50 protein-coding genes and 2 pseudogenes (1 of these 52 running past the window's edge) are annotated in these 57,671 nt (G+C 52.0%); 39 read left to right on the top strand and 13 right to left on the bottom strand.

The window, feature by feature from the left end; genetic code table 11:
- Genes dnaA through gyrB form a run of 4 tightly spaced genes read left to right on the top strand, consistent with a single transcriptional unit; the run spans position 1 to position 6,074 of the window.
- A complete protein-coding gene (dnaA, locus tag DMB82_RS00005; protein ID WP_102117966.1) occupies positions 1-1,398 on the top strand; it encodes a chromosomal replication initiator protein DnaA in 1,398 nt (465 codons plus the stop codon).
- Positions 1,399-1,402: 4 nt separating this feature from the next.
- Entirely contained in the window at positions 1,403-2,503 is a 1,101-nt protein-coding gene (dnaN, locus tag DMB82_RS00010) for a DNA polymerase III subunit beta (protein ID WP_116164523.1), read from the top strand.
- 49 nt (positions 2,504-2,552) lie between these two features.
- A complete protein-coding gene (gene recF / locus DMB82_RS00015) occupies positions 2,553-3,638 on the top strand; it encodes a DNA replication/repair protein RecF (RefSeq protein ID WP_116156052.1) in 1,086 nt (361 codons plus the stop codon).
- An 18-nt stretch (positions 3,639-3,656) separates the two neighbouring features.
- Positions 3,657-6,074 carry a DNA topoisomerase (ATP-hydrolyzing) subunit B gene (gene gyrB / locus DMB82_RS00020; RefSeq protein WP_116164521.1) on the top strand — a complete coding sequence of 806 codons (2,418 nt, stop codon included), beginning with the start codon at positions 3,657-3,659 and terminating at the stop codon, positions 6,072-6,074.
- 136 nt (positions 6,075-6,210) lie between these two features.
- Here the strand turns inward: gyrB and pdxR are convergent, their stop codons facing one another.
- The gene (gene pdxR / locus DMB82_RS00025) at positions 6,211-7,638 is read right to left on the bottom strand and encodes a MocR-like pyridoxine biosynthesis transcription factor PdxR (protein ID WP_039485138.1); all 1,428 of its coding nucleotides are present in this window, start codon (positions 7,636-7,638) and stop codon (positions 6,211-6,213) included.
- 91 nt (positions 7,639-7,729) lie between these two features.
- On the opposite strand from pdxR, the gene DMB82_RS00030 reads away from it, so the two are divergent.
- A complete protein-coding gene (locus DMB82_RS00030; RefSeq protein WP_039485141.1) occupies positions 7,730-8,161 on the top strand; it encodes a GNAT family N-acetyltransferase in 432 nt (143 codons plus the stop codon).
- 167 nt (positions 8,162-8,328) lie between these two features.
- Entirely contained in the window at positions 8,329-8,760 is a 432-nt protein-coding gene (locus tag DMB82_RS00035; protein WP_039485143.1) for a carboxymuconolactone decarboxylase family protein, read from the top strand.
- A 72-nt stretch (positions 8,761-8,832) separates the two neighbouring features.
- Here DMB82_RS00035 and DMB82_RS00040 read toward each other — a convergent pair whose 3' ends face one another.
- The 3 genes from DMB82_RS00040 to DMB82_RS00050 all read right to left on the bottom strand — a co-directional run bounded on the left by DMB82_RS00040 (position 8,833) and on the right by DMB82_RS00050 (position 13,580).
- A complete protein-coding gene (locus DMB82_RS00040) occupies positions 8,833-10,023 on the bottom strand; it encodes an MFS transporter (RefSeq protein ID WP_116164519.1) in 1,191 nt (396 codons plus the stop codon).
- A 291-nt stretch (positions 10,024-10,314) separates the two neighbouring features.
- Positions 10,315-12,318, bottom strand: coding sequence for a methyl-accepting chemotaxis protein (locus DMB82_RS00045; RefSeq protein ID WP_476739445.1), 2,004 nt, complete (start codon positions 12,316-12,318; stop codon positions 10,315-10,317).
- 248 nt (positions 12,319-12,566) lie between these two features.
- Positions 12,567-13,580 (bottom strand): LacI family DNA-binding transcriptional regulator, encoded by a 1,014-nt coding sequence (locus tag DMB82_RS00050; RefSeq protein ID WP_116164517.1) that lies wholly within the window; start codon positions 13,578-13,580, stop codon positions 12,567-12,569.
- A gap of 211 nt (positions 13,581-13,791) precedes the next feature.
- Here DMB82_RS00050 and DMB82_RS00055 point away from each other — a divergent pair, with 211 nt between their 5' ends.
- From DMB82_RS00055 to DMB82_RS00090, 8 genes are all read left to right on the top strand, one after another.
- On the top strand, positions 13,792-14,097 hold the full coding sequence (locus DMB82_RS00055) for a PTS sugar transporter subunit IIB (RefSeq protein WP_102117959.1): 306 nt from the start codon (positions 13,792-13,794) through the stop codon (positions 14,095-14,097).
- Between the two features lie 16 nt (positions 14,098-14,113).
- The gene (locus DMB82_RS00060) at positions 14,114-15,427 is read left to right on the top strand and encodes a PTS sugar transporter subunit IIC (RefSeq protein WP_116164515.1); all 1,314 of its coding nucleotides are present in this window, start codon (positions 14,114-14,116) and stop codon (positions 15,425-15,427) included.
- Positions 15,417-15,758 (top strand): PTS lactose/cellobiose transporter subunit IIA, encoded by a 342-nt coding sequence (locus tag DMB82_RS00065; protein ID WP_420849671.1) that lies wholly within the window; start codon positions 15,417-15,419, stop codon positions 15,756-15,758. The genes DMB82_RS00060 and DMB82_RS00065 overlap by 11 nt, the downstream gene beginning before the upstream one ends.
- Positions 15,759-15,791: 33 nt before the next feature.
- Complete coding sequence (locus DMB82_RS00070) at positions 15,792-17,234, top strand: 6-phospho-beta-glucosidase (protein WP_116164513.1); 1,443 nt, start codon at positions 15,792-15,794, stop codon at positions 17,232-17,234.
- Positions 17,235-17,389: 155 nt separating this feature from the next.
- Positions 17,390-18,205: a sugar-phosphatase gene (gene yidA / locus DMB82_RS00075; RefSeq protein WP_116156045.1), complete on the top strand. Its 816-nt coding sequence runs from the start codon at positions 17,390-17,392 to the stop codon at positions 18,203-18,205.
- A 254-nt stretch (positions 18,206-18,459) separates the two neighbouring features.
- Positions 18,460-18,927: an Hcp family type VI secretion system effector gene (locus DMB82_RS00080; protein ID WP_116164511.1), complete on the top strand. Its 468-nt coding sequence runs from the start codon at positions 18,460-18,462 to the stop codon at positions 18,925-18,927.
- Positions 18,928-18,937: 10 nt separating this feature from the next.
- Positions 18,938-19,558 carry a pesticin C-terminus-like muramidase gene (locus tag DMB82_RS00085; protein WP_116156044.1) on the top strand — a complete coding sequence of 207 codons (621 nt, stop codon included), beginning with the start codon at positions 18,938-18,940 and terminating at the stop codon, positions 19,556-19,558.
- On the top strand, positions 19,555-19,980 hold the full coding sequence (locus DMB82_RS00090; RefSeq protein ID WP_102117956.1) for a lysozyme inhibitor LprI family protein: 426 nt from the start codon (positions 19,555-19,557) through the stop codon (positions 19,978-19,980). The genes DMB82_RS00085 and DMB82_RS00090 overlap by 4 nt, the downstream gene beginning before the upstream one ends.
- Before the next feature lie 45 nt (positions 19,981-20,025).
- Here the strand turns inward: DMB82_RS00090 and DMB82_RS00095 are convergent, their stop codons facing one another.
- Complete coding sequence (locus DMB82_RS00095) at positions 20,026-20,922, bottom strand: LysR family transcriptional regulator (protein WP_102117955.1); 897 nt, start codon at positions 20,920-20,922, stop codon at positions 20,026-20,028.
- 142 nt (positions 20,923-21,064) lie between these two features.
- On the opposite strand from DMB82_RS00095, the gene DMB82_RS00100 reads away from it, so the two are divergent.
- The 6 genes from DMB82_RS00100 (at position 21,065) to DMB82_RS00125 (ending at position 28,510) form a co-directional block, all read left to right on the top strand.
- On the top strand, positions 21,065-22,615 hold the full coding sequence (locus DMB82_RS00100) for an ABC transporter substrate-binding protein (protein ID WP_102117954.1): 1,551 nt from the start codon (positions 21,065-21,067) through the stop codon (positions 22,613-22,615).
- Positions 22,616-22,844: 229 nt separating this feature from the next.
- Positions 22,845-23,798: a nucleoside hydrolase gene (locus DMB82_RS00105; RefSeq protein ID WP_102117953.1), complete on the top strand. Its 954-nt coding sequence runs from the start codon at positions 22,845-22,847 to the stop codon at positions 23,796-23,798.
- A 1-nt stretch (position 23,799) separates the two neighbouring features.
- The gene (locus DMB82_RS00110; RefSeq protein ID WP_102117952.1) at positions 23,800-24,789 is read left to right on the top strand and encodes a nucleoside hydrolase; all 990 of its coding nucleotides are present in this window, start codon (positions 23,800-23,802) and stop codon (positions 24,787-24,789) included.
- Positions 24,789-25,766 carry an ABC transporter permease gene (locus DMB82_RS00115; RefSeq protein WP_102117951.1) on the top strand — a complete coding sequence of 326 codons (978 nt, stop codon included), beginning with the start codon at positions 24,789-24,791 and terminating at the stop codon, positions 25,764-25,766. The genes DMB82_RS00110 and DMB82_RS00115 overlap by 1 nt, the downstream gene beginning before the upstream one ends.
- Positions 25,763-26,671 (top strand): ABC transporter permease, encoded by a 909-nt coding sequence (locus tag DMB82_RS00120; RefSeq protein ID WP_010296898.1) that lies wholly within the window; start codon positions 25,763-25,765, stop codon positions 26,669-26,671. Before DMB82_RS00115 ends, DMB82_RS00120 begins: the two co-directional genes overlap by 4 nt.
- 39 nt (positions 26,672-26,710) lie before the next feature.
- Positions 26,711-28,510, top strand: coding sequence for an ABC transporter ATP-binding protein (locus DMB82_RS00125; RefSeq protein WP_102117950.1), 1,800 nt, complete (start codon positions 26,711-26,713; stop codon positions 28,508-28,510).
- 36 nt (positions 28,511-28,546) lie between these two features.
- On the opposite strand, the gene DMB82_RS00130 is transcribed toward DMB82_RS00125, so the two are convergent.
- Together DMB82_RS00130 and DMB82_RS00135 are read right to left on the bottom strand one after the other, a co-directional pair.
- Positions 28,547-28,846 (bottom strand): helix-turn-helix domain-containing protein, encoded by a 300-nt coding sequence (locus tag DMB82_RS00130; protein ID WP_010281167.1) that lies wholly within the window; start codon positions 28,844-28,846, stop codon positions 28,547-28,549.
- Positions 28,833-29,219: a type II toxin-antitoxin system RelE/ParE family toxin gene (locus DMB82_RS00135; protein WP_116164509.1), complete on the bottom strand. Its 387-nt coding sequence runs from the start codon at positions 29,217-29,219 to the stop codon at positions 28,833-28,835. The genes DMB82_RS00130 and DMB82_RS00135 overlap by 14 nt, the downstream gene beginning before the upstream one ends.
- Positions 29,220-29,540: 321 nt before the next feature.
- Between DMB82_RS00135 and dgoR the strand changes: the two genes are divergently transcribed.
- From dgoR to DMB82_RS00160, 5 genes are all read left to right on the top strand, one after another.
- Positions 29,541-30,239: a D-galactonate utilization transcriptional regulator DgoR gene (gene dgoR / locus DMB82_RS00140; protein ID WP_039485183.1), complete on the top strand. Its 699-nt coding sequence runs from the start codon at positions 29,541-29,543 to the stop codon at positions 30,237-30,239.
- Positions 30,236-31,132 (top strand): 2-dehydro-3-deoxygalactonokinase, encoded by an 897-nt coding sequence (locus tag DMB82_RS00145; protein WP_116164507.1) that lies wholly within the window; start codon positions 30,236-30,238, stop codon positions 31,130-31,132. The genes dgoR and DMB82_RS00145 overlap by 4 nt, the downstream gene beginning before the upstream one ends.
- Positions 31,116-31,733: a 2-dehydro-3-deoxy-6-phosphogalactonate aldolase gene (locus DMB82_RS00150; RefSeq protein ID WP_116164505.1), complete on the top strand. Its 618-nt coding sequence runs from the start codon at positions 31,116-31,118 to the stop codon at positions 31,731-31,733. Before DMB82_RS00145 ends, DMB82_RS00150 begins: the two co-directional genes overlap by 17 nt.
- Positions 31,730-32,878, top strand: coding sequence for a galactonate dehydratase (dgoD, locus tag DMB82_RS00155; protein WP_010281150.1), 1,149 nt, complete (start codon positions 31,730-31,732; stop codon positions 32,876-32,878). Before DMB82_RS00150 ends, dgoD begins: the two co-directional genes overlap by 4 nt.
- Positions 32,879-33,272: 394 nt before the next feature.
- Entirely contained in the window at positions 33,273-34,562 is a 1,290-nt protein-coding gene (locus DMB82_RS00160) for an MFS transporter (RefSeq protein ID WP_102117946.1), read from the top strand.
- A 98-nt stretch (positions 34,563-34,660) separates the two neighbouring features.
- Here the strand turns inward: DMB82_RS00160 and bhsA are convergent, their stop codons facing one another.
- Positions 34,661-34,918, bottom strand: a complete 258-nt coding sequence (bhsA, locus tag DMB82_RS00165; protein ID WP_116156232.1) for a multiple stress resistance protein BhsA — start codon at positions 34,916-34,918, stop codon at positions 34,661-34,663.
- Positions 34,919-35,153: 235 nt separating this feature from the next.
- Between bhsA and DMB82_RS00170 the strand changes: the two genes are divergently transcribed.
- Positions 35,154-36,434, top strand: coding sequence for a YidR family protein (locus DMB82_RS00170; protein ID WP_208644346.1), 1,281 nt, complete (start codon positions 35,154-35,156; stop codon positions 36,432-36,434).
- A 35-nt stretch (positions 36,435-36,469) separates the two neighbouring features.
- Here DMB82_RS00170 and DMB82_RS00175 read toward each other — a convergent pair whose 3' ends face one another.
- Positions 36,470-36,826, bottom strand: a complete 357-nt coding sequence (locus DMB82_RS00175; protein WP_116156233.1) for a YceK/YidQ family lipoprotein — start codon at positions 36,824-36,826, stop codon at positions 36,470-36,472.
- A 266-nt stretch (positions 36,827-37,092) separates the two neighbouring features.
- On the opposite strand from DMB82_RS00175, the gene ibpA reads away from it, so the two are divergent.
- The 7 genes from ibpA to DMB82_RS00210 all read left to right on the top strand — a co-directional run bounded on the left by ibpA (position 37,093) and on the right by DMB82_RS00210 (position 45,583).
- Positions 37,093-37,506, top strand: coding sequence for a small heat shock chaperone IbpA (gene ibpA, locus DMB82_RS00180; protein ID WP_014917097.1), 414 nt, complete (start codon positions 37,093-37,095; stop codon positions 37,504-37,506).
- Between the two features lie 165 nt (positions 37,507-37,671).
- The gene (ibpB, locus tag DMB82_RS00185; RefSeq protein ID WP_039533543.1) at positions 37,672-38,124 is read left to right on the top strand and encodes a small heat shock chaperone IbpB; all 453 of its coding nucleotides are present in this window, start codon (positions 37,672-37,674) and stop codon (positions 38,122-38,124) included.
- A 282-nt stretch (positions 38,125-38,406) separates the two neighbouring features.
- Positions 38,407-40,065, top strand: a complete 1,659-nt coding sequence (locus DMB82_RS00190; protein WP_116163899.1) for a putative transporter — start codon at positions 38,407-38,409, stop codon at positions 40,063-40,065.
- 571 nt (positions 40,066-40,636) lie between these two features.
- A complete protein-coding gene (locus tag DMB82_RS00195; protein WP_103183552.1) occupies positions 40,637-42,049 on the top strand; it encodes an anion permease in 1,413 nt (470 codons plus the stop codon).
- A 189-nt stretch (positions 42,050-42,238) separates the two neighbouring features.
- Positions 42,239-43,867, top strand: a complete 1,629-nt coding sequence (locus DMB82_RS00200) for a sensor histidine kinase (RefSeq protein WP_116156235.1) — start codon at positions 42,239-42,241, stop codon at positions 43,865-43,867.
- Positions 43,860-44,579 (top strand): two-component system response regulator DcuR, encoded by a 720-nt coding sequence (gene dcuR / locus DMB82_RS00205; protein ID WP_102117937.1) that lies wholly within the window; start codon positions 43,860-43,862, stop codon positions 44,577-44,579. The genes DMB82_RS00200 and dcuR overlap by 8 nt, the downstream gene beginning before the upstream one ends.
- 110 nt (positions 44,580-44,689) lie before the next feature.
- Entirely contained in the window at positions 44,690-45,583 is an 894-nt protein-coding gene (locus DMB82_RS00210; RefSeq protein WP_116163901.1) for a hypothetical protein, read from the top strand.
- 842 nt (positions 45,584-46,425) lie between these two features.
- Here the strand turns inward: DMB82_RS00210 and DMB82_RS00215 are convergent.
- Positions 46,426-47,769 (bottom strand): 2-hydroxycarboxylate transporter family protein, encoded by a 1,344-nt coding sequence (locus tag DMB82_RS00215; RefSeq protein WP_116156236.1) that lies wholly within the window; start codon positions 47,767-47,769, stop codon positions 46,426-46,428.
- Positions 47,770-49,214: 1,445 nt separating this feature from the next.
- Between DMB82_RS00215 and dppA the strand changes: the two genes are divergently transcribed.
- From dppA to dppF, 5 genes are all read left to right on the top strand, one after another.
- On the top strand, positions 49,215-50,822 hold the full coding sequence (gene dppA / locus DMB82_RS00220) for a dipeptide ABC transporter periplasmic-binding protein DppA (protein WP_116156237.1): 1,608 nt from the start codon (positions 49,215-49,217) through the stop codon (positions 50,820-50,822).
- A 230-nt stretch (positions 50,823-51,052) separates the two neighbouring features.
- A complete protein-coding gene (dppB, locus tag DMB82_RS00225) occupies positions 51,053-52,072 on the top strand; it encodes a dipeptide ABC transporter permease DppB (protein ID WP_102117933.1) in 1,020 nt (339 codons plus the stop codon).
- 13 nt (positions 52,073-52,085) lie between these two features.
- On the top strand, positions 52,086-52,988 hold the full coding sequence (gene dppC, locus DMB82_RS00230) for a dipeptide ABC transporter permease DppC (RefSeq protein WP_116163903.1): 903 nt from the start codon (positions 52,086-52,088) through the stop codon (positions 52,986-52,988).
- 13 nt (positions 52,989-53,001) lie between these two features.
- Positions 53,002-53,982 carry a dipeptide ABC transporter ATP-binding protein gene (gene dppD, locus DMB82_RS00235; protein WP_116163905.1) on the top strand — a complete coding sequence of 327 codons (981 nt, stop codon included), beginning with the start codon at positions 53,002-53,004 and terminating at the stop codon, positions 53,980-53,982.
- Positions 53,979-54,989, top strand: coding sequence for a dipeptide ABC transporter ATP-binding subunit DppF (dppF, locus tag DMB82_RS00240; protein ID WP_116163907.1), 1,011 nt, complete (start codon positions 53,979-53,981; stop codon positions 54,987-54,989). The genes dppD and dppF overlap by 4 nt, the downstream gene beginning before the upstream one ends.
- Before the next feature lie 105 nt (positions 54,990-55,094).
- Here the strand turns inward: dppF and DMB82_RS00245 are convergent.
- Positions 55,095-55,745, bottom strand: a pseudogene (locus DMB82_RS00245) (RHS repeat-associated core domain-containing protein); the annotation flags it as partial.
- Between DMB82_RS00245 and DMB82_RS20735 the strand changes: the two are divergent.
- A pseudogene (locus DMB82_RS20735) lies at positions 55,713-56,012 on the top strand (SymE family type I addiction module toxin). The pseudogenes DMB82_RS00245 and DMB82_RS20735 overlap by 33 nt on opposite strands.
- Before the next feature lie 66 nt (positions 56,013-56,078).
- On the opposite strand, the gene DMB82_RS00255 reads toward DMB82_RS20735, so the two are convergent.
- The gene (locus DMB82_RS00255) at positions 56,079-56,372 is read right to left on the bottom strand and encodes a hypothetical protein (protein ID WP_116163909.1); all 294 of its coding nucleotides are present in this window, start codon (positions 56,370-56,372) and stop codon (positions 56,079-56,081) included.
- Positions 56,373-56,380: 8 nt separating this feature from the next.
- Positions 56,381-57,671, bottom strand: the 3' portion of a protein-coding gene (locus DMB82_RS00260; RefSeq protein WP_228400024.1) for an RHS repeat-associated core domain-containing protein. Its footprint extends 2,987 nt past the window's final position; the window shows 1,291 of its 4,278 coding nt (coding positions 2,988-4,278); the start codon falls outside the window, past its right edge — the gene reads right to left on this strand; it ends in the stop codon at positions 56,381-56,383.

Here is a 57,671-nt window from a genome sequence, read left to right on the forward strand (position 1 = left end):
GTGTCACTTTCGCTTTGGCAGCAGTGTCTTGCCCGTTTGCAGGATGAGTTACCTGCCACAGAATTCAGTATGTGGATACGCCCGTTGCAGGCGGAGCTGAGTGATAACACTCTGGCGCTCTACGCCCCCAATCGCTTTGTGCTGGATTGGGTCCGTGATAAATACTTAAATAATATCAATATTCTGCTGAATGATTTCTGCGGGACGGATGCCCCTTTACTGCGTTTCGAAGTGGGAAGTAAACCGTTGGTTCAGACGGTAAGCCAGCCTGCGCAGTTGCATCACACTCCTGTCAGCGTGACACGGCAACAGCCAGTGCGTACGGCTCCGGTACGGCCAAGCTGGGATAACTCGCCTGTACAGGCAGAGCATACCTACCGTTCGAATGTGAACCCCAAGCATACGTTTGATAACTTCGTTGAGGGTAAATCAAACCAGTTAGCCCGCGCAGCGGCACGTCAGGTGGCCGATAACCCTGGTGGCGCATATAACCCGCTGTTTCTTTATGGTGGCACTGGCTTGGGTAAAACGCACTTATTGCACGCGGTGGGGAATGGCATCATTGCCCGCAAGCCCAACGCAAAAGTGGTTTACATGCACTCCGAGCGTTTCGTGCAGGATATGGTTAAAGCGTTGCAGAACAATGCGATTGAAGAATTCAAACGCTACTACCGTTCTGTTGATGCGCTGCTGATCGATGATATCCAATTCTTTGCCAATAAAGAGCGTTCACAGGAAGAGTTCTTTCATACCTTTAATGCGCTGCTGGAAGGCAACCAGCAAATCATCCTGACGTCTGATCGCTACCCGAAAGAGATCAACGGCGTGGAAGATCGCCTGAAATCCCGCTTTGGTTGGGGATTAACGGTCGCGATTGAACCGCCAGAGCTGGAAACCCGCGTGGCGATTCTGATGAAAAAAGCGGATGAAAACGACATTCGTCTGCCTGGCGAAGTGGCGTTCTTTATTGCTAAACGCCTGCGTTCTAACGTGCGTGAGCTGGAAGGCGCGCTGAACCGCGTTATCGCGAATGCCAATTTTACCGGCCGCTCGATCACCATTGATTTTGTGCGTGAAGCGCTGCGCGATCTGCTGGCGTTGCAGGAAAAACTGGTTACTATCGACAATATTCAAAAGACCGTGGCGGAATACTATAAAATCAAGGTAGCCGACCTGCTGTCTAAACGTCGTTCCCGCTCGGTGGCGCGTCCGCGCCAGATGGCGATGGCGTTGGCGAAAGAACTGACGAATCACAGCCTGCCGGAAATCGGCGATGCCTTTGGCGGGCGTGACCATACGACGGTGTTGCATGCCTGCCGCAAGATTGAGCAGTTGCGTGAAGAAAGCCACGACATCAAAGAAGATTTTTCCAATTTAATCAGAACTCTATCGTCATAACACTATGAAATTTATTGTTGAACGCGAACGTCTGTTAAAGCCATTACAACAGGTCAGCAGCCCGCTGGGCGGCCGACCGACTTTACCGATTCTGGGCAACCTGTTGATTCAGGTGACGGAAGGCGTGCTGTCGCTGACCGGTACCGATCTGGAAATGGAGATGGTAGCGAAGGTCGCGCTGACGCAACCGCATGAACCGGGTGCCACGACCGTCCCTGCCCGCAAACTGTTTGATATTTGCCGGGGTCTGCCGGAGGGCGCGGAAATCACGATTATGCTGGATGGCGATCGCATGCTGGTGCGCTCCGGCCGCAGCCGTTTCTCGCTGTCCACGCTGCCCGCAGCGGATTTCCCTAATCTGGACGACTGGCAGAGCGAGGTTGAATTCTCTCTACCGCAGGCGACGATGAAGCGTTTGATCGAAGCGACGCAGTTTTCGATGGCGCATCAGGATGTTCGCTACTACCTCAACGGCATGCTGTTTGAAACCGAAGGCGAAGAGCTGCGCACGGTCGCGACCGATGGTCACCGTTTGGCGGTTTGCGCCATGCCGGTTGGCCAATCTTTACCATCACATTCGGTGATCGTGCCGCGTAAAGGCGTGATGGAGTTGGTGCGTCTGCTGGATGGTGGTGATACCCCGCTGCAGTTGCAAATCGGCAGCAACAATATTCGTGCGCATGTCGGTGACTTCATTTTCACGTCGAAGCTCGTTGATGGTCGTTTCCCTGATTATCGCCGCGTATTGCCGAAGAACCCGGATAAAACACTGGAAGCCAGCTGCGACCTGCTCAAGCAGGCCTTCTCCCGTGCGGCGATTTTATCGAATGAAAAATTCCGCGGTGTGCGTCTGCATCTAATTAAGAATCAGCTCAAAATTACTGCTAACAACCCAGAGCAGGAAGAAGCCGAAGAGATTCTGGATGTACAATACGACAGCACCGAGATGGAAATCGGCTTTAACGTGAGCTATGTACTGGATGTGCTGAATGCGCTGAAATGCGAAGGTGTGCGTTTACTGCTGACCGATTCCGTTTCCAGCGTGCAAATCGAAGATAGCGCCAGCCGAGCGGCGGCCTATGTCGTCATGCCAATGCGGTTGTAGAATTATCGGGCAAGTTGACTTGCCCTTTCATCATTAAGATAACTGCAACATGGCCCTTACTCGTCTTCTCATCAAAGATTTCCGCAATATTGAGGCGGCCGATTTGGCGCTGGTTTCTGGCTTTAATTTTTTGGTCGGCGCCAATGGCAGCGGTAAAACCAGCGTGCTGGAAGCGATTTATACGCTCGGGCACGGGCGAGCGTTTCGTAGCATCCAGGCGGGGCGCGTGATTCGTCACGATCAGCCGGAATTTGTGCTGCATGGTCGTATTGACGGTATCGAAACGGAGCGATCCGTCGGGTTAAGCAAAAACCGTCAGGGTGACAGCAAAGTGCGGATTGACGGCAGCGACGGTCATAAAATTGCTGAACTGGCGCAACTGCTACCGATACAACTGATCACCCCGGAAGGATTTACCCTGCTCAACGGCGGCCCGAAATTTCGTCGCGCCTTTCTCGACTGGGGCTGTTTCCATAATGAACCCGGATTTTTCGCGGCCTGGAGCAACATGAAGCGTTTGTTGCGCCAGCGTAATGCAGCGCTGCGTCAGGTGAGTCACTATGGGCAGCTTAGAGCCTGGGATCAGGAATTGGTGCCGTTGGCAGAACGTATCAGCGAATGGCGTGCGCAATACGCTGAGGCGATTGCCAATGATATTGCCACGACCTGTACGCAATTTTTGCCTGAATTTTCGCTCAGTTTCTCTTTCCAGCGCGGCTGGGATAAAGAAAGTGAGTATGCAGAACTGCTGGAACGGCAGTTCGAACGCGACCGTATGTTAGGTTATACGGCGCTGGGGCCGCATAAAGCCGACTTCCGCATCCGCGCCAGCGGCGTGGCCGTCGAGGATATGCTGTCCCGTGGTCAGCTCAAGCTGCTGATGTGTGCGCTGAGGCTGGCTCAGGGTGAATTTCTCACCCGTCAGAACGGACTGCGCTGTCTGTATCTGATCGATGATTTTGCTTCCGAACTGGATAGTACCCGCCGCCGTTTGCTGGCTGAACGGTTAAAAGCCACCCATGCACAGGTTTTTGTTAGTGCCGTCAGCGCTGAACAGATAGAGGACATGGTTGGTGAAAAGGGCAAGATGTTCCGCGTAGAACAGGGTAAAATAACGGTTCAATCACAGGACTAAAATGAGCGAGAAACGTTGATGTCGAATTCTTATGACTCCTCAAGTATCAAGGTATTGAAAGGGCTGGATGCGGTACGTAAACGCCCAGGTATGTATATCGGCGATACGGACGACGGTACCGGCCTGCATCACATGGTATTCGAGGTTGTGGACAACGCTATCGACGAAGCACTCGCTGGCTATTGTAAAGACATTATCATCACCATCCATGCTGATAACTCGGTATCGGTGCAGGATGATGGCCGTGGTATTCCTACTGGCATTCATGAAGAAGAAGGGATTTCCGCGGCTGAAGTTATCATGACTGTGCTGCATGCGGGCGGTAAATTCGATGATAACTCATATAAAGTCTCTGGTGGCCTGCACGGCGTAGGGGTTTCCGTGGTTAACGCCCTGTCAGAAAAACTGAAACTGGTTATTCACCGCGACGGAAAACTTCACGAACAAACCTATAAACACGGCGTGGCGCAGGCTCCGCTGGCGGTTACGGGTGAAACCAACAGAACCGGTACGACGGTACGCTTCTGGCCGAGCCATGAGACGTTCACCAATGTGCTGGAATTCGAATATGAAATTCTAGCCAAGCGTCTGCGTGAGCTGTCGTTTCTGAACTCCGGCGTCTCTATTCGCCTGATTGATGAGCGTGAGAAAGATAAAGCCGATCATTACCATTATGAAGGCGGCATCAAGGCGTTTGTTGATTACCTGAACCGTAACAAGACGCCAATCCACCCGAACGTGTTTTATTTCTCGATGACGAAAGACGACATCGGTGTTGAAGTGGCGTTGCAGTGGAATGATGGCTTCCAGGAAAACATTTACTGCTTTACCAACAACATTCCGCAGCGTGATGGTGGTACGCACCTTGCCGGTTTCCGTGCCGCGATGACCCGCACGCTGAATAACTACATGGATAAAGAAGGCTACAGCAAGAAAGCCAAAATCAGCGCCACCGGTGACGATGCGCGTGAAGGGCTGATTGCCGTGGTGTCCGTGAAAGTACCCGATCCGAAATTCTCCTCGCAGACCAAAGACAAACTGGTTTCCTCCGAAGTGAAAACCGCTGTTGAATCGCTGGTGAACGAAAAGCTGGTGGATTACCTGATGGAAAATCCGTCAGACGCCAAAATTGTGGTCGGTAAAATCATCGATGCCGCACGTGCCCGTGAAGCGGCGCGCAAAGCGCGTGATATGACGCGTCGTAAAGGTGCGCTCGATCTGGCTGGCCTGCCGGGCAAGCTGGCGGACTGTCAGGAACGCGACCCAGCACTGTCTGAACTGTATCTGGTGGAAGGGGACTCGGCGGGTGGCTCTGCTAAGCAGGGGCGTAACCGTAAGAATCAGGCGATTTTGCCGCTGAAAGGTAAAATCCTGAACGTCGAGAAAGCCCGTTTTGACAAGATGCTTTCCTCGCAGGAAGTCGCGACGCTGATCACCGCGCTGGGCTGTGGTATTGGCCGTGATGAATACAACCCGGACAAATTGCGCTATCACAGCATCATTATCATGACCGATGCCGACGTCGATGGTTCGCACATCCGTACCCTGTTGTTGACCTTCTTCTATCGCCAACTGCCTGAAATTGTTGAGCGTGGCCACGTGTATATTGCGCAGCCGCCGCTGTACAAAGTGAAAAAAGGCAAGCAAGAGCAGTACATCAAAGACGATGAAGCGATGGATCAGTACCAGATCGCACTGGCGCTGGACGGCGCGACGCTGCACACCAATGCTGAAGCGCCTGCGCTGGCGGGTGAACCGCTGGAAAAACTGGTTTCTGAGCATTATGCCGTGCAGAAACAAATTGGCCGCATGGAACGCCGCTTCCCGCGTGCGTTACTGAACCGTTTGATCTATCAGCCTACACTGTCCGAAGCCGATTTAGGCGAGCGTGAAAAAGTACAGGCGTGGGCGGAATCGCTGGTTAGCAGCCTGAACGCAAACGAAGTGCACGGCAGTACGTACAGCTTTGTGATTCACCACGACGAAGAGCGTAGTGTATTCGAACTGGCACTGCGCGTACGTACGCACGGTGTGGATACCGATTATCCGCTGGGCGCAGGCTTTGTTGCCGGTAGCGAATATCGCAAGTTGAATCAGTTGGGTGAAAAATTGCGCGGCCTGATTGAAGAAGATGCGTATATCGAACGTGGTGAACGTCGCCAGCCGGTTGCCAGCTTCGAACAAGCGCTGGAGTGGCTGGTGAAAGAGTCCCGCCGTGGCTTAACCATACAGCGTTATAAAGGTCTGGGGGAGATGAACCCCGATCAACTTTGGGAAACCACGATGGATCCGGCCAGCCGCCGCATGCTGCGTGTAACAGTGAAAGATGCCATTGCTGCCGATGAGCTGTTCACGACCCTGATGGGTGATGCGGTTGAACCGCGTCGTGCGTTTATCGAAGAGAACGCCCTGAAAGCGATGAATATCGATATCTAATTCGATCTACGTTGTTATCGTTATCTGAGCCAGCTCCCTGTGGAGCTGGCTTTTTTACGCCACTAAACTTACCAAGTCCGCAGTCGATCCCGCTACAGAGAAGGCGGCAGTGCTGGCTAACCGTCGGATAGCGCTTCTACTGTGACTGAATGGCAGCCATCAATCGGCAGACCAGTGTTTTCGCCATCTCCGGTTCGGTCACGTTGGCGAATCCCATCAGTAGCCCACTGTGTGATGTCCTGCGAATTTGCCACTGGCTCAGAGCCTGAATGGCAAGGCCGTTAGATTGGGCCGCCGCAGCCAGCAATTTGTCATCCTCCCGCTGAGCCAGCTTCGCGAGTACATGAATACCACCTGCCTGCGGCTGGATGTCCAGACGTGAACCTAACGCCTGCAAGAGTGCATCGACCAAATAGCCGCGTCGCGTTGCATAAAGCGAGCGCATCCTTCGTAGGTGGCGAGCAAAGTGCCCTTGATCCATGAAATCGGCCACCGTTGCCTGAGGCAGAATCGAACCAGGGCCACAAAGGTGATTTGCCGCGTCCCTAAACCGCTCGACCTGCGGTTCAGGAACAACCAGATAGGCCAGACGCAAGCCTGGGAACAGCACCTTGCTGAAGGTGCCTGTATAAAGCACGCGTCCATCGCGATCCAGGCTTTTTAGCGGTGGTAGTGGTCGGCCGTGGTAACGGAACTCACTGTCGTAGTCATCTTCAATGATCCACGCTTGGCGGTGGCTGGCCCATTCTAGCAGTTGTAACCGCCTTGGCAGGGATAGTGCTACCCCCATCGGACTTTGGTGCGTCGGTGTCACCAAGGCAAAACGTGCATCGGCAGCTCGCTGTTGGCCGATGTCTACATTCAAACCGTCTTCATCTACGGGCACAGGCTCCAGATTCATGCCCGCACGCTCCAGAAACTGGCGGGCGAAAATGTAGCCAGGATCTTCGTACCACCCAACATCACCGGGTTGTAACAATGCGCGGCATACCAGTTCCAACGCACCCCGGTAGCCGGGTGTAATGAATACCTGCTCGTGCGTGCAAGTGATGCCACGTGAGATAGCGAGATAGGTCGCAATGGATCGGCGCAGAGGTTCGTATCCCACAGGATCGGGATAATTCATGGCTACCGTATCCAGCGTGCGAAGATTGTGGCCGGACAAACGTGTCCAAACCTTGCGTGGAAACGCATCTAGTGCCGGCAAACCCAGTTGGAAAGGCTGGGGGGAATCGACCGCCAGCGCTTTCGGCTGAGAATGCGCCTTGGCGGCAGGTTGGGACACCGTGACAGGCAGTGACTCGCCAAGACTGTCCAGATGGGGCGAAACGATCGTGCCTGCCGGGCCACGAGCCAGAAAATAGCCCTCACTGATGAGAATCTGGTAAGCCATTTCGACCGTACCCCGTGCCAGATTCAGTTCACTGGCGAGGCTGCGAACGGAAGGTACGCGATCTCCTGGATGGAGTTTTCCGGCGGCAATCGCGTCTCGGTAGCGTCGATACAACTGCAAATAGATCGGCGCATCGTGCTTTCGGATTGGTCTCAACGGCTGAATATTCATATGCCATGTCCTATTTATTTATTCATTTTTTGCACCTTTTTACTAGGTCATTATTTTCCTAAAGTACGGATTCCATGACAAGGAGATCGACATGAGCCACTTCCGATTGAGCCTTATTGACAGCGAGCAGGACTACTTGGCCTGTTTTGACAGCATGCACGAACTGCGACCTCATCTTCTCGATGCTGCCACATTCGTGGCACAGGTTCGCCGCCAAGCCCTGCAAGGCTATCGTCTGATGGCAGCTTGGCAGGGCGATCGGGTCATGGCGGTGGCGGGTTATCGCATCCAGGAAAACCTGCTGTATGGACGGTTCCTCTACGTCGACGATCTGGTCGCCGTTGCGGGAGCCCGCCGTCAGAGTCTGGGCGGCATGCTGATTGAGGCGCTGCGTGAGGAAGCTCAGCGGCAAGACTGCGCCCATCTGGTTCTCGATACCGCCTTGGGGAATGCCCTTGCGCAACGTTTCTATTTCCGCCAAGGTCTGCTGTCCAAAGGGTTGCATTTTAGCCAAGCGTTATAGGTACAACGAACGATGCATCCACTTCTTTTTCTGGAATACCGCCCTGTTCGTCATGGATATTCGCAACATGCAGCTCGTGTACTTGCAGAGCTGTCCGAAGCATTGGCCAAAACACGCCATGCGTTGATTTCGTTTCTTGTTCTTTCACTTCCTACCGGAGACCTTCCATGAGCACACTTCGCTTGCCTTACCAAACTCTCTCGCCTGAAGCCTACCAAGGGCTTACCCTCACCAAGAAAGCGCTGGACAAGAGCAGTCTTGGAAAACCGTTGATCGAACTGGTCTATTTGAGGATTTCGCAAATCAATGGCTGTGCCTTCTGCCTGGAGATGCACGCAGCGGCCTTGCGTGCTGGCGGCGTACCGGATGCTAAGCTAGACAGCCTGGCTGGCTGGCGTGTGAGCGATCATTTCAGTGAACGCGAGCGCGTGGCGTTGGCCTGGACGGAATCGCTGGTGGATGTGGCTCGTAGCCACGCACCTGATGAGGATTTCGAACCACTTAAGGCACATTTCAGCGATACGGAAGTTGCCGACCTGAGCTTTGCCATCTCGCTGATGAGCGCTTTCAATCGCTTGGCGATCGGCATGCGTCAGTAAGACGTGGGTATACGGATGGCTTTGCCGCCATCCGCCGTTTGAGCATGTGCCGTGTCTCTTCACCGCCTTTCATCAGGCCAGCGCGCGTCGTTTGGCGCTGCGCATTTCCTGTAGCAGGGTGATGAAAGACGTGATCAACATAAAGATGACGGCAGACCAGAAAATGGCGTGAGGATGGCCGTTATCCAGCAGCCAGCCGAACAGCACGGGCCCCGCTGCGCCACCCAGATTAAAGCCGGTGGAGACAATCCCAAACACCCGACCTTCCGCCCCCGGTGGGGATGCGGCACGCACCAGCATATCCCGAGAAGGGGCAATCATGCCGGAGAGGAAACCGGCAGCTGCCAGCAATGGCACAAGCACGATAGTCGGTAAGGAATACATGGCAACGATACTGACCAGCACGGCGGTTACGGCTAGCGCAGCCGTCGCCACCAGCCCGTGACGCTTGGTTTTATCCGCCAGTGAGCCGCCAGCCAATACGCCAAAGGCGCTGGCGAACAGGAACGCGGTCAGCGCTACGTTAGCCTGTGACAGCGACAAATCGTAGCCCGTGACTAGCGCCGTCACCGAGAAGTTCTGGATTGAACCCGTACTTAAATTCAGCAGCAGGAACAGAATGAGCAGCGCCAGAATCGGCAGCGTGAAAACGGGTGCGCGCGATTTGCTTGGCTGGGTGCCTGTTGCTGCCGCGGGTTTCACTCGGATGGGCTCATCGCGATCGGTCAGAAGCAGCGGTATCGTCAGCAAGCCGAGAACGCCGGAAACGATGAATGCGCTATTGATGCCGGAAAAGGCGGCAACGGACAGCAAAATACCGGGCGCAATGGCCGTGCCCAGAAAGCCGGAAAACGTATGCACCGAGAACGCGCGGCCCATGCGTTTCTCATCAATCCCGCGCGACAGCAAGGCGTAATCCGCCGGATGGTAAACTGCGTTCGCTACCCCAGCGAGTCCCATCGCGGCGATCAGCCAAACGTAGCTGCCTGAAAAACCGAGCGAGAGAAAACAGAGGCTTCCGAGCGTGATCCCGGCGGTTAACGTACGGCGTGCGCCGATACGGTCCACCATAAAACCAATCGGTGTCTGCACGCAGGCGGAGACAATGTTGAATACGCTGAGCGCAAAACCAAGCTCGACAAAACTAATATCACGCTGGGCTGACAGCAGCGGAATGAGCGCGGGCAGCACCATCATATGGAAGTGACTCACCAGATGCGCTGATGAGATTTGCGCTAGTAGCGGTAGTTTTATGAATTTCATGTTGTTTTTGCAGCTTACAGGTCTGTAGATTTTATTATCGTGAGAGCTGGCGCAGGAACAGGGCGTCACTCCCTGGCAAATGGATCATAAGGTTAGCCTATTACTTATATCATCTATGGCGAATATTGATACCCGCCTTTTCGACAGAATAGGGAGAGAATGGCATGACGAGTAAATCGTATTTGGGAGGGTATTTGGTCAGATTCGTTCGAGGATTGCTGTCCACGCTGGGAATAACGCACAGGCCGTTTCCGGCCCGTGCGGGTGAGTTGGTGAAGGAAGAAATGGTGATTACGAGAGCTTAAATACCAGCACCGTTTGCGCGAGCTGTCTGGCCTGTTCTTCCAGTGACGCCGCCGCCGCCGTGGCTTCCTGCACCAGCGCGGCGTTCTGTTGGGTGACACCATCCATCTCGTGAACGGCCTGTGTCACCTGACTGATCCCGCGCGATTGTTCATCCGACGCTGAGACGATCTCATCCATGATGTCTTTTACCGACGTGACGGCACTCAGCATTTCTTGCATGGTCTCACCGGCGTTCTGCACCAGCGTGACCCCGCTATCGACGCGGCTGGCGGACTCTGTAATCAGCGCGGTGATATCTTTTACGGCACTGGCGCTGCGCTGCGCGAGATTACGCACCTCGTTGGCAACAACGGCAAAACCGCGCCCTTGTTCGCCCGCTCTGGCCGCTTCCACCGCCGCGTTGAGTGCCAGAATATTGGTCTGGAACGCGATGCCGTTGATGATACTGGTAATGTCGGCAATTTTCTTCGAACTGTCGTCGATCTCATTCATTATATGAACAACCTGACCGACAATCTTGTCGCCTTTCTGGGCAATGTGAGCCGCGTTCTGCGCCAGCGTTGTGGCGTTATGGGCGTTATCCGCATTCTGTTTCACCGTCGCCGTAATCTGTTCCATGCTGGCGGCGGTTTCTTCCAACGCCGCTGCCTGCTGCTCGGTGCGCGAAGCAAGATCGATGTTGCCTGCCGCAATTTCCGTCGCACCGTGGCTGACGGATTCGCTGGTGCTAATTAGCTGCTCGGCGATATCTCTCAACTGTGCCTGCATGGTGTGCATTGCGTAAAAAATACTGCCGTCGTCCTTTGGCTGCACGGGGATAATTTGCGTTAAATCCCCTTGTGCCACGGACAGCGCGATCTGCGCGGCCTGAGCGGGTTCCCCGCCGATAGGACGGGCAACCTTGTGGTTAAAGATGATGCCCAGTACACCGGAAACGACCACGATACTCAGCACCATAAGCAGTAGCGCCATGTTGCGCTGCTGCACCGTTTCCGCCATCACCACATTAACGGGAGCAGACAGGCCGAGCATCCAGGGCGTTCCGGTATCGCCGATGGTGACTGGCACATACACGTTAAACGCCGGCGTGTTCAGCACGGCACTGTTACGTTCGATCTGATAAGGCTGACCGGTGGTGGCATGTTCAAGCAGCGTTGGGTCATTTTCAATTTTTTTGGTCACCCGAGCGTTGTCGGGATGAGAAATATAGGCACCCGTATGGGACAGCAGCTGTGCATAGCCTGAGCCTTTATAGGGTTTGATGTCGTTAGTGAGCCGTTGCAGTGTATCCAGCGAAAAATCAGCGGTGACGGAGCCGTAAAATTTGTTGTTGATGATGATAGGCACGGCAATGGAGGTCAGCAGGACATCGACGCCGTTGTAGGGGTAGCTATACGGTTCCAGAATCACTTCTTTCTGGAGCTTCTTCGGCAGCAGGTAGTAGTCGCCGCTGCCGGGCGTTTCATAATCCACAAGATTATGCAGAGCAACGTTGCCTGCGGTATCGCGATCGACATAGCGGACGAAGCGGCCTTGAGGGTCCTGATCGGGTTGACTGGCGAACTCCCGATCTTTGCCGTCAAACGCATCGGGTTCCCACGCCAGCGACATCGAAAGGAAGTCGGGATGACTCTTCAGCGCATTCTTCAGCAGTGTCTCCGCAGTTTTTCGATCGGCGTTACCTGCTTCTTGCAGGCTGACCACGCTCTGCACCAAATTACGTGCCGCATGGAGTGCGACATCCAGTTTTTGCTGAATCAGGTAGCTGTTGGTATACGCCGTTTGCTCAAGATACTGCTGTGCGATGGTCTTTTGCTGCTGGCCAGATTGCCAAATCAGCAGGCCGATGGTGAGAATAAAACCGAGTGCGATGGTGGTGACGCCCGCCAGGAGCATCAGCATCCGTGTGCTGAGTTTTCTTCTTAACGCGGTTGGCGAGGAATGAATGGGTAGATTGCTGTGATTAACCGGTAACAGTGTTGTAGACATATGCGTAATATCCTCGAGGATATAAGCGCCTGTAGGCACCTTGTTTCATAAAAGAATCAATCGATTGTCTTCCTTTCTGTTTTGGCGTCATTCCCTTGCGCGACTCGTCATTATTTGTGATGTAAGTCACAAATAAATTATCGGCAAGAAACACTACGTCTTTAGGTTATTCACGAAAATGTCACAAATCAGGTGGTACTTAAATCAAGATAGCAGTGAGGCAGGACGCCTCACTGCGTGAGCGAGGATTAGGCGGCAGGGCCTTTGTTGACGGAATCGCGGATAATCAATTCGCCTTTGAAGGCTGGCGTAGGCGCGATGGTTTCACCCTCCAGCCAGCACAGCAGTTTCTCAAGGGTATAGCTGATCATCTCGGCGACGGGCACATGCACGGTAGTGAGGGGCGGGTAGAACCATGATGCCATCGGTAAATCATCGAACCCCAGTAGCGAGACATCCTGCGGAATCGCGAGGCCGTGTTCGCGTAGCGCTTTGGCCGCGCCAATCGCCATATCGTCATTACTGGCGACCAGTGCACTGAAGGTGGCTGACCGCTGAAGCAGGGTTTTTGCTGCCGTATAACCGCTGTCATGGGTCCAGTCGCCTGACGCAACCAACCTGTCATTATAGGGAATCCCGTTTTCCTCCAGCGCCTGCCGGTAGCCCGCCAGTCGGCTTGTACCCGTGGGGGAGTTCGCCGATCCACAGACAAAGGCGATATCACGGTGGCCCTGTCCTATCAGGTAATTGACGGCATCATGGCAGTGCTGCTGGTGATTGGCGCAGATGCCATTATCGCCGTGCTGATGCAGTGTGCGGTTCACGACCATGATCGGCTGATCGTGCTGTTCGATAATCTCTTCCAGTTCATTCGTAGAGAGAAAACGCGGATAGATAATGACGGCATCGCAGCGTAAATCGAGCAGGAACTGGATCGCTTCGCGCTCTTCTTCCGCGCTGTGCTTGCCATCTGCCATGATGAGCTGCCGCCCGTATTTCTCCGTCATGGTTGCCGTTTGGAACAGCAATTCGCTGAAATAGGGGCCGCTGTACAGCGTGTTGGTCACAACCAAACCAATAATTTGCGATTTGCTCGTGGCGAGCTGGCGCGCCAGCAGGTTGGGCCGGTAGCCAATCTCTTCAATCGCCTGGAATACCCGATCCCGCGTGGTTTTACTGACGTAGTTATTCCCTGTCAGCACGCGTGATACGGTGGCTTTGGATACACCGGCTTTTTTCGCTACATCGAGCATGGTTACCATCGTACTTTCTCGTTTTCCTGTGCTGCCTGATGTCGTCATTATAGGGAAAAATCCTCCTTTTTTATCACCAATAACAAGTGTAGGGATAAAAATATTCCCCGATTGCGCTATTTATGATCGCCTTCAAAAAACAGTAAAAACAATATGAAACCGGTTGCATATTATTTTTTGTCTTGCTTGAATAATAAAAAAAAGGACGGTGAGGTGCAGTATGAATAAGATTTTACTCTGTTGCGCAGCAGGAATGTCTACCAGCATGCTGGTACAGCGGATGGAAAAGGTCGCCGAGAAAAAGGCGATCGCTGTTGAGATAAAAGCCGTGGGTTTTGAAGAGTTTAATGAGCTAATTGATGAATATGATTGCTGCCTTCTTGGGCCGCAAATTAAGTATAAACTGCCTGAATTCAAGGCGATAGCTGACGAGAAAGCGAAGCCGATTGCGGTCATTAATATGGTCGATTACGGCATGATGAATGGGGAAAAAGTCCTCAATGATGCCCTGGCGATGATCAATTAGTATAACGGGAGGAATAATGAGTAAATTAACCGAGTCATTATTCAGCATTATCGAAAACCGTATTAGCCCCATTGCGGCAAAACTCTCCAGCCAGCGTCATGTTGTGGCAATTAAAGATGGCTTTATTGCCTCGATGCCGTTTTTAATTGTCGGTTCTTTTATGATGTTATTCGCCCATCCGCCTTTTAGCCCGAATAGTGAATGGGCTTTTGCGCAGTGGTGGCTGGGGATGGTGGAACGCCACGGCGAACAAATCATGATGCCCTACAACATGACGATGGGCATTATGGCGGTGTATATCACCAGCGCCATCGCTTATAACCTGGCGCAGAGCTATAAAATGAACGGTTTTATGGCGGCCAGTCTGTCGCTGATGTCGTTCATGGTGGTGGCCGCTCCGCAAATCGACAAAAGCCTGCCGGTGGGGTCGCTGGGCGGCGAGGGGATTTTCACTGCGATTATCGTGGCGATCTATTCGACGGAGCTGATGCATTTCTTGCAGAAGCGCAATATTGGTATTCGCCTGCCTGAACAGGTGCCGCCGAAAATTCGCCAGTCTTTCGATCTGCTGATCCCGATTCTTGCCATCTTCCTGACGCTCTTCCCGCTTAGCCTGTTTATGCAGAGCCAATTCGGCATGCTGTTACCGCAGGCGATCATGGCCGTCTTCGCGCCGATTATCTCGGCATCCGACTCGCTCCCTGCCATCCTGATCGCGGTGCTGCTCTGCCACCTGCTGTGGTTTGCCGGGATTCACGGTGCGGTTATCGTCGGCGGCATTTTGCAGGCGTTCTGGCTGACCAACTTAGGGATCAATCAGGAAGCGTTTAACGCGGGTGCACCGATCACCAAAATCTTTATTGAACCCTTCTGGCAGTTCTTCATTACGGTGGGCGGCTCGGGAGCGACCATGGGGCTGGTCTTCCTCTATCTGCGCAGCCGTTCTGCTCACCTGCGCGCCATCGGCAAGTTGGCCGTGGTGCCGAGCATGTTCAACATCAACGAACCGGTGATTTTTGGTTCACCTATCGTGATGAACCCGCTGATGTTTATTCCGTTTATTACCGCGCCGTTGGTGAACGCTACCCTTGCCTATATCGCGTTAAAAACCGATTTGGTGCACCGCGTGATTTCTCTTGCGCCCTGGACAACGCCGGGCCCGATTGGCGCCGCCTGGTCTACGGGGTGGGACTGGCGTGCGGTGGTGCTGGTGGGGGTACTGATTGTCGTCTCGTCCCTAATCTATTACCCCTTCTTCAAAATGTATGAACGTCAGCTGATCGCACAAGAAGTGGGGACAGCAGAGGAGGCAGTGAGTGATGCGCGATGAAACCATGCTTGATGAAACGACGGTAATGGAACTGATTATCTATGCGGGAGAAGCGCGCTCCAGCTCGATGGAAGCGCTGAGCGCCTCCAGAAAATACGACTGGGACAAGGCTGAGGAACTGCTGAACACCGCTTCCGTTGCGGCGCGCAAAGCCCACCAAATTCAGACGGCCTTGATTGGTGCCGATGAGGGCAGCGGGAAAATCCCGGTCAACCTGATTCTGGTTCACGCGCAAGATCACCTGATGAACGCGATGCTATGCCGTGAACTGGTGGAGGAGCTGATTCAACTGCATCGGGAAATCTCTACCCTGAAACAGCTTATAAATTAATAGTATGCAAACCTGAAATGAGAAGGAAATAACATGTCTGTTCAACAATTACCGAAAGACTTTCTGTGGGGCGGCGCGGTAGCGGCGCATCAAGTTGAAGGTGGTTGGGATCAAGGTGGCAAAGGCGTCAGCATTTGCGATGTCCTGTCCGGCGGTGCCCACGGCGTTGACCGTGTGATCACCGATGGCGTACAGCCTGGTGTCAGTTATCCAAACCATCAGGCGGTGGAGTTCTACTCCCACTATAAGCAGGATATTGCTCTGTTCGCCGAAATGGGCTTCAAATGCTTTCGCACCTCGATTGCCTGGGCGCGTATTTTCCCCAATGGTGATGAGCTGGAGCCGAATGAAGCAGGCCTGCAATTCTATGACGACCTGTTTGATGAGCTGTTGAAATACAACATCGAGCCAGTGATTACGCTGTCTCACTTTGAAATGCCGCATCATCTGGTTAAGCAATACGGCGGCTGGCTGAACCGTAAAGTGGTGGATTTTTTTGTCCGCTACAGCGAAGTGGTCATGAAGCGTTACCAGTCCAAAGTGAAATACTGGATGACTTTCAATGAGATAAACAACCAGCGTAACTGGCAGTATCCGCTGTTTGGCTACTGCTGTTCCGGCGTGATTTTTACCGATCACGACAAGCCGGAGCAGGCGATGTACCAAACGCTGCACCACCAGTTTGTCGCTAGTGCGAAAGTGGTGAAGCTGGGTCATGAAATTAACCCGAATTTCAAAATTGGCTGCATGCTGGCGCTGGTGCCGATCTATCCGTGGTCATGCCATCCAGATGACGTGATGTTTGCACAGGAAGCGATGCGTGAGCGTCACCTGTTCGGTGACGTGCAACTGCGTGGCTACTACCCGTCCTACATCCTGAAAGAGTGGGCACGCAAAGGCTATCAGATTGATATGCAGCCAGAAGATGAACAGACGCTGCGCGAAGGCTGCACGGACTATCTGGGCTTCAGCTACTACATGAGCAGCGCGGTGCAACTGTCGGCGAAAGGCCAGAAAAAGGAAGATGCGATTACGGGCTTTGACGGCGGCGTGAAAAACCCGCACGTGAAGGCATCGGAATGGGGCTGGCAGATTGACCCGGTTGGCCTGCGCTATACGCTGAACAGCTTCTACGAGCGTTATCAGAAACCGATGTTCATCGTCGAAAACGGCTTTGGCGCGGTAGACAAGGCGGAAGCCGACGGCAGCATTAACGATGATTACCGCATCGAATACCTCAAAGCGCATATCGATCAGATGAAGAAAGCCGTCGTCGAAGACGGCGTGGAACTGATGGGCTATACCCCGTGGGGCTGCATCGACTGCGTGTCGTTCACCACGGGCCAGTACAACAAACGCTACGGTTTCATCCATGTGGATAAACACGATGATGGCACTGGCACGTTCAAGCGCTCGAAGAAAAAGAGCTTTGACTGGTATAAGAAGGTGATCGCCAGCAACGGCGCCGAGCTATAACAGCGATTGCAGGAAACGTTGGTCACAGGGCCGTGCTTAACCGCACGGCTTTTTACGTTGCATGTCATACGCCTGTCACCCTGCCGTATTTCACTAACGACTTCATCGCTGAATCGCGTTAGCATGAAAACAGATAACTTGATGCTGGAAAAATTATGTCTGTAAAACTGATCGCTATTGATATGGACGGGACGTTGCTGACGCCCCAAAATCAAATTTCACCTGCGGTAAAAGCCGCGATTGCCGCTGCCAGAGAGAAAGGCGTGCAAGTTGTGCTGGCTACCGGTCGCCCTTATATCGGCGTGGAACGCTACCTGAGGGAGTTGGATTTGCAGCAGGAAGGCTGTTACTGCATCACCAATAACGGTGCGCTGGTACAGCGTACGGTCAATGGCGACTGTGTGGCGCAAACGGCGCTGAGCTTCGATGATTATCTCTATTTCGAAGCGCTGGCCTGCAAACTTGGCGTCCATTTCCACGCGTTGGACTTCAATTTTGTCTACACCGCCAATAAAGATATCAGCCCTTACACCATTCATGAATCTCACCTGACCGGGATGCCGTTGAAGTATCGTGCGGTAGAAGAAATGGATCGCAGCCTGACGTTCCCGAAAGTGATGATGATTGATGAGCCAGAGATCTTGGATCGCGCCATCAGTCAACTTCCACCGGAAGCCTTTGAACGCTATACCATTATGAAGAGCGCTGAATACTATCTGGAAATTCTGGATAAGCGCGTCAACAAAGGTGAAGGCGTGAGGATGCTGGCGGAGCACCTCGGCATTCCACGCGAAAGTGTCATGACGCTGGGTGACCAGCAGAACGATCTGGCGATGATTCGCTATGCGGGTATCGGTGTCGCGATGGGCAATGCCATCGATGAAGTGAAAGAAGCCAGCCAGTTTGTCACCAAAACCAACATGGAAGACGGCGTCGCCTACGCGATCGAGAAATTTGTGCTGAATGCCTGATTATTTACATATAAAGCCGAATAGCCATCAACGATGGCTATTCCATGACTAATTACTTTTCACGATATTTAATATCATGGTTTTTAATGGTAGCCAGTCAAAAAATACTAAAATTAAATACTGTTTAATAAAATAAAACCTGTTATTAATTTCAATTTTATATTGAGCTGTTTTATCATTTTTTCTTGCTATTTATGTGGTGTATGATTTCCTTGATAAAAATAATTTAATCTAAACTAACAAGGATAGTGTATATGTCATACCTCATTTATCTCACCTTAGAAGGTGATCAGCAGGGGTTAATTTCCTCTGGATGTTCGACGGTTAATTCTATTGGCAATCGTTATCAATCTGGGCATGAGAATCAAATTCAAGTCTTAGGGTTAAACCATACAATAACGAGGGAAGAGAATATATCGCATCATCCTATACAACTCATTAAACCTATAGATAAGTCGTCTCCATTACTCGGCGTGTCAGTGACATCAAATGAAAAGCTAACGGCAAGTTTTTTCTTCTATCGAACCAATATGGCAGGGCAATTAGAAGTATTCTACGAGTTAATATTGACTGATGCGCGAATTGTATCTATTTCTTCATCATATCCTAACTCAATAAATAATAATGATTCTATTCCTTATGAGGAAGTCATGCTGAAGTATGCCAGTATATCTTGGTCGCATAAAATAGCAGGCACATCGGGTTATAGCATTTGGAATTAGAGAGCTGATTATGAGCGATATAAATGATGGAGCATCACTAATAAAGGATGGGAAATTAACATTTAACTCTGAAGGAAATAATATAAAAGGCTCAAAATATTATAGTAGGGTTATTCACTATCCAGAAAGAGGTGGGTTGTCGGGTGTGACCATTGGCCGAGGATACGATATGGGGAAAAGAACACGACAAGAAATTTATTCGGATTTAACGATGGCTGGAATTTCTCAGGAAAAATCCACTATAATATCTCATTCAGCAGGACTGATAGGATTTCAAGCTAAAGAATTTGTTAGGGTGAATAAGGATAAAATTGGAGAAATAACAGAGCAACAGCAGATTTCTTTATTTAAACACACGTATAGAAGTTATGTAATAAGAGCGAGATCGGTATACAATCAAAAGACAAAAGATATGCGGGAAAAGCCTGACTGGGAAGAGCTTCAGCCAGCGATAAGGGATATCTTGATTGATATCGTATACCAAGGCTATAGGGGGGATACAATAATGTTGGCAGCAACAACGAATAACATAGATGATATCATTTCTTTAATAATGAACTCATCTGAGCTTAGAAGGGATGAAAATAGCAGGAATAGGGTGAAATATCTAAACGAAAGCAGGGCTAGATGATGATTATAAAAAAAGTACTTTTCATTTTTTTTCTTCTATTTCCATTTTTTTTAAATGCAAAAACGACTGACGATTATCTGAACGAGAGTAAAATGGGAATATGCAAAGAAATGATAGAGCAAGAGGGCGAAATTAGCGTGTATGAGTGTGCTTATTTAATGGTGAAAGAGTCTGATAAAAAACTCAATAAAAGGTTGTCAGAAAGAACTTTAGAATTAGTTAAAATAAATGACAACGACATCATCAAGGCATTCAAGAAGCATCAACGTTCATGGGAAAGGTATAAAAAAGACCGATGTACATACGTAACATCAGGCACGGAAAAAGATAGCGCAGCGTATCAATTCCACTTAAATCTCTGTAATGCAACCGAAAACTACCGAAGAATCGAGACGTTGGAAGATGAGCCTGGGTTCCCATAATTGCCATGTTAAATATTCAAGCCTTCAGTGTGGCACGCCCAAATACTATTTCAACGCCAAACTTTCCGCTATTTTTTCTTTCATCACCTGAGTGATGTGATTCACCACCTGGCTGCGGGGAATTTGCGGGGGATAAACCGCGCAATACGCCATTTTTATATCAGGATTGAAAGGCTTAACGATAACTGGCGAAGGGCTGTTCAGGGCGGTAATAAAATCCACCACGCCGATGCCGACGTTTCTTGAAGCCAGCACGCAGCAGTTAGCCATTGAGGTTTCGATGGGGTTATGCAGATAGATTTGCTCTTTTCTGGAGGAGATATCAAGCTGCGCCCGCAGTGGTGTGGTTCTTCCTGGCAGAATAGCGCGCGTACTGGCCAGGTCGGCAAGCGTAATTTCATCCGCTGTGGCAAGAGGGTGATCCACCGCTAACACCGCGACAGCACTGGCGTCCGCCAGTGGTTCAGCTTCCAGCCCTTTGATGCCCGGCTGGCCAAAAATAAAGCCGACGTCATACTGATTTTCAGAAATGGCGCTCGTAATATGGCTGCTGCTTTCGATGTCTAAAAACAGGGAAAGATCGGGGTATTTCTTGAGTAAGGTAGGGAGAACCTGATCTGAACAAAGAAACGAGAGCGCCTGAACGGCGGCGATGCGCAGCACGCTGCCCTTGGCATGGCGAATTTCATCCGCAATCATCCCGATGTGATCCAACCCCAGATAAAGACGCTCGACTTCGCGATACAGCTTCATCGCCTCCGCGCGTGGAACTAGGCCGCGTCCGTCCCTATCGAACAGCTTAAGGTTCAGTGCGTCTTCAAAGTCCTTAATGAGTCGGCTGACCGCGGGCTGGGTGATGTACATCATGTTTGCGGCAGCGGTGATGCCTCCAGTGAGGATGACTTTATGAAAGGCTTCAACCTGGCGGGGATTGATACGCATGCTCGTCACCTTAAAACATAACATTTAGTTATCAATTTAACACAAAATGCAATTTTTCATTATCCAATCTCGCGCATAGACTGACAATCATAAGATTTAATACACTTCACTAGTAATCAATCATGGAATAGAGGGTTAGTGAATGAAGAAATCAACGCTGGCGTTATTGTTTACCGTTTTATTTTCATCTTCACCTTTGGTTTATAGCGCGGACCTGAATATCGGTTTGGCTTCCTCCACCACATCAATGGATCCACAGTTTTATGTGAGTGGGGCGAATAGCGCAATGGCGCGCAATATTTTTGACGGTTTGGTTGTACAGGATGAAAAACAGCAGATTGCATCTGCCCTGGCAACCAGTTGGAAAGTGATTGACGACAAGACGTGGGAATTTGCATTGCGTCCTGGCGTTAAGTTTCACGACGGCAGTGATTTTACGGCTAAAGATGTGATTGCCAGCATTAAGCGTGTTGCGCTGGCATCGAAAAACAGCCCTAGTTCTTATGCACCTTACGTCAGCGACATTGCTGAGGTAATAGAAGTAAATCCACTAACGGTGCGGATTAAGACAAAAGAGGCTTCGCCGCTGCTGCTGAATAATTTAAGTCGAGTTTCCATTTTGCCTGCTCGACTTGAGAACGTCCCAACGGAAACGTTGAATTCAGGAAAAGATGTGATTGGTACAGGGCCATTCAAATTTGTTTCCTGGGTGCCGGACGACCGGGTAGTCCTTGTTCGAAATGACGATTACTGGGGAGGAAAAGCAGAGTGGGACAACGTTACTGTCCGTGTATTTAAAAACAGTAGTGCACGTGTAGCAGCTGTATTATCCGGTGATGTGGACATGATTGAAAACGTTCCAACAGCCGATAGCAGTAATATTGAAAAAAATCCGCAGTTAAAAACGATTTCAACACCAGGGAATCGTGTTATTTACCTTCACATGGACCAGCAGCGAGAGGAATCACCGTTCGCCAAAGGTCCTGATGGTAAAAACCCATTACTAAAAAAAGAAGTACGCCAGGCGATGTCTTTAGCTATTAATCGCCAGGCAATCGTCGACCGTGTGATGGAGGGGCAGGCTGTTGTTGCCTCTCAGCTTGTACCGAAGGGGTACCTAGGCTATTCCGCTTCCATTCCTGCGCCGGTTTATAATCCGGAGAAAGCCAAACAGGAACTGGCGGCGGCGGGTTACCCCGACGGCTTCACGCTGACCTTCCACGCGTCGAACGATCGTTATCCTAATGATTCTAAAATTGCTCAGGCCATTGGCCAAATGTTCACACGGGCTGGTATCAAAACCGAGGTGGTTACGATGCCCGGCAGTGTGTACTTCTCACGTGCGTCCCGTCTCGAATTTAGTTTGATTATGGGCGGGGCCGCGATTGAAACCGGGGAAGCTTCTGGCGTATTGGGGCCATTGTTAGAAACCTTTGGCCCCAATGCAGGACAGGGTAATCGTGGTCGCTATTCCAATCCTGTCTTTGATAAAACGCTGAACGAAGCACGTGTCACGCTGGATGAAACCAAACGTGGTGCGCTGCTGGCTGAGGCGATGAACATTGGCATGAACGATCTGGGTGTGATTCCGGTGATGTTCCTGTCCAACACCTGGGCGATGAAAAAGCAGTATACCTACGTGGGCCGTTCCGATGCCTACACGCTGCCGTACTTCGTCCGTTCCGCGAAATAGTCACCTGTCATTTATGATTCAAATAAGGGGTGAGTATTCACCCCTTATCTATCCGTAACAAGGAGAACGGAGTGAATACATTTAGCGGTGTTTTTCCCTATCTGGTGTCACCCGGTTCTCTTTAACACCTAATAGCTTTGTTATTTTTCACGCTATATAGAGGTGTGGGGTTTTCTGCACCTTGATGTTCGGCAGTACCGATTAAAAAGAGAAAAGGAATCATCGAAGGATGAGCGCTTTACCTATTATTATTGATTGTGATCCGGGGATAGATGACGCGATTGCGTTATTAAGTGCATTTGTGGCACCAGAGTTGGATATTCGCGGTATCTGCACGGTGTGCGGTAACCAGTCGCTGGACAAGACGGTGCATAATGCGCTGCAAATTGTTGAACTGGGGCAGCGCACGGATATCCCCGTTTTCGCTGGCTGCCATCGGCCGCTGCTGCGCGACCCTATTCATGGCCAGTTTCACGGCGAAAGCGGACTGGGCCAGACGGTGCTTCCTGCGCCACAAAAACAGGCCGACGCGCAGCATGCGGTGAATTTTATCATTGAGCAGTGTCGTCAGGCGATCGCTGACGGCATGCCGATCACGCTCTGTACATTAGGGCCGTTAACCAATGTCGCGATGGCGCTGCGTATGGCACCTGAGATTGCTGGCGGTATTGCACGCATCGTGATGATGGGCGGCGCGTACCGCGAAGCGGGCAACCGCAGCCTGACGTCTGAATTCAATATGATTGCCGATCCGCAGGCCGCCAAGGTGGTGTTTGACTCGTCGATTGCCATCGTCGCGCTACCGCTGGATGTCACGCATCAGGTGATTTTAACGCCGGAATTAGTGGCGCGTTTCATTGCGTTATCCGGACGCATCTCCGCGCCGTTGGGTGAAATGATGGCGTTTTGGGATCGCAATGATATCCGCCGCTACGGCTCACGCGGCGGCCCGCTACACGATCCGCTGGTCATCGCCTGGGTGCTGGCACCGCACTGCTTCACGACGGAAAAAGCCAGCGTTTACATTGAGCAGGAAAGCGAACTGTGCATGGGGCAGACCGTTGCCGACTGGTACGGAAAAACCGATCGTCAGCCGAATGTCGATGTGGTGACGGGGGTTGATGCTAAACAGGTTGTCGAGCTGTTTGCCGGCCTATTGAGCCGCTACAGCGAGGGTGTCTGACATGGTTCGAGAACGCATTATTATTGATACCGACCCCGGCGTCGACGATGCGATAGCCATCTGGCTGGCATTGGCGTCGCCCGAGCTGGACGTGCTTGGGATTACCGTGGTGGCAGGCAATGTGCCGCTTGCCGCCACGCTGCCGAACGCCTGCAATGTGGTAGGGGTGACGGGCAGAACTGATGTGCCGATTTTTGCGGGTGCCTCGCGCCCACTCATCCGCGATCAGGTGTTCGGTAAATATGCCCATATCGGCAAGTTTTCCTCTGAGTGGTTGCCAGAAAGCACGCTGTCACCGGAACAGGAACACGCCGTCGATTTTCTGGTGCGGATGACGCGTCAGGCGGCGGCCGACAATAACCCGATCACCATTTGTTCACTGGGCCCGCTGACGAATCTGGCGTTGGCGCTGTGTTTTCACCCTGATGTCGCTCGCGGCATCAAACAGATTGTGTCCATGAGCTGCGCCTTTACCGCGATGGGGAATCGCGTGCCGTGGGCGGATTTTAACGTTTATGCCGATCCGCATGCGGCGGAAATCGTTTTTTCTTCCGGTGTTCCGATTGTCATCATGCCGCTGGATGTGACCTTTCAGGCGCTGATTCAAACAGAACAGGTTGATGCCATCGCACGTAGCGGCGGTGCGCCGGGTAAGGCCATGGCCGCGCTGCTGCGCATGTTTGACCGTAGCGAAGTTGAGCGCTTTGGCCGTGAAGGTGGACCGATTCATGATGCGACCGTCATTGCGTGGCTGTTGAAGCCCGAGCTATTCAAGTCAAAACACGTTCGCGTCGGGGTGGAAATTTCCGGTAAGACCATGGGTTACGTGTTTGCCGATTTTTATCACAAGCTGGGTGAGCCAGCGAATGCGCTGGTCATGCGGGAAATCGACGAACAAGGATTCCTCGGGCTGATTGCCGATCGCCTGCGTCGCTATGGCTCTGAAGCAATCAATGATGTTAAAGCAATCAATGGATCTGAGGAGCGCTGATGGTCGCCTACCTGCTGAGCCGAATCGGACAAACGCTGCTGACGCTGGCTGTGATGTCGGTGCTGGTGTTTGTGGGGGTTTATCTGGTCGGTAATCCGGTCGATATGCTATTGAGTGCGACGGCCACGCCAGCGGAACGGCTGGCGGTGATTCAGTCCTTTGGTCTGGATAAGCCCGTCTGGGAACAGTACGGGCTGTTTGTCTGGAACGCCTTTCAGGGCGACATGGGCAACTCGTTTATCTTTAACCAACCCGCGCTGACACTGATTTTTCAGCGCATGCCTGCCACGCTCGAACTGGCGATGGTGGCGTTCGTGATGGCGCTGGTTGTCGGTATTCCGCTGGGGATTTACGCTGGCCTGAAGCCAGACAGCGCGGTGTCCAAATCCATCATGACCTTTTCCATCCTCGGCTTTAGCCTGCCCACGTTCTGGATTGGGCTGGTGATGATCATGCTGTTCAGCGTGAAGCTCGGCTGGCTGCCGTCCTCTGGCCGGGGCGATACTCACGATCTCTTCGGTATTCCATTCAGTTTTCTGACCCGCGATGGTCTCGAACACCTGCTTTTACCTGCGTTTAACCTTGCACTGTTTAAAATCTCGCTGGTTATCCGCCTAATGCGTGCGGGCGTGATGGAGTGTCTGCAACAGGATTATGTACAGTTTGCCCGTGCTAAAGGGCTGTCAGAAACCCGCATCGTGCTGGTTCATGTGCTGCGCAACACGCTGATTCCACTGATTACCGTGCTGGGGCTGGAGCTGGGATCGCTGATCGCGTTTGCCGTGGTCACGGAAACCATTTATGCCTGGCCGGGCATGGGCAAGCTGATTATCGACTCGATTGCCGTGCTCGACCGCCCGGTTATCCTGGCTTATCTGATGATTACCGTCGTGATGTTCAGCGTGATTAACCTGCTGGTCGATTTGCTGTATGTGCTGGTCGATCCGCGTGTGCGGCTGGGAGGAGACAAGGGATGACGGGGAATACGATACACCAGCCCGCTGCGGTGCAAAAAACCACACATCCGGTGATGCGCGTCATCGTGGCGCTGATTAACGATCGGCTGGCGCTATGCGGACTGATCATGCTGGCGATTTTTGTGCTGCTGGCACTGCTTGCTCCGCTTCTTTCGCCGCAGAATCCCTACGATCTGATGCAGCTCGATATCATGGATGGCCGGCTTGCACCGGGTGCGCAGAGCATGGCGGGCATGACGTATTGGCTGGGGACGGACGATCAAGGGCGCGACCTGTTCAGCGCCATTCTGTACGGCACCCGCATCAGCCTGATAGTGGGCTTCTCCAGTGCGGTGCTTGCGCTGCTGATTGGTGCCTCGCTGGGGCTGATTAGCGCCTACGTCGGCGGAAAAACGGATGCCACGATCATGCGTATCGTGGATATCCAGCTCAGTTTCCCCCCCATCCTGATTGCGCTGATCCTGCTGGCGGTGCTGGGGCAAGGGGTCGATAAGATTATTATGGCGCTGGTGGTGACCCAGTGGGCTTACTACGCGCGCACGATTCGCGGTTCGGCGCTGGTAGAGCGTCGCCGCAGCTACGTGGATGCGGCGCGCAGCATGGCGTTGTCCAACCGCCGTATCCTGTTTCGCCATATTTTACCGAACTGTCTGGCACCCCTTATCGTGGTGGCAACGATGCGCATCGCCTACGCCATCATGCTGGAAGCCACGCTCTCGTTTTTGGGGATCGGGCTGCCCGTGACGGAACCGTCGCTGGGGCTGCTGATCTCAAACGGTTTTGAATACCTGATGTCGGGCGACTACTGGATCAGCTTCTTTCCGGGGCTGACGCTGCTGCTGCTGATTGTGGCGATCAATCTGGTCGGGGATGCGCTGCGCGATATCCTCAACCCGCGGAATTAATCTGTGGGAACGCCCATAGGAATAAGGGGTAACGAACACATGACAGCGCCGATTATGTCCGTTTCGCATCTGACCACCGCCTTTCAGGTGAACGGCGAGTGGATGAACGTGGTGCGGGATTTGTCCTTCACGATTGGCGAGAAAGAGACGGTCGCCGTGGTGGGAGAATCTGGTTCAGGGAAAAGCGTGATGGCGAAATCCATCATGCGCTTGCTGCCACCCGGCCAAAGCCGGGTTGAGGGTCAGATTCATTTCGGCGACACCGAACTGCTGTCGCTCCCCAATAAAGCGATGCAGGACGTGCGCGGGAACCGCATCGGCATGATTTTCCAGGAGCCAATGACCAGCTTGAATCCGGTGTTGCCGATTGGCTACCAGATTACAGAAGTGCTGCGTCGCCATCGTGGCATGGGCAAAGCCGAAGCGCGTGCCGAAGCGGTGCGCCTGCTGGAAAAAGTCCGCATTCCGGCGGCGAAATCACGGCTGAACGAATACCCGCAGAGCTTCTCCGGCGGGATGCGCCAGCGCGTAGTGATTGCGATTGCGCTGGCCTGCCACCCGAAACTGCTGATTGCCGACGAGCCGACGACGGCGCTGGACGTCACGATTCAGGCGCAAATTCTGACGCTGATAAAAACCCTTCAGGAAGAAGAAGGGATGTCGGTGCTGTTTATTACCCACGACATGGGCGTGGTGGCGGAAGTGTCCGACCGCACGCTGGTGATGTATCAGGGCGAAATGGTGGAAAACGCCGTCACGCGGGAGATCTTTCATCACCCGCAACAGCCCTATACCCGCATGCTGCTGTCCGCGGTGCCCAAATTAGGCTCGATGTCCGGCAGCGCGTGGCCGCAGCGCTTCCCGCTGGTCGACCTCAAGACGGGCGAGCGCCAGCCAGTGCCGGAGGCGGTGAATACCGTGTCGGGCGAGGAGCCAGTGCTGACGGTAAAAAATCTGGTTACTCGATTTGATATCCGATCAGGGTTTTTCCGTCGGTTGTCCGGGCGCGTTCACGCGGTGGAGAATGTCTCGTTCGATATCTGGCCGGGAGAAACGCTCGCGCTGGTTGGGGAATCGGGCTGCGGTAAATCCACTACTGGTCGGTCGATTATTCGCCTCAATGACGCTGTCAGCGGCGACATTCAGTTGCTGGGAAAAAATATCCTGACGGCGGATAAGCGTGAGCTGACGGATTCGCGGCGGCAGATTCAGATGGTGTTTCAGGATCCATATGAAAGCCTGAACCCGCGCATGCGGATAGGGGAAGCTATTGCCGAGCCGATGCTGCTGCACGGTCTGGCGACCCGACAGAATGTGAATGCAAGAGTGAGCGCGTTGCTGGAACAGGTGGGGTTATCCGGCGATATGGCCTCGCGTTTCCCGCATCAGTTCTCCGGCGGGCAACGGCAGCGCGTGTGTATTGCCCGCGCGCTGGCGCTGGAGCCAAAAGTGATTATTGCCGATGAATCGGTATCGGCGCTGGATGTGTCCGTCAAGGCGCAGGTGATCAACCTGATGCTGGATCTCCAGCAGAAGCTGGGGCTGTCATTCCTGTTCATCTCGCACGATATGGCCGTTGTCGAACGAATCAGCCACCGCGTAGCGGTGATGTATCTCGGTGAAATCGTGGAGATCGGGCCACGTTCGGCGATTTTCGACAATCCGCAGCATGACTATACCCGACGTCTGATTTCCGCGGTGCCCGTGCCGGATCCGGACACCCGCCCAGTGCGCAATATCACTAATGATGAACTGCGCAGCCCGGTACGCGCCCCTGATTTCCACCCTCCCGCACGTCGCTATAAGCAGGTCGGAGAGGGGCATTTCGTTTTGGAGTGAACGAATCGCGTTTACTGAAAATCCAGGACGACTTAATTACAAAGTCAGCGCGATACGCTTACCATCAGGCAAGGTCACATCTAGCGTAAGCTTGCCGCCTAGGGCAGTGACATAGCGTTTCAGCGTTGACAGTTTTGGGTCATTCTCGACCTTCTCCATCTTAACAATAGATGGCTGCTTGACGCCCAGAGCTAACGCAAGCTGAGTCTGCGACATGTTCAGCTCTTCGCGTAATTTCGCTAAAGTGATTTCCTGACGGATCTCAGCCGTGCGCGCTTCAATGCGGGCGCGGCTCTCCGGTGAACGTTTAGCCATCATTTCTTTAAGCGTCGCCATCTTCTTTTACCTCCGGTGATATCAGATGCGATGCAAACTCAGCGTCTGCGATCTTAATCATACGTTCGTAGAACAACTTTTCATCTTCGCCTTTCTTATCTCCTGCACATAAAACAATCGCTTTACGTGTCCGGTCAAACGCGAAGAATGTTCGGAATGGGTTGCCGCTAACCTGAACTCGAAGCTCCTTCATATTTTTGTATTTTGAGCCTTTAATCTGATCAACCTGTGGTCGCCCTAGCTGTGGGCCATCCTCTTCGAGTATAGAGAGGTGTGCCAAAATTTCTTCCTGTACCGTTTCAGTTTGCTCATCAAACCACGTATCGAATAGTGCCCGTGTGACTATTTCCCATGCCAATCTGTAAACCTCCATGTCCTACACGCCGTAAATACATTATAACCCACAGGCTATATTAGCAAGCAATCCTTGTTAGGAATAATGGAGCCGCCTTCCACCTTCGCTCAACCCAATTCCTCTGGATGTTGAAATTCGGTAATGCACGATGTTGCAAAGCTGTATCAGTTGTCCGTTTTGTGATCCAGATTGTAGTGCAACATATAATAATGGTACTACAATAAAGCCAAGAAAAGAGGGAAGGATGCGGTTATTGTGCAACAGTTCGACGACGTCAGGCGGCATGGCAGGTAAAGTAAGTGCAGTGATATCAATCCGTTTTGTCTCGTTGAGGTGATGATGAATAAGCAAGAATTAAGCAAAACCGACCGCATCATTCTGGATATTGGCCAACAGATCGTTGGCGGGAAATACGCGCCGGGCACGCCGTTACCCGCAGAGGCTGAACTGTGTGAAGAGTTTCAGACCTCGCGCAACATCATTCGCGAAGTGTTCAGAGCGTTGATGGCGAAAAGGCTGGTGGAAGTGAAACGGTATCGCGGTGCGTTTGTCGCCGCGCGTAATCAGTGGAATTACCTGGATACCGACGTTCTGCAATGGGTTCTGGCAAGCGATTACGACCCGCGGCTGATCAGCGCGATGAGCGAAGTACGTAATCTGGTGGAGCCGACGATCGCCCGCTGGGCCGCCGAACGGGCGACCTCAAGCGAGCTGGCGGTCATTGAAGCGGCGCTGAATGACATGATTTCTAACCATCAGAATCGCGACGCATTTAATGAAGCGGATATTCGCTTCCATGAGTCGGTATTGGCGGCGGTGCATAACCCAGTACTACAGCAGTTGAGCGTCGCGATCAGTTCGTTGCAGCGTGCGGTGTTTGAGCGCACCTATATGCCGGACGAAGACAACATGCCACGGACATTGCGTGAGCATCAGGATCTCTACGATGCCATTCGGCATCAGGATATTGAAGCAGCAGAGCGGGCGGCATTGACCATGATTGCCAGCTCGACCAAACGGTTAAAGGACATTACATGAGTGAAAGCTATATCGCCATTGACTGGGGTTCGACCAATCTGCGGGCGTGGCTGTATCTGGACGGCGTCTGTATCGACAGTGTGAAGTCTGAAGCGGGCGTCACGCGTTTGAACGGTCAGACACCGCAGCAGGTTTTTCAGCAGATCGTTGTGCCGTGGCAGCAGCACAACGTGCCTGTCGTGATGGCGGGCATGATTGGCAGCAATGCGGGCTGGCTTTCCGTGCCGTATCTGTCATGCCCGACTCGCCTGACGGATGTCGCCCATCGCCTGACGCGCGTGGAAGAAGCCCAGCCGCTGGCCGCCTGGATCGTGCCGGGGCTGAGTATTGCGCAGGACGATAACTGCAATGTGATTCGCGGTGAAGAAACCCAACTGATTGGCGCATATAGCGAATGTCCTTCCTCTCTTTATTTAATGCCGGGAACCCACTCGAAATGGGTGCGGGCCGATGACAGTAACGTGCTGGATTTCCGCACGGTGATGACCGGTGAACTGCATCACCTGCTGATGACGCAGTCGCTCATTGGCGTGGGGCTGACCGAGCAGCAGCCGTCCCCCGAGGCTTTCCAGCAAGGGCTAGAGCTGGGCTTTGCCGACGACAATATCATCCGCTGCCTGTTTGAAACCCGCGCGGCGCATGTGCTGGGGCGTCTGGAGAAAAGTGCTGTGAGCGACTGGTTATCTGGGCTGCTGATTGGCAACGAAGTCTCACAAATGCAGCGCCACTATCAGGTGGCAGCCGGAGACAGCATCACACTCATCGGTTCCCCTGCGCTGACCGCGCGCTACGAAAAAGCATTACAACAAGCTGGATTGCGCTGGCAGCCGCTGGATGGCGATCGGGCTTTTCAGGCAGGAATAAGGAGCATTGTTAATGAGCTGGAATACTAATCTTCCCTTGATTGCGATTCTGCGCGGTATTACGCCGGACGAGGTGCTGGAACACGTTGCAGCGCTGCTGGATGCCGGATTCGATGCGGTAGAGATCCCTCTGAATTCGTCGAACCCGTATGAAAGTATTCAACTGGCGGTAGAACATTTTGGCGATCGCGCCCTGATTGGCGCAGGCACGGTACTGAAAGCCGACTATGTCGATAAATTACAGGAGATTGGCAGCAAGTTAGTCGTTACGCCTAACATTTCTCCCGAGGTGATTAGCCGGGCAGTGGGTTACGGCATGATGGTGTGCCCTGGCTGTGCTACTGCGACGGAGGCCTTCACGGCGCTGGATGCGGGGGCGCAATCGCTGAAAATTTTCCCGTCATCCGCGTTTGGACCTGACTACATCAAGGCACTGAAAGCGGTATTGCCAAAAGACGTTCCCGTCTTTGCCGTCGGTGGCGTCACGCCCGAAAACCTGAAGGATTACCTTAGTGCGGGCTGCATCGGTGCCGGGTTAGGCAGCGATCTATATCGAGCCGGTCAGTCGGTTGACGTCACCGCGCAAAAAGCACATGCATTTGTTAACGCCTATAAGGACGCTGTTCAATGAAAATTACCAAAATCACCACGTACCGGCTGCCGCCACGCTGGATGTTCCTGAAGATTGAAACCGATGAAGGCATTGTCGGCTGGGGCGAGCCGGTTATCGAAGGCCGTGCACGCACGGTTGAAGCTGCCGTTCACGAGCTGTCTGACTATCTGATCGGGCAAGACCCGGCGCGCATTAACGATATCTGGCAGGTGCTTTACCGCGCGGGCTTCTACCGCGGCGGCCCGATCCTGATGAGTGCTATCGCGGGTATCGATCAGGCATTGTGGGACATCAAAGGCAAGGCGCTGGGTGTACCGGTTTATCAGTTACTGGGCGGGCTGGTGCGCGATAAGATCAAAGCGTACAGCTGGGTGGGCGGCGATCGTCCTTCCGAAGTGATCGCAGGCATCAAGAAGCTGACTGACATTGGCTTCGATACCTTCAAGCTGAACGGCTGTGAAGAGATGGGCATCATTGATAATTCGCGCAAAGTGGATGCGGCAGTGGCCGTGGTCGCGGAAATCCGCGAAGCCTTTGGCAACAGCATCGAGTTCGGTCTGGATTTCCACGGTCGTGTGGATGCGCCGATGGCGAAAATCCTGATCAAAGAGCTGGAGCCTTACCGTCCGCTGTTTATTGAAGAACCCGTGCTGGCTGAACAGGCGGAATATTATCCTCGTCTGGCGGCGCAAACCCACCTGCCGATTGCGGCGGGCGAGCGTATGTTCTCACGCTTTGATTTCAAACGCGTGCTGGCAGATGGCGGACTGGCCATTATTCAGCCTGACTTGTCTCACGCAGGCGGTATTACCGAGTGCTTTAAAATTGCTGCCATGGCGGAAGCCTATGATGTTGCGTTGGCACCGCACTGTCCATTAGGCCCAATTGCACTGGCTTCCTGTTTGCACCTCGACTTTGTGGCACGTAATGCCGTATTGCAGGAGCAAAGTATGGGCATCCATTATAATAAAGGTGCCGAGCTGTTGGATTACGTCATTAATAAAGAAGACTTTGCTATGACCGACGGTCATTTCTATCCGTTGAATAAGCCTGGCCTCGGTGTGGAAATTAATGAAGAGCTGGTTATTGAACGTAGTAAAAATGCGCCAGACTGGCGTAACCCGGTGTGGCGTTATCCTGACGGTGCTGTCGCCGAGTGGTAATACCCGTCATTCGCGTTGGCTTGCCTGCAACTCGAATTATTTTAGGGTATAACGAAAACAATAGGTTAGGTTTTGAATAACCAGTAATACATAACGCATTTCCCCGGCACGACGGAATAGAACACTCATGGATTATCACGAAATACATTATTTCGTGAGGGATTACTGTTTTATTTTATTAGCGCTGGGGAAAGTAATCCTCCATTTATCATGGGTAAGCCATCACCGGGATTTTAAAAATAAAACGCCATGATCAATAAGGGAATGTATTGACTGTGTGCGGTTATTTATTTCATTAGAAAAATAAAGCATATCAACTGCTGGTGTTGTTGATCGTTCAAAAATAGCGGGCAATAAGTATTACCGTCCGTTTAATAAATAACAGGAACATAAGATGGATATGACATTAACTACCCGTCCTACAAAACGGCGTTATTTCACCTTGCTGATGATTTTTATTACGGTCGTCATCTGCTATGTGGATCGTGCCAACCTGGCTGTGGCGTCGGCACATATTCAGGAAGAGTTCGGCATTACAAAAACACAAATGGGCTATATCTTTTCCGCGTTTGCCTGGACCTATACGTTATGCCAAATACCTGGCGGTTGGTTCCTTGACCGCGTCGGTTCAAAGGTCACTTATTTTATCGCCATCATGGGGTGGTCGATTGCCACGTTGCTGCAAGGTTTCGCCACGGGTCTGGCGTCGTTAATTGGTTTGCGCGCGGTGACTGGGCTGTTTGAAGCGCCTGCGTTTCCGACGAATAACCGTATGGTGACCAGCTGGTTCCCTGAGCAAGAACGCGCTTCTGCCGTTGGATTCTATACGTCAGGGCAGTTTGTTGGTCTGGCATTTCTTACGCCATTGCTCATCTGGTTGCAGGAAATCCTGAGCTGGCACTGGGTGTTCATTGTCACCGGCGGCGTCGGCATTGTCTGGGCAATTATCTGGCACTTTGTTTATCAGCCACCGAAGAAAAGCAAAGGGATCAATCAGGCTGAGCTGGATTACATTGCCGAAGGCGGCGGTATCGTTGATGGCGATGCCCCGACTGAGAAAAAAGCGCGTACGCCATTAACGGCAGCCGACTGGAAGCTGGTGTTTAACCGCAAGCTGGTGGGCGTGTATATCGGGCAGTTTGCCGTGACCTCTACGCTGTGGTTCTTCCTGACGTGGTTCCCGAACTACCTGACGCAGGAAAAACAGATTAGCGCACTGACGGCAGGCTTTATGACGACAGTACCTTTCCTGGCGGCATTCGTTGGCGTGCTGTTGTCCGGCTTTGTGGCGGATCGTCTGGTGCGTAGCGGAAAATCGATTGGTCTGGCGCGTAAAACGCCGATTATCTGTGGCCTGTTGATTTCAACCTGCATCATGGGGGCGAACTACACGAACGATCCAGTATGGATTATGACGTTGATGGCAGTGGCATTCTTTGGCAATGGTTTTGCCTCCATCACCTGGTCGCTGGTGTCGTCGCTGGCACCGATTCGTCTGATTGGCCTGACGGGCGGGGTATTCAACTTTGTCGGCGGTCTGGGCGGTATCACGGTGCCATTGATTATTGGCTATCTGGCGCAGGATTACGGTTTTGCTCCGGCACTGACCTATATTGCTGGCGTAGCGCTGGTCGGCGCACTGTCTTACATCTTACTGGTGGGTGAAGTGAAGCGTGTAGGGTAACTCGCGCCCTTCAGAGTTAAGACGAAACCATAACAAAACGGACTTTCCTCTTGATTGAGGAAAGTCCGTTTAATTTTTTGATTGTTTTTTTGTGCGCATTATTTGTAAATAATGGCGACGCCGCGCAGTTGGTTATCACCGGTCGCAGACGTGATGGTATAAGCTTTAGCGCCCGCTTTTTCTGCTTTCGCTGCGAGCTGAGCTTGCAGTGAGCTCAGGTCCTGAGCCGTCGCGGTAACGACGCCCGCTTTTTCCAGATTCTGAGCCTGAGAAGCAGATACGTATTCAGCAGCAGAAGCACCGAAAGTCATGGTAGCGAGAACAACAGCAGCGGCGATGGTTTTTACGTTTTTCATGATGTCTTATCCTTTTCTGTTTGATAGGTGAAAGGGGGCTGCCCTTTCGATATGAAGAATGTTACGCCGATGCTAATGAATTAAAAAACGGATGTTATTGAGAGAGTCTTTCTATTTTTTTGAATGAAAATATCCGTTGTTGTTTGTTTTTTTTAAATTAAAAACAATAAGTTATACATAAAACTGAAATTGATTTACAAACTATTGACTGATATTGAATAAGTGGGGTGATGTCTTGCCTATTGAGGTTCAATTAACGTTTAATTCTGCTGGTCATCAACTTACCAATATTAATTGCTGGTCATGTGATGGGAATTGGCTGGTTTATGACATAAGACCCTATGGATCTTCATTCACAGGGCTGACCATTGAGCGCATACACCTGAAAAGCCGGGAAACCGAGGTGATTTATCGGGCGACGGCGGGGGCGCACGTGGGCGTGGTGACCTGTAGCCCGCAGGAACCGCTGCGCTATGTCTTTATCCACGGGCCAGAAAACCCAGATGGCGAGTGGCAGTATGATTTTCACCATCGGCGTGGAACGATAGTGGCGGATCGCCAGCGCGATGAGGCCATCACGCTCGATGCTTTCTCCATTACGCCGCCTTATCAGGCCGGTGCGCTGCGCGGCGGTACGCATGTCCATGTCTTCAGCCCGGATGCCAGCCGCCTGAGCTTTACCTATAACGACCATGTGTTGCATGAGCGCGATCCGGCATTGAACTTGCGCAATGTGGGCGTAGCCGTGCCGCTACAGGCCGTCACCGTTGAAAAACATCATCCGCGTGAATATGACGGTAGCCACTATTGTGTGTTGGTTAGCAGAACGACGCCGCAGCCGCAGCCTAGCAGCGATGAGATCAATCGCGCCTATGAAGAAGGTTGGGTCGGAACGGCGGGCTATATCCGACAGGATGGTTCTCGGCAGCGCTGGGCGCTGGCGTTTATTGGCGATACGCGGGCGGCGGATGGAACAACGGTACCGGAGATTTTTATTGTCGACTTGCCGGAGGCGCTGGAAGAGTACGCCAAAGCGGGTGATGCGCCACTGGCGGGGACGGCAACGTCAATGCCTGCGCCGCCAGCGGGCGTGCAGCAGCGGCGTTTAACGTTTACGCACTCGCGTCGTTATCCTGGCCTGGTGAACCAGCCGCGCCATTGGCTCCGAGCCTCGCCCGACGGCAGTGAGATTGCTTTCCTGATGCGGGATGAGGCAGGCGTGGTGCAACTGTGGACGCTTTCCCCGAACGGCGGTGAGCCGAGACAGGTCACGCGCACGGAACACGGCGTACAGTCGGCCTTTAACTGGCACCCGGATGGACGTTCTCTGGCATTTGTGTCTGACAACAGCATCATGCTGTGTGAGGCGAAAAGCGGTGAGCTTGTTCGGCTAACAGCGCGGACGGACAGCGCACCGAGTGCAGATGCGGTGGTCTTTTCCCCTGATGGGAAACAGATTGCGTATATGCGCGAGATTGACGGTTTTAATCAGCTTTTTTTTGTAGCAATAACGTAACCCTTACGCGCGAATTCATGGCGAGTGCGGTGCTATCAAAGCTGATTATGCGGCATCGTGGCGAGCTGCGAACTGGCGGTCTGGTTTTGCTCTTCGCTGTGTGAAATGCGTTCGCGCGTCGACAGTTTGTCCTTATCGCTGCCTGTGCGGTAGTAATCGTACGGCAGCAGCAGCGTGTCGGCCACCGCCGAGAACGGCAGGTCGATAGCGACCAGTGGCATCATCGCCCAACTGGTATCGTCGTCACGCAGCATATCCACACTGGCGCGCGTGCCGGAATAGTATCCCTGATCGCCTCCGGTATGCGTCATTACGCTGGAGCAACCGCTGGTTGCCACCGCACCGCTACCGGTAATGATGAAAGAGAACAACGCACTTTTCAGTAAGGTCATATTCCTGTCCATTAATAACCGCTGTCAGAGCGGGTTCCAGAGCCCGTCTATCTTGAGTGTATGTGATAAGACCAGCAACGTAAGTGAATATTGCATGAAACCCAGCGATTTTTCCTTTTTGCCTCTTGAAAGTCTGAGGGGGGTCACCATATTGATGATAAGCCGAAAGAAAACGATACGCCGTCAGGGTATCTGTCTCGGCTGTGAACCTGTCCTTATGAGGAAGGTAAAAATAAATCCTCGCTGCCTGTTTAGGAGGCTGTTTTATGCGTAACCCCGATTTTTCCCCACTGTACCGTTCTGCTATTGGTTTCGATCGTCTGTTTAATCTCTTAGAAACTGGGCAGACCCAGAGTAACGGCGGCTACCCTCCCTACAACGTCGAACTGGTTGACGAGAACCAATACCGCATTGCGATTGCCGTAGCTGGCTTCGCCGAGCAGGAACTGGACATCACCGCGCACGACAACGTATTGATTGTAAAAGGTGCCCACGCCGGTGAGCAGGTTGCCCGCAACTACCTGTATCAGGGGATTGCCGAGCGCAACTTCGAGCGTAAATTCCAACTGGCCGAACATATTCAGGTAAAAGGCGCCAATCTGGAAAACGGGCTGCTGTACGTCGATCTCGAACGTATCGTGCCGGAAGCGATGAAGCCGCGTCGGATTGAAATCAAGTAAACCCACATCACGTTATTTGCACGAATCGTGCATTGCCTGAAAAGGTAATGCCATGAATGAACGCTTCGTCTGCCGAATGGGGACGACGCCAGCTATGGAACCGTGGCTGGCATAGGGTACGCCCGCATGGGCATCTTAATCTCGCTTCTTAGAAGGAGTCATATTATGCGTAACTACGACTTATCACCTTTACTGCGTCAGTGGATCGGTTTTGACAAATTAGCCAGCTCAATGCAGGGCAGCCAGGAACCGATTGATTTTCCTCCGTATAATATCGAGAAGAAAGACGACAACCACTACCGCATCACGCTCGCGCTGGCGGGGTTCCGGCAGGCCGATCTGGATATTGAAGTGGAAGGCCCGCGCCTGACGGTGAAAGGCAGCCCGGCACCGTCCGAAAAAGCCGTGGAATATCTGCATCAGGGGTTGGTGTTTAAACCTTTCACGCTGAGCTTTACGCTGGCCGAACACCTGCATGTGTCCGATGCACATTTTGAAAATGGCCTGCTGCATATCGATCTGGTGCGTGACGTGCCGGAAGCCTTGCAGCCTCAGCGTATCGCCATCGGCGGTGGTCGTCCGGCCTTGAACCAGCAACCTGCTGACGACGCGTCATAACGCGATATCTGCATTGTTTGTTTGATGATTTCCCGCGCTCGTATCATTACGGGCGCGGTTTTGTGTTGCCCGCCACGTTTCCCACCCCGGCATTCTGCCAGAATCAAAATATACTCGTCATACTTCAAGTTGCATGTGCGTTGGCTGCGTTTACTCACCCGAATCACTTACTTGAGTAAGCTCATCGTGCTTCGTTCTCTTGCCGCCTGCCTGAAACTCGAATTATTTAGAGTATAGCGGTAGTGGTACTTCCCAATAAAAACGTCCGCAAAGGATATGGGCATGAGTGATATCGCACTTACTGTGAGTATGCTGGCGCTGGTGGCGGTTCTGGGGTTATGGATCGGCAACTGGCGGATTTACGGCGTTGGTTTAGGGATTGGCGGGGTCCTGTTCGGTGGGATCATCGTCGGGCATGTTGCCCATCACTACCAGATTCAACTGAATGATGACATGTTGCACGTCATCCAGGAGTTCGGGCTTATCCTGTTTGTCTATACCATTGGTATTCAGGTCGGACCGGGTTTCTTTTCTTCTCTGCGGGTATCTGGCCTGCGCCTCAATGCATTTGCTCTGCTGACGGTGTTCCTCGGCTGCGTGGTGACCGTTCTGCTGCACAAACTGCTCAATATTCCTTTGCCCATTATCCTCGGCATTTTCTCCGGTGCGGTGACCAACACGCCTTCGCTCGGCGCGGGTCAACAGATTCTGACCGATCTCGGGTCGAGTTCGGCATTGGTGAACCAGATGGGAACAGGCTACGCGATGGCGTACCCGCTGGGGATCTGCGGCATTTTACTGGTGATGTGGTTGATGCGGGTCCTGTTTCGCGTGGCGGTGGAGAACGAGGCAAAGCAGTTTGAAGTCAGCAACGGTTTGAATCATGAGCAACTGCACACGATGAATGTGTCGGTGACGAATACCAATCTGCAAGGGTTGGCGATTCAGGCTGTGCCGATTCTGAACCGCGACACGATTGTTTGTTCCCGCTTGAAACGCGGTGATGAACTGATGGTGCCGTCGCCGCAAACGCTGATCCAACTGGGCGACTACCTGCATCTGGTTGGTGCGAAAAACGATCTGGAACAAGCGCGTCTGGTCATCGGTAATGAAGTGGAGGCATCGCTCTCAACTCGTGGCACCGATCTACACGTTGAACGCGTAGTGGTGACGAATGAGAAGGTGCTGGGACGCAAGATTCGCGAGCTGAATCTGAAGCAAAACTATGATGTGGTGATTTCGCGCTTGAACCGTGCGGGCGTCGAGCTGGTCGCCAGCAATCAGGCCAGTCTGCAATTTGGCGATATTCTGAATCTGGTTGGGCGGAAAACGGCGATCGATGCCGTCGCGGATATCGTGGGAAACGCGCAGCAAAAACTCCAGCAGGTACAGATGTTGCCCGTCTTTATCGGCATTGGGTTGGGTGTTCTACTGGGCTCGGTACCGCTGATGATTCCCGGTTTTCCCGTCGCGCTGCGGCTCGGGCTGGCGGGGGGGCCGCTGGTGGTCGCGCTGGTGCTGGGGCGCATCGGTAGTATCGGTAAACTTCACTGGTTTATGCCGCCCAGCGCAAACCTAGCGCTGCGTGAACTCGGCATTGTGCTGTTCTTATCGGTCGTAGGGCTAAAATCTGGCGGCGACTTCGTCGAGACGTTATTGAACGGCGACGGGGTGTGGTGGATTGGCTATGGCGCGCTGATTACCATTGTGCCGCTGCTGCTTGTCGGCATATTGGCGCGAACGTTGGGTAAGATGAACTACCTGACGCTGTGCGGCATGCTGGCGGGCTCCATGACTGATCCACCTGCGCTGGCGTTTGCCAATGGGCTACACCCGACCAGCGGTGCGGCGGCGCTGTCTTATGCGACGGTTTATCCGTTGGCGATGTTTCTGCGAATTATGTCGCCGCAGCTGTTAGCCGTGTTGTTCTTGACCTTCTAAATGTTATCAGCTGGATAAAAACTACTATTTTTTCGCCGAATAATGGCGATTTATTTTTTTATTTTTGAATAGCGGAATACTTAGTTGAATAAATAAGAAAGGGATAACTGACTGTCTGGAAAAGAATTATATTGTCATTATTAGGTATAAGGTTTTTTTATCATTGCTTTGTCGTTGGTTTCGTTAATTTTATGTTCGCAAGATGTCAATTATTATTGAATTTTAAGGTTTTTTATCGGGAAATTAAAACCACAACAGTTTCTTAAATAAATTAATGAACCATTTTAGTAACTAAAGTAACGCTATTTTATAGGCGCATTATAATACTATCTCTTCATTAATCACTTGATTTGATAAGACGAGAGAAGCACCCTGAACCCTTGTTTTCTCGTCTTTTTTTTCCGCAGATGATTCCTGTTGCGTTGTTTTCAGCAGGGTGACGAAGGAAGAATAACGAAATACCCACTCCTCCGCACGGGACATCCGTTGTGAATATCTCCTGAATACTTTGAGTGTGACTCGAAGTATGACGGGAAATACAGAATCCGTTTTAATGAAGAGTGGTGTTCTTATGTCTGCGAATAACAGCAGGTTGATAAAGCTTCTAGTTATCCTTTGTATCGCCGGTGGCTTATGGTTATTGCCGGTTCCTGATGGGGTAAAACCCGATGCCTGGCATCTGATGGCGATTTTCATTGCCACAGTAGTCGGTCTGATTCTCTCTCCTTACCCGCTTGGCGCGATGGCGATGTTCAGCCTGACCTCGGTCGCCATATTAGGGTTATTACCCATTAAAGATGTGTTGGCAGGCTTTAGCGATCCCACCATTTGGATGATCGCCTGCGCCTTCTTTATTTCTCGCGGCTTTATCAAAACCGGCTTTGGCCGACGTATTGGTCTGCTGTTCATCAGCAAGCTGGGGAATAGCTCTCTCGGTCTGGCGTATGGTCTGGTGTTTACCGACCTGATGTTCGCTCCGGCCATGCCTTCTACGTCTGCACGCTGCGGTGGGATCATCACTCCGCTGTTCCGGTCCATTGCCGAAGCCTATGATTCCACGCCGGAAAAAGGCACGCAGCGTCGCATTGGTGCGTTTCTGGTGCAGTCCATTTTCCAGTGCAACGCCGTGACTTCCGCGATGTTCATGACCTCCATGGCGGGTAACCCGATGGTGGCGAAGCTGGCTTCTCAGTTTGGTATTCACATCAGTTGGACGGATTGGGCGTTGGCGACACTGCTGCCGGGCTTCCTGTCTTTGGCGCTGATTCCTTACCTGATCTACCGTTTCTATCCGCCTGAACTGAAGAAAACCTCAGAAATGCGTGCGATCGCCGTCGAAAGACTGCGTGAAATGGGCAAAATGACCCGCGACGAGTGGGTGGTGCTGGGTGTGTTCCTGGGTCTGGTGACCTTCTGGGTGCTGGGTTCTACGCTGAATATCGATGCAACCCTGACCGCGCTGGCGGGCCTGAGCGTGCTGTTGCTCAGCCGTGCGCTGACCTGGGATGATGTGGTCAGTGAGAAAGAAGCCTGGCACACCGTGGTGTGGTTTGCCGTACTGATGACGCTGGCGGGTCAGCTTAACAAGATGGGCTTGATTGCCTGGCTGGGCGGATTGGCCGGTAATGCCGTGAGTGGGATGCACTGGCTGCCGATGCTGGGTCTACTGCTGCTGGTGTACTACTACAGCCACTACCTGATGGCGAGTGCGATTGCCCACATCAGCGCCATGTATGCGATTTTTGTCTCTATCGCGCTGGCAGCCGGTGCGCCGCCGATGCTGACTGTACTCGTATTCGGTATCTTCAGTAACCTGTTTATGTCCACGACTCACTACTCCAGTGGCCCAGCACCGATTTTGTTCGGCACCGGCTACGTGCCGCTGGGAACCTGGTGGAAGATTGGTTTCCTGGTCAGTCTGGTCATCATCCCTATCTGGCTGGGTGTTGGCGGAGTGTGGTGGAAACTGCTCGGTTTCTGGTAAAACGCAGATACCCACAGGCTTTCGATGCGAAACATTCCTGACACAAAAAATGTACCGCAACGTTAAGCCTGATTTCCTTTCTTCACGCCTACGCCCTGTCCTTGTGACGGGGCGTATGCATCACGGCACGCGAAACGCGACGAAACAGTATAAGATAACGGTGTGATGATGGTGGTTTCGGAGAGTGACATGGGCAAGAAAAAGGCACCGCTAAAGCTGGGAACATCGGTGTTTCTGATGGTGTCAGTTGTGCTTGGCGCGGTGTTGCTGGTGGTCTATTCCTTGCTGTTTTTTCGCATTAATCAGCTTTCAGAAGATCACCTGCGAGAAAAAGCCTTTGCCATTGCTCGCACATTTGCTTCTTCTCCCGTGGTGATTGATGAACTTAAAGGGATTGGTCGGCCTGAGGAAGTGCAGGTGGCTGCGGAGACGATCCGACTGCGTAATCAACTGCTCTTTGTCACGGTCACAGATATGGACACGGTGCGCCATAGCCACCCTGAACCTGAAAGAATTGGTGAACATTTTGCCGGTCGGGATATCTACCCGGCGCTGTTGGGTATGGAAAATACCGCCATCAACCGGGGGACGCTCGATCCCGCGCTGCGGGTCTTTACGCCGGTTTTTGACAGCAACCATAAGCAGGTTGGCGTTGTTGCGCTGGGGATTGCCTTAACCAGCGTGCAGAAGGTGATCAGCGATAACCGCTGGATGATTCCCTGGACGCTATTGGCAGGGGCGCTGGTCGGCTGGCTGGGCACGTTGATTCTGGTGAAGGTGCTCAAGCGCATTATGCTGGGATTCGAGCCGTTTGAGATCTCGAACCTGTTTGAACAGCGTAACGCGATGCTCAAACACATCAAAGAAGGCGTTATCGCGGTCGATCAGCATGGTCGAATTACGGTCATCAACGATGAGGCGCGACGGCTTTTCCGGCAGAATAAGCCACAGGGCAGTGAAACATCGGCTCCGAAGACAGCCGAACGCGTCAGCGACCAGTGGCTTGAACATCTGCACCTGAAACAGGTACTGGAGAGCGGTACGCCACGACGCGATGAAGAGATTAACTTTAACGGTCACCTGCTGCTGACCAACACCGTTCCGGTTTTTGTGAAGGGCGACATTATCGGCGCGATTGCGACGTTCCGTGATAAAACAGAGATCAGCCAACTGCTGCAACGGTTGAGTGGGATGTCCTACTATGCGGATGCGCTGCGGGCGCAGTCGCACGAGTTTATGAACAAGCTGCACGTGATCCTGGGGATGCTGCACTTAAAATATTACTCGCAGTTGGAAGATTATATCCTGAAGACCGCCAATAATTATCAGGCGGAAATCGGTTCGATTATTCGTAAAGTGAAATCGCCAGTGATCGCCGGCTTCCTGTTGGGTAAAATCAACCGCGCGCGCGATCTCGGCATTACACTCTCCATCAGCGAAGAGAGTCTGCTGCCGGATACCGATGATGTCGATGCGACGAATGAATTGATTACCGTGTTGGGTAATCTGATTGAGAATGCGATGGACGCGATTGATCGGCAGGAAAACTGCGAAATCAGCGTGAGCTTTCATCATCAGAATGGCCGCCTTCACTGTACCGTGGGGGATGACGGCCCCGGCATTTCGCCGGAGAGTCAGGCGCGCATTTATGAACAGGGATTCTCTACCAAAGGCAGCGGGCGCGGTATCGGCCTGTACCTGACCAAGCAGAGTCTGGAGAAGATTGGCGGCACTATCGAGTTTGAATCAGAACCTGAGGTGTACACCCAGTTTTTCGTTACTATTCCTTATCAAGCAAGGCTGTTTGACCATGATTAATGTACTGATTGTTGATGACGATGCCATGGTTGCAGAGCTTAACAAATCTTATCTGAACCAGGTTTCTGGATTTAGCTGCTATGCGACGGTTCCCACGTTGCAACAGGCGCGAAACCTGCTGATGCAACCTGACTCGGAAATCGATTTGGTACTGCTGGATATTTATATGCAGCAGGATAATGGACTGGATTTGCTGCCGACTATCCGTGAATTCAGTGAGAAAACGGATGTCATCATCATCTCGTCTGCCAGCGATGTGTACACCATCAAGAAAGCGCTGCATTACGGCGTGGTGGATTATCTGATTAAGCCTTTCCAGTTCTCGCGTTTCGAACAGGCGCTGACCGCCTATCGCGAAGAGGCGAACTTGTTCAAGCACCGCGATTTTGTTGGGCAGTCGGATATTGATAACCTGATTCGCCGTACCAGCAGCACGGTCAGCGAACGTAAGAAATTGCCAAAAGGGCTGACCAGCCTGACGTTACGTACCGTCTGTGAGTGGATTGAAGGCAATCAGGGTATTGAGTTCTCTACCGAAATGCTGGCGAATGCGATTGGTATCTCCCGCGTCTCCTGCCGTAAATACCTGATCTATCTGTCTGATACTGGCATCCTGACCACCAATATCCTGTACGGCTCAACCGGCCGACCAGTTTATCTGTATCGTCTGCTGCCAGAAAAACAGGACTCGCTGCGCCAATACTGTGAATAAAAAGCGGTGAGTAATTATCAGTAAATAAGGTAAACAGAAACGAGGCGGGAGCGATCCCGCCTTGTGCTATACACCATTCAGTGACGATGAAACCAAATGGAGTTGGTTGAGTGGAACACGATAAATTTATGCAGTACGGCCGTGGGTTAGGGCTGTGGCGTAACCCACGGGAAAATATTAAGCCCGAACCAACAAATTACTTCAGAGATGACCCGATTTACCTCACGCCTTCAAAAGGGGAATGGGTTAATCATGTCCAAGAGTGCAAAAAAGAAAATAACCCGTTAGAGAACGGTGTATTTATCTGGACAGAAATTAAGGGTACAGGTCACGCCTTTGTCTCTGTGCATGAGGATAATAATGCTTCTGTTTTCACTTATGGTCGCTTTGGTAGACGGTCTGGTGCTGGCGGGACTGTCGGTGATGGCATCTTAAATTTTTTGCAGTTTGAAGATGCGCGAACATATTACCGAGAAGAGCTGTACCAAACAGAAGCTAAGGTTTTTCTTATTACAGATGCGGATCCTACGATTGCTCGATTGTACTTTGAAAAGCTATGGCGCTCAGGGGGCAAAGTGAAAGAAACAATCAAGATGGGAGAAAGCACTAAAAGAAATGGCCGTACAGTCGATCAATATGATGTGACAGGGGTTAACTGTACAACTCATACAAAAAAGGGCGTGAAGATAGCGGGATCACAAGTATTTGAGGGCGGATATACCACTCACACTCAGATACGGATTAATTACGAAGAAGATTTTGCCGTGCCGGTATCGCTACAGCGGTATTTAGAACGAAAAAGCGGTGAGTCATCCATGCTTGTTGTTGATATGACCAATGAGTTTAGAAAGCAGTACCCGAATACCGATAACTACACACCGATAAGCGAAGATACCGCGTTAAGGGTCGTCTCCGAGGTTATTTCTGGTATAGGTAAAATATCACCTTATTCTGGTGGTACTGTTGGTGGGTTATTAGAAGGGATGCATGATGTTAACAAGTAAATGCAAGACGTTTATTCGATGGTTCAGTATCTTCCTTGTCTCTTTTTTTTATTTGATAAGTATTGCTCTTTTTTCTTTTGGACATGTTCAAGATAAGGAAAGAATGGTTTTTTTATCTGATAAAACAGTGCCAGTTGAATACCATTTTGCGATATTAGCTGATATGCGAGAGTCTATGGATTCCATGTATTCAGCTGTATTAATTGGTTTCCCCATCTGTATGAGCCTGATTCTGATCATTTTCAAAAAGGTTAGGTAGTTGCGGTAAGCCAAACCGTTACCAATGGTTGCTGGCAGTGGCGTTTTTGTGGGTTGGATTCAAGTCGGCAGTGACCGAAACAGGCGCGGTGGTCGGACTGAACGGGGTCGTGTATACAATAAGCTTTACCTTTATTCTGGTGGTACTGTTGGTGGATTATTAGAAGGGATGCATGGTGTTAACAAGTGAATGTAAGACGGTTATGCGCTGGGGAGGTATAGCCTTAGTATCTTTTGCATATTATCTGTGGCTCTTTCTTGCTATTTTTCCGTTAGATGACAAGAGTCCCATGCTACAAGATAAGGTGGTTACTATCGAATATCATGAGGCTGTTATAGAAAATATTTACAAGGCCACAGATAACGTTATTGCGGTTGCTTTAATAGGTTTTCCTGTGTGTATGATCCTGATTCTGATCATTTTCAAAAAGGTTAGGTAGTTACGGTAAGCCAAACCGTTAACAATGGCTGCTGCCGGAAAAGCAGGACTCGCTGTGCCAATACTGTGAATAAATAGCGCTGAATAAATAAAAACGCCACGGCAATCACCGTGGCATTTTCGTTAGTGGGGAACCGTGGTTGGGTTAGACAACCCAGCCCAGCAGCAGCGTTGCGGCGATGACGGTAGAGGCACCGCCGATACGGGTGGCGATCTGTGCGAACGGCATCAGAGACATACGGTTAGAAGCGGACAGAATAGCCACATCACCCGTACCGCCCAGTCCGCTGTGGCACGTGGTCACGATGGACGCTTCAATTGGGTACATGTTCAGGTAAGGCGCAATCAGGAAGCTCACCAGCGCCATAGACAGCACCACAGAACCACAGACGATGACATAACCTACAGAGAATACTGCGACGACACTTTCCAGCGGGATATACAGCATGCCCAGCCCAATCATCAACGGCCACACCAGAGAGCTGGATACGAACTTGTAAACGCTGTGCGCGCCAGTTTCCATAATCGCAGGAATCACGCGTCCATATTTGCAGAACACGGCGATCAGAATCATCAGAACCGGGCCAGGGATGTGTACCAGTTTCTCAAACAGGCCACCGACGATGAAGAAGGCGCAAATCATCAACAGCCCGCCGCCCATCAGGTGAAAATCGACCGGTTTTGGCGCTTCGTTGACGGCAAACATTGTGTTGTCTTCATCGCTGCGAACCAGACGGCCTTCGCCGTTCAGATCCTTGCGGCGCATACCCAGACGGGACAGCACGCCGGCGCACAGAATCGCGAAGATGTTACCGACGACGGCAGCAGGCGCTAACTGAGCCACATACACATCTGGGGTTTGTCCCAGAATGGCAGAGTAGGCGAGAGATAATGGCAGGATGCCTTCACCAATACCACCACCGATGATTGGCACGATAATGAAGAAGAAGGTGTGATAGAAGCTGTAGCCGCAGAGTTTACCGACCAGTAAACCGGTTGCCAGCGCGGTTGCGGTGCCGACAACCAGCGGGACGAACATGCGCACCATTCCCTGAATCAGGATTTTGCGGTTCATACCCAGAATACTACCGACCACCAGACAAGCGATGACGAAATATAGGAAATTCGCCTCTTTCATCAGCAGGTGGACGGTTTTCATGGTGTTATCGTTGAACAGCTCAAAATACACCATCACGGAAGGCACCATCAGGCACAGAATGGCCGGGCCGCCGATATCTTTGAACACGGGAATGTTGCTGCCAATGTGCGCCAGTAAAAAACCCATCGTCATGATGACGGCGAAACCGCCAATCATATTTTTAGGCAAATATCCTTCGTAGGCCGCGATAGCGACAATGGCGGCAATCGCCATAAAAAGTGCAACGGGAACGGAGCCGATTTTCTTTTTAAAAAATCCCCCGATAAACGATTCTTGTGTTTCCAGAGCGAGATTGTTCTCACATAAAATATCAGTTTCAATTTTTTTCATTATATTCACCCTGCTAGGACAGTTGGTACAGAAAGAAATGACATACCTGCCGTGTAATATCGGTACGATATTGTTCGTGCATCGTTATTGATGCATCTTATTGGCTTTTTGCTCACCGATATCGGTGCGGCTATCGAGCATTGCTAATGCCAATGGCGGCGCGATATTTATTATCAGAAAGCAGAAAAACTCGTTTTTTATCAGTTAATAACAAAAAATAAGGAATGGTTGATATTATTTAACAATGAATCATTTAGGAGGGTAATCTAGCATGAGTAAATGTTAAAAATAATACGTTAATTACGTATTTGTGAACTTATCAGCAACTCTATTTTAAATAACTTATATTATTTTTTTGTAATTAAAATAATCTATTGAGAGGGAGTGGGGAATTAAAACAGAAGGAGAGGTAACTCACAGAGTGAAAAATACCACTTTATAGGAATAAGTAAATAGCGTGTTTTGATTTTAGTGAAAATATTTATTTAACTAAAATAGCCAATTAATTGTTGAGCAATATCATTGTCTCGCGGCTCGCCACCCCTGGCGACCCTACTGCGAACAGAATGCGTCCTCAACCCTGCATCAGTTACCTTTTTATCTATGCTTTATCTAACGGATGTCTTCAGCAACGGATCTCTGGTAACGGTTATCCCACAGATAAACAACGCTGGAGAAGGCCAGTTGGAGGAGGGGGAAAAGGCGTTTCTTCTGCCTCATAGAGTTTTTTTATGTAGCGTAGATAGTCATTTGGCTACTTATGGCATCGTGGTAAATATCAGAATTTCTTATTATCTGTCAGGATTTTCACCTGCCGTTAACGTTTTTAACAAAAAATAGTGCTCAAATCTTGGACATGTAAGACCAGATAACTATAGTTTTTTTAATGGTGATAATTTCTTTATGTCCGCAATGTATCAGTTTCTATCGCTGTTTTTTCATCAAAAAACAGGGAATATGCCTTACTTGAGGTGATGAACTTGTATTTTCTCTTTTAAGAAAATGTAAGGAAATTTTGTAAATCCTTACGGCTTATATTGACGTCACCGCCATCTGTTGAGAAATTGAGGGCGTCATAGGGATATAAGGAGGAAAGCAGCGGCTTGTCTGAATGATTCTACGTCTTCATCCAGCATCCGTGAGCGGGTTGTGGCGCTTCAAGGTATACGTTGTAGTTATTATGACTATATCTAACAGTGTGCGACTATCGGTTGTGGCAATCACCATTCCTCTCCCCATTATTTTAATTTTGCCTTCGGGCGACAGGGTACAGACCACAGTTCTTAAAAATACAGGTCTGGCCAACCATACCCAATTGATTTCGAGATGCAGGACGGACTATCAGCGCTGTTAACCACTACGTTTTTAACGACAGTATTAACGCGTATGCAGCTTGGAGTATGGCGGGTATAGCACACAACATCATCCACAATGGAGCACAAGTAATGGAAAAATCCCTAGTTAGATCAAGGGTGTTGAAGTTCGGCCTTGGCTTGCTCGCCATGTCCGTCGCTGCAGGCGTTCAGGCAAAAACGCTGGTGTACTGCTCAGAAGGCTCCCCAGAAGGTTTTAACCCGCAGCTGTTCACCTCCGGTACAACGTTTGATGCCAGCTCTATTCCTATTTATAACCGCCTGGTGGAATTTAAAGACGGCACCACGGACACCGGTCCGGGTCTGGCTGAAAAATGGGATATTAGCGAAGACGGCAAAACCTATACTTTCCATCTGCGCAAAGGCGTGAAATGGCAAGACAGCAAGGATTTCAAACCTTCTCGTGAATTCAATGCCGATGACGTGATTTTCTCCTTCATGCGTCAGCAGGATGCCAACCATCCGTACCACAAAGTATCTGGCGGCAGCTATGAATACTATCAAGGTATGGGTATGCCGGAACTGGTCAGCAAAATCGAAAAAGTCGACAATTACACCGTTCGCTTTGTGCTGAACCGCCCTGAAGCGCCGTTCCTGGCAAACCTGGCGATGGACTTCGCTTCCATCATGTCAGCGGAATACGCGGATAAGATGCTGAAAGCCGGTACGCCAGAGAAGATTGACCTGAACCCAATCGGTACAGGCCCGTTCCAGCTGCAGCAGTACCAGAAAGATTCCCGTATTCTGTACAAAGCCTTTGAAGGCTTCTGGGGCACCAAGCCGGGCATTGACCGTCTGGTCTTCTCTATCACGCCAGATGCTTCCGTACGTTACGCCAAGCTGCAAAAAGACGAATGCCAGATCATGCCGTATCCAAACCCGGCCGATCTTGCCCGCATGAAAGAAGACAAAAACATCACGTTGCTGGAAAAGCCGGGCCTGAACGTCGGCTACCTGTCTTACAACGTTGAGAAAAAACCGCTGGATAACGTCAAGATTCGCCAGGCGCTGAACTATGCGGTGAACAAGTCTGCCATCATTGAGGCGGTCTATCAGGGGGCTGGTCAGTCCGCAACTAACCTGATCCCGCCGACTATGTGGGGCTACAACAACGACGTTAAAGACTACAGCTACGATCCTGAAAAAGCGAAAGCCCTGCTGAAAGAAGCAGGTATGGCTGACGGTTTCGCTATCGACCTGTGGGCAATGCCAGTACAGCGTCCGTACAACCCGAACGCCCGTCGTATGGCGGAAATGATTCAGTCCGACTGGGCGAAAGTGGGCGTGAAAGCCAAGATCGTCACCTACGAGTGGGGCGAGTATCTGAAGCGCGCGAAAGACGGCGAGCACCAGACCGTGCTGATGGGCTGGACTGGCGACAATGGGGATCCAGATAACTTCTTCGCGACCCTGTTCAGCTGCGACGCGGCCAAAAATGGCTCCAACTACTCCAAGTGGTGCTACAAGCCGTTTGAAGATTTGATCCAACCGGCGCGCGCTGTTTCCGATCACGAAAAACGTGTTGAGCTGTACAAGCAGGCGCAGGTTGTGATGCACGATCAGGCTCCGGCGCTGATTGTTGCGCACTCCACCGTGTACGAGCCAGTGCGTAAAAACGTGAAAGGTTATGTGATTCAGTCGCGTGGCGTGCATAGCTTCAACAACGTGACGTTGGATTAAGTCAGCCACTCGTTTTTCACGGACATTAAAAACCCCGACCTTGCGGTCTCTCGTTAGAGGAGCCGTGGAGGCGGGGTTTCTTGCCCGTTAAATTTTATGGTGGACTTCCTGCCATCACCCTGTTGGCCGTCGCGCACGACGTTAAAATCGCATCTGGCGATTTTTTATCTGTGAGCAATGATAAGCCTGATGGCCAATGAGCCAACGGGCATGAATAGAGAGTTCGGGATATGTTGCAGTTCATACTCCGGCGTTTGGGGCTGGTTATCCCAACGTTTATTGGTATCACCCTATTGACCTTCGCATTCGTGCACATGATTCCGGGCGACCCGGTGATGATCATGGCGGGGGAACGAGGTATCTCCGCCGAGCGCCATGCGCAATTGCTGGCTGAAATGGGGCTGGATAAGCCGCTTTGGCAGCAATACCTCCACTATATTGGCGGTGTGATGCAGGGCGATCTGGGGATCTCCCTCAAGAGTCGCATCCCCGTGTGGGAAGAATTTGTGCCTCGCTTCAAAGCGACGCTGGAACTGGGTATCTGCGCGATGATGTTTGCTATTGCAGTGGGGATTCCTGTTGGCGTGTTGGCTGCGGTCAAACGCGGTTCCATTTTCGATCATACCTCTGTTGGCCTGGCACTGACGGGCTACTCCATGCCTATCTTCTGGTGGGGTATGATGCTGATTATGCTGGTTTCCGTTCAGCTCAATCTGACGCCCGTCTCGGGACGCGTCAGCGACACGATTTTCCTTGATGACAGTATGCCGCTGACCGGCTTTATGCTGATCGATACCCTGTTCTGGGGTGAGGAAGGTGACTTTATCGACGCCGTTCAACACATGATCCTGCCTGCCATCGTGCTGGGCACCATTCCGCTGGCGGTGATTGTGCGTATGACGCGCTCTGCGATGCTGGAAGTGCTGGGCGAGGACTACATTCGTACTGCTCGCGCCAAAGGGCTGAGCCGTCTGCGTGTGATTGTGGTGCACGCGTTGCGTAATGCGATGCTGCCGGTGGTAACGGTGATTGGTTTACAGGTCGGCACCATGCTGGCCGGGGCGATCCTGACGGAAACCATTTTCTCCTGGCCGGGGCTGGGACGGTGGTTGATCGATGCATTGCAGCGTCGTGACTATCCGGTGGTTCAGGGCGGCGTACTGCTGGTGGCAACCATGATCATTCTGGTGAACCTGCTGGTCGATGTGCTCTACGGTGTGGTTAACCCACGCATCCGTCACAAGAAATAAGGGGAAGGCTAAGATGACACACGTCACTGAACCTGTTGTAAATAGCGCACCGAAGCCGATGACCCCGCTACAGGAATTCTGGCACTATTTTAAACGTAACAAAGGGGCGGTCGTTGGCATGGTGTATGTCGTGCTGATGCTGATTATCGCCATTGGTGCCAACGTACTGGCACCGCACGCGCCCGCCGAGCAGTTCCGCGATGCGCTGCTGCGTCCGCCGGTCTGGCAAGAAGGCGGAAGCTGGCAGTTTATTCTGGGAACGGACGACGTCGGGCGTGATGTCCTGTCCCGTCTGATGTACGGCGCGCGTCTGTCGCTGCTGGTTGGCTGTCTGGTCGTCGCGCTGTCGCTGGTGCTGGGGGTGATCTTCGGCCTGCTGGCCGGATATTTCGGCGGTGTGGTCGATGCGCTCATCATGCGTATCGTCGATATCATGCTGGCACTGCCAAGCCTGCTGCTGGCGCTGGTGCTGGTGGCCGTCTTTGGGCCTTCGATTGTGAATGCCTCGCTGGCGCTGACCTTCGTGGCGTTGCCGCACTATGTCCGTTTGACCCGTGCAGCGGTGCTGGTGGAAGTTAGTCGCGATTACGTCACGGCTTCACGCGTGGCGGGAGCGAGTTCGGCACGCCAGATGTTCGTCAACATTCTTCCTAACTGTCTGGCACCGTTGATTGTGCAGGCTTCTCTCGGCTTTTCTAACGCCATTCTCGATATGGCTGCTTTGGGTTTCCTCGGTATGGGTGCACAGCCGCCAACGCCAGAGTGGGGCACCATGCTGTCGGACGTTTTGCAGTTTGCGCAAAGCGCCTGGTGGGTGGTAACGTTCCCCGGTCTGGCAATCTTACTGACGGTATTGGCGTTTAACCTGATGGGGGACGGCTTGCGTGACGCTCTCGACCCCAAACTCAAGCAGTAGTAGAGGTAGAGAGATGGCGTTGCTCAATGTAGATAAACTGTCGGTTCACTTTGGTGATGAAGATCTGCCGTTTCGTGCGGTCGATCGTATCAGCTACCAGGTGGAACAAGGTCAGGTGGTCGGTATCGTCGGGGAATCCGGCTCCGGTAAATCCGTCAGCTCGCTGGCGATTATGGGACTGATTGATTACCCCGGCAAAGTGATGGCCGACAAGCTGGAATTTAACCAGCGTGATTTAACAAGAATTTCTGAGAAAGAACGGCGTAATCTGGTGGGTTCTGAAGTCGCGATGATTTTCCAGGACCCGATGACCAGCCTGAACCCGTGTTACACCGTGGGCTACCAGATCATGGAAGCTATCAAGGTGCATCAGGGCGGTAACCGCAAAACCCGTCGTCAGCGAGCGATTGACCTGCTGACGCTGGTCGGGATCCCCGATCCGGCTTCGCGTCTTGACGTGTATCCGCACCAGCTTTCCGGCGGGATGAGCCAGCGCGTGATGATCGCAATGGCAATTGCCTGCCGGCCGAAGCTGCTGATTGCCGATGAGCCAACGACGGCGCTCGACGTGACCATTCAGGCGCAGATCATCGAACTGCTGCTCGAATTGCAACAGCGCGAAAACATGGCGCTGATCCTGATTACGCACGATTTAGCGCTGGTGGCTGAAGCGGCACACCACATCATCGTGATGTATGCCGGGCAGGTTGTGGAATCAGGCAAAGCCGCGGATATTTTCAGCGCGCCGCGTCATCCGTATACCCAGGCGTTGCTGCGTGCGCTGCCGGAGTTTGCGGCAGATAAATCCCGACTGGCATCGTTGCCGGGTGTGGTACCGGGTAAATATGACCGCCCGAACGGCTGTCTGTTAAACCCGCGCTGCCCCTATGCGCAGGACCGCTGCCGTCAGGAAGAACCAGCACTGCGCGATATTCCTGGTCGTCAGGTGAAATGTCATACACCGCTCGATGATGCGGGGAGGCCAACCCTATGAGTGAACTGAACGCACCATCGCAGCCGTATTTGCTGCATGCGATTGATTTGAAGAAACACTATCCGGTGAAAAAGGGCTTTTTCGCGCCAGAGCGGATGGTGAAAGCGCTGGACGGCGTATCCTTTACGCTGGAACGCGGTAAAACGCTGGCGGTGGTGGGAGAATCTGGTTGTGGAAAATCCACGCTGGGTCGCCTGCTGACGATGATTGAAACCCCATCGGATGGCGAGCTGTACTATCAGGGGCAGGATCTGCTGAAGCACGATCCGCAAGCGCAGAAACTGCGTCGGCAGAAGATCCAGATCGTTTTCCAGAATCCGTATGGATCGCTCAATCCACGTAAGAAAGTCGGTCAGATCCTGGAAGAACCGCTCCAGATCAACACAGAGCTGTCAAAAGCCGAACGCCGTGAAAAAGCGCTGGCGATGATGGCGAAAGTGGGGCTGAAAACGGAGCATTACGATCGCTACCCACATATGTTCTCTGGCGGCCAGCGTCAACGTATTGCTATCGCCCGTGGATTGATGCTGGACCCAGACGTGGTGATTGCTGATGAACCCGTTTCAGCGCTGGACGTGTCGGTTCGCGCACAGGTGCTGAACCTGATGATGGACTTGCAGCAGGACTTGGGGCTGTCTTACGTCTTCATCTCGCACGATCTTTCCGTCGTTGAACATATCGCTGATGAAGTGATGGTGATGTATCTGGGCCGCTGTGTGGAGAAGGGCAGTAAAGATGCCATTTTCAACAACCCGCGTCACCCGTATACGCAGGCGTTACTTTCCGCGACGCCGCGCCTGAACCCAGATTTACGCCGCGAGCGTATCAAGCTGACGGGTGAGCTGCCTAGTCCACTGAATCCACCACCGGGCTGCGCGTTCAATGCCCGCTGTCAGCGCAGCTTCAGCACCTGCACCCAGTTCCAGCCGCAGCTTAAAACCTACGGTGAACAGCAGGTCGCCTGCTTCGCTGTCGATCAGGACGAACAGGGTACCGCTGTCGCCTAGTTTGCCTTCAACTCACCTACGCTGTTAAGGCGTAGGTGAGTGGGAAGTGGGTTTTACCTGACTGCTGCTGTGTATGTATTCCGCTAAATTTAACCTGACTTCAGCGATTCGTCTCTCCTGTTGCTGACCGCTCATGTCACGGGTCAGCCTGCCCATCACGTCATATTCCCGCTGCTGTAGGAACTCACCGCCTGAACGGGAGGCTTCGCGCCCGGCGGCATCATGAGCAAGGGTGAGCTCTGCGCCGTCTGGCAACTGTACCTGCCGCAGCTCACCCGCTGCGCTGTAGCTGAAGGTGCTGGTCAGCTCTTCATCGCGCTCATCTTCTCTGGCCAGCGTTCGCGTTACGGTGCGTGCGGTATCATCAAACTGTCGGGTGATAAGCGAGCCGTTCAGCCACTCCCGCACCACCCGGTCACGGAGGTCATACTCCAGTTGGAGATGACTGGTAGCAGAGGTGACTTCGACTAGCCTGCCAGCCGCGTCATAACGGTAGTGCAGGGTATCGTCTGGTGCGGTTTCTTTGATGAGCAACCCGCGTCCGTCATACAGGAAGTGGCGGGTTTCGCCTTCGCCATTACGGATGGCGATGCAGTGGCCGTCTTCGTCATAGGTGTAGTGGGTGTCGGTGCCCGCCATATCCCGCTCGCGGATGACCCGCGCATCGGCATCCAGCCACCATTGCCAGCGGCTGCCGTCCGGGGCGACAACGGCGACCAGTTGCTGGCTCTCTTTGTCGTACTCGTAACGCCAGGTGTCATAGTAAATAAAACAACCAAAACAGCGCGTTACTACACGGTGGGATACGCCCGCACAAACCTGTTATAACAGGTTTGAACAGCTTGAGCTGGCCCGCAAGGGCGAGTCTCAGAATGAGACGAGTAAAACGGCAGGCCCAACCCGCCGTCAGCGATTAACCTTAAAGGTCGCTGGCTGGAGGAGTCGGGTTTTATGACCGGGATGCCGATCACCGTGACGGTGGAGCGCGGAAGGATAGTGATTGAGGTGGAGATTAATCTCTGATCGTTGCACTTAACAGCAGGTAAAATAAAGCCGGAAGGATCGTGGGATCGCTTCCGGTTTGTTTTATTAGTCACCACTAACTCTGATATAGATTATTTTTTTACTTAGCAACGATTTTATTTCTTCTATTTTTCTTTCTTCCAATGAATTATTCTCACAGATCGCAATAAATTCATTTATAAACAAAACAGCATCACCACCTTTAAATAAACAGTCGGTGCGATAATAATCTTTTATTTTCCTTAATTGTTTAAAGCTACTCCATCTTGTTGAATTGGAAAATATTGAAGAATGTAAAGATTCACTAATATTAAAATGAAACATCTCATCGTCAAATTTTATTTGAAAATCCAAAGACATACTTTTCCTCACAATATTAAGTCAGTTGTTTTTACATCCCTGAATACACTTTGTGGGAATGCAGTAACCAAATCACCATTAGATTCAACAACAACCCTAACCTTTGTCGAAGCCTCGCCTTCAGGTGTTCGCCCGACAGTTCTTGGCAATGTTTTTTCATAAACAAACCTAGACCCATCCCGCGTAATTCGGTCAGGATTACGGAATACATTTCTTACCGTTGATTTCCATTCAGCATTTCCTATCGTCCATTTACTTTTATGATCCCAGCCAATTTTATTACCCACATGTCGATCTTTAACGTGCTGTACTCCATCACGAGTTAAATTGACTTTAGATGGCAATGGACATTTAGCGAGACCTAGTGGGTCGATCCAACTAATAGGATTAGGCGCGTAAGCATAGTTACTCTCACCCCCCGCTACCCCTATCGGGTCAGGCGAGACGTAGCATCCACCCGTCGGGTCGTAGTACCGAAAACGGTTATAACATAGCCCGCTTTCGGTGTCACGGTACTGTCCGGCAAAGGCAAGGCCCGGGTCGGCAGGGTCTTCCGTGGAGCCTGGTCGCTGGCCCCAGAGGGTGCTTTTGGGTGCCTGCCAGCGCAGGGTACCGTCGGGCCGGTACAGAGCCTGCGGTTCACCGTTCTGGCTGCTGGTGACAAAGTCGGTTTCCCAGCGTCCGTCAGCATTCTGGCGCTGCTGAACCAGCAACTCCCAGCCGTTGTGTACCCAGTGGCGGCGGGCAACGCGTTCACCGCTGCGGTAATGGCGCACTTCGGCTATCTGGTCGCCGTCCCACAGGTAGAGGATATCGTCCTGCGTCTGCTCACAGCGTTTGCCGGTGCGCCGCCCGAACGGGTCATAACGATAGAACCAGCGTTCGCCCGTCGGGGTGTCAACGACTCTGAGCTGGTTACGGCTGTCCCAGCGGTAGTGCCAGACCTGAGGACGGTAGCCCGGCTGAACCACCTGTTTACGGATGAGCCGCCCGGCTTTGTCATATTGGTAGTGGGTATCGTCGTGCTGAGTCAGCCTGCCCGCCTGCCATTCGGTGAGTCGTGCGGTATCCTGCGGCAGGCCGTTACGGGTATAGCGATAGGCTTCGTCGGTTTCGACCGCACGCCCTGCACCGCCGCTCAGGACGGACAGCACGCGCCCGGTAGCGTCCAGACGATAGCCTCGGGTTTCACGGTTATGGCGAACGCCAGCCAGATTGCCAGCTCCGTCATACAGATATTCCCTTGTCTGTGTGGCATGCAGGCGCCCATCCTGCTGCTGACCGCTCATCTCACGCGTC

Origin of the sequence: Pectobacterium aquaticum, assembly GCF_003382565.3 — a bacterium.
In the GTDB taxonomy this organism is placed as follows: Bacteria; Pseudomonadota; Gammaproteobacteria; order Enterobacterales; family Enterobacteriaceae; genus Pectobacterium; species Pectobacterium aquaticum.

Bases quoted from the DNA above. Each gene is read 5' to 3' on its own strand.
- ibpB (WP_039533543.1), top strand. From the start codon at position 37,672: ATGCGTAACTACGACTTATCACCTTTACTGCGTCAGTGGATCGGTTTT.
- DMB82_RS00045 (WP_476739445.1), bottom strand. From the start codon at position 12,318: ATGTCTACAACACTGTTACCGGTTAATCACAGCAATCTACCCATTCAT.
- dppF (WP_116163907.1), top strand. From the start codon at position 53,979: ATGAGTGAACTGAACGCACCATCGCAGCCGTATTTGCTGCATGCGATT.
- DMB82_RS00195 (WP_103183552.1), top strand. From the start codon at position 40,637: ATGTCTGCGAATAACAGCAGGTTGATAAAGCTTCTAGTTATCCTTTGT.
- DMB82_RS00055 (WP_102117959.1), top strand. From the start codon at position 13,792: ATGAATAAGATTTTACTCTGTTGCGCAGCAGGAATGTCTACCAGCATG.
- bhsA (WP_116156232.1), bottom strand. From the start codon at position 34,918: ATGAAAAACGTAAAAACCATCGCCGCTGCTGTTGTTCTCGCTACCATG.
- DMB82_RS00175 (WP_116156233.1), bottom strand. From the start codon at position 36,826: ATGACCTTACTGAAAAGTGCGTTGTTCTCTTTCATCATTACCGGTAGC.
- pdxR (WP_039485138.1), bottom strand. From the start codon at position 7,638: ATGAATATTCAGCCGTTGAGACCAATCCGAAAGCACGATGCGCCGATC.
- DMB82_RS00095 (WP_102117955.1), bottom strand. From the start codon at position 20,922: ATGCGTATCAATCCCCGCCAGGTTGAAGCCTTTCATAAAGTCATCCTC.
- DMB82_RS00125 (WP_102117950.1), top strand. From the start codon at position 26,711: ATGACAGCGCCGATTATGTCCGTTTCGCATCTGACCACCGCCTTTCAG.
- DMB82_RS00050 (WP_116164517.1), bottom strand. From the start codon at position 13,580: ATGGTAACCATGCTCGATGTAGCGAAAAAAGCCGGTGTATCCAAAGCC.
- DMB82_RS00060 (WP_116164515.1), top strand. From the start codon at position 14,114: ATGAGTAAATTAACCGAGTCATTATTCAGCATTATCGAAAACCGTATT.
- DMB82_RS00110 (WP_102117952.1), top strand. From the start codon at position 23,800: ATGGTTCGAGAACGCATTATTATTGATACCGACCCCGGCGTCGACGAT.
- DMB82_RS00035 (WP_039485143.1), top strand. From the start codon at position 8,329: ATGAGCACACTTCGCTTGCCTTACCAAACTCTCTCGCCTGAAGCCTAC.
- dcuR (WP_102117937.1), top strand. From the start codon at position 43,860: ATGATTAATGTACTGATTGTTGATGACGATGCCATGGTTGCAGAGCTT.
- DMB82_RS00115 (WP_102117951.1), top strand. From the start codon at position 24,789: ATGGTCGCCTACCTGCTGAGCCGAATCGGACAAACGCTGCTGACGCTG.
- dgoR (WP_039485183.1), top strand. From the start codon at position 29,541: ATGAATAAGCAAGAATTAAGCAAAACCGACCGCATCATTCTGGATATT.
- dppA (WP_116156237.1), top strand. From the start codon at position 49,215: ATGGAAAAATCCCTAGTTAGATCAAGGGTGTTGAAGTTCGGCCTTGGC.
- DMB82_RS00255 (WP_116163909.1), bottom strand. From the start codon at position 56,372: ATGTCTTTGGATTTTCAAATAAAATTTGACGATGAGATGTTTCATTTT.
- dppC (WP_116163903.1), top strand. From the start codon at position 52,086: ATGACACACGTCACTGAACCTGTTGTAAATAGCGCACCGAAGCCGATG.
- DMB82_RS00130 (WP_010281167.1), bottom strand. From the start codon at position 28,846: ATGGCGACGCTTAAAGAAATGATGGCTAAACGTTCACCGGAGAGCCGC.
- DMB82_RS00085 (WP_116156044.1), top strand. From the start codon at position 18,938: ATGAGCGATATAAATGATGGAGCATCACTAATAAAGGATGGGAAATTA.
- dnaN (WP_116164523.1), top strand. From the start codon at position 1,403: ATGAAATTTATTGTTGAACGCGAACGTCTGTTAAAGCCATTACAACAG.
- DMB82_RS00105 (WP_102117953.1), top strand. From the start codon at position 22,845: ATGAGCGCTTTACCTATTATTATTGATTGTGATCCGGGGATAGATGAC.
- yidA (WP_116156045.1), top strand. From the start codon at position 17,390: ATGTCTGTAAAACTGATCGCTATTGATATGGACGGGACGTTGCTGACG.
- DMB82_RS00070 (WP_116164513.1), top strand. From the start codon at position 15,792: ATGTCTGTTCAACAATTACCGAAAGACTTTCTGTGGGGCGGCGCGGTA.
- dppB (WP_102117933.1), top strand. From the start codon at position 51,053: ATGTTGCAGTTCATACTCCGGCGTTTGGGGCTGGTTATCCCAACGTTT.
- recF (WP_116156052.1), top strand. From the start codon at position 2,553: ATGGCCCTTACTCGTCTTCTCATCAAAGATTTCCGCAATATTGAGGCG.
- DMB82_RS00040 (WP_116164519.1), bottom strand. From the start codon at position 10,023: ATGAAATTCATAAAACTACCGCTACTAGCGCAAATCTCATCAGCGCAT.
- gyrB (WP_116164521.1), top strand. From the start codon at position 3,657: ATGTCGAATTCTTATGACTCCTCAAGTATCAAGGTATTGAAAGGGCTG.
- DMB82_RS00030 (WP_039485141.1), top strand. From the start codon at position 7,730: ATGAGCCACTTCCGATTGAGCCTTATTGACAGCGAGCAGGACTACTTG.
- DMB82_RS00145 (WP_116164507.1), top strand. From the start codon at position 30,236: ATGAGTGAAAGCTATATCGCCATTGACTGGGGTTCGACCAATCTGCGG.
- DMB82_RS00120 (WP_010296898.1), top strand. From the start codon at position 25,763: ATGACGGGGAATACGATACACCAGCCCGCTGCGGTGCAAAAAACCACA.
- DMB82_RS00100 (WP_102117954.1), top strand. From the start codon at position 21,065: ATGAAGAAATCAACGCTGGCGTTATTGTTTACCGTTTTATTTTCATCT.
- DMB82_RS00080 (WP_116164511.1), top strand. From the start codon at position 18,460: ATGTCATACCTCATTTATCTCACCTTAGAAGGTGATCAGCAGGGGTTA.
- dgoD (WP_010281150.1), top strand. From the start codon at position 31,730: ATGAAAATTACCAAAATCACCACGTACCGGCTGCCGCCACGCTGGATG.
- DMB82_RS00150 (WP_116164505.1), top strand. From the start codon at position 31,116: ATGAGCTGGAATACTAATCTTCCCTTGATTGCGATTCTGCGCGGTATT.
- ibpA (WP_014917097.1), top strand. From the start codon at position 37,093: ATGCGTAACCCCGATTTTTCCCCACTGTACCGTTCTGCTATTGGTTTC.
- DMB82_RS00065 (WP_420849671.1), top strand. From the start codon at position 15,417: ATGCGCGATGAAACCATGCTTGATGAAACGACGGTAATGGAACTGATT.
- DMB82_RS00160 (WP_102117946.1), top strand. From the start codon at position 33,273: ATGGATATGACATTAACTACCCGTCCTACAAAACGGCGTTATTTCACC.
- DMB82_RS00190 (WP_116163899.1), top strand. From the start codon at position 38,407: ATGAGTGATATCGCACTTACTGTGAGTATGCTGGCGCTGGTGGCGGTT.
- dppD (WP_116163905.1), top strand. From the start codon at position 53,002: ATGGCGTTGCTCAATGTAGATAAACTGTCGGTTCACTTTGGTGATGAA.
- DMB82_RS00215 (WP_116156236.1), bottom strand. From the start codon at position 47,769: ATGAAAAAAATTGAAACTGATATTTTATGTGAGAACAATCTCGCTCTG.
- DMB82_RS00200 (WP_116156235.1), top strand. From the start codon at position 42,239: ATGGGCAAGAAAAAGGCACCGCTAAAGCTGGGAACATCGGTGTTTCTG.
- DMB82_RS00090 (WP_102117956.1), top strand. From the start codon at position 19,555: ATGATGATTATAAAAAAAGTACTTTTCATTTTTTTTCTTCTATTTCCA.
- DMB82_RS00135 (WP_116164509.1), bottom strand. From the start codon at position 29,219: ATGGAGGTTTACAGATTGGCATGGGAAATAGTCACACGGGCACTATTC.